The sequence below is a fragment of the Vibrio sp. genome (assembly GCF_984391705.1).
In genome coordinates this window covers 114888-172558 of sequence record NZ_CFHWOM010000002.1, presented here as the reverse complement: position 1 = coordinate 172558, position 57671 = coordinate 114888, and the positions used below count along the sequence as shown (strand labels likewise).

The following is a 57671-nucleotide window of genomic DNA, read 5'->3' as shown; positions in this document are numbered from 1 at the left end:
CACTCATCTCTTCCACTGCCGTGATAACTTGCTCTGTTTCTTGAGTATGCTGATTCAGCGTATCCAAGTTGGAAGATGATTGCTGACTGATATCACGAACCGCCGAATCAATACCTCTTGATGAATCAGAGACCTCGATAAACATCGATTGTAGCTTCTCAATAAACTGGTTGATCGAACTGGAGATCTCGCCAATCTCATCTTGTTTTTCAACGGTAAGGCGGCGGGTTAGATCGCCATTCCCTTGCGCTAAATCCGCCACTAGCTCTTTAAGACGCAACAAAGGTTTAAACGAGTACTGTAGCAACAGCACACTTAACACAACAATGACTAAGCCAATAACCGCCAAAGCAATCGTCACGTTCCAACTTAGTGACGCAGTGTTAGCCGCAATATTGTCGTTATCAATATAACCAGTCAGCTGCCAGGTTTGATCGCCTAAAGAGATAGTACGGCTAACAGGGGTTAAGTTACCGTCAGAAATATTGGAAAAGATTTTGGTGCTACCAGCCACCAGTTCAGCGTAACTGCCTTCGTAGGTATAAACTTCGATAACTTTACCCAGTTCACTCAAATTCAAGACGAAAAAGTCGACTGACTCATCCATTCGCTTAATCGAAAACGTAATAACCGGTAAGTTATCCAGCATGGTTACTGGGCTGATTTTGATATCGTCGCCGTGTGATTCAGCTTGAGCGATGTATTGAGCTGCATCTTCATCGCTCATATTGCCGCTGTCGTCAAATGCATATCCATTGACGATTTTAACGATCCGATAAAAGCCTGAGCTCTCTTTAGTGTCGCTGATATCCATCATGCTAAAGTTTAGGCTCGTAGCAAGGTTAAGCTTAGCTTCGAGGTCTTTTTCCAACTTCTGCTGAATTAAGTCGATACCATGAGTAATACTTTGAGTATCAGTACGTTGTATGTAATTGCTAATAAAGTAATTAACGCTGATAAATGAAGTGAGTATCGTGGTGAAAATAATTGAAGTGATGAGCACCACAATCTTATTCTTGAACGAAATGTTCCTCATAACACTTTACATCCTTAAAAGTGACCTTTGAATAAATGTGCATCCCTGATGAAAAAATATCTAATCTATTTAATACGTTAGACTGTTTTCTGCACTCAATGTTAAGCGACAGTAAAGGTTGGTGCAATTACTATTGATAACTTTTACCAGCACCCTTCTTTTAAATTGCAGCCCACACCACACTTCGGAGCAAGGATTAGTGATCACACCCGCACCGCCACAAGATCACATTTCATTAACACAATTTAAACCAATCACCACAAATAGGATTAGAATAAAAACTCAATCAGTTTTAACCTTTCAGGAAGCTTCATGGACGATTTACTTAAAGATTTTTCCGTTGTGACTAAAGTACCAGTTGCGTGGGGAGAAATGGATGCACTACAACACGTGAACAATGTGGTTTATTTCCGCTATTTTGAAACTGCACGTTTGGAGTACTTTGAAAAAATAAAGCTTCTGGTCAATATCGCCCAAAGCCAAATTGGTCCAGTATTAGGTGAAACACGCTGTCGCTACAAAATCCCAATTACCTATCCCGATACCTTACTTATTGGCTCCAGAGTGATCGACTTACAAGAAGATCGATTCACAATGGAGTATCAAATTGTTAGCCAAAAAATAGGCAAGGTAAGCACGATTGGCCAAGCAACTTGTGTAATGTTTGACTTCAAGAACAACACCAAAGCCACAATCCCTGAAGAAGTAAAGCAGGCAATTTTAAATCTCGAAGAGCAAAGTTAACTGCTTGACCTTTCCCCTAGGGTAAGCTTTAAGATATCGACAGTTATTATTGTTTTGGTGCGTTATGAGTTTGTCTCCTCTTCGCAAAATTTGGATTTCGCTACTCAGTGTTCTCGCAATGCTGATGTCTAGCTTTGTATCCAGCTCACCAATAATGACCTTTCAGATGCTATCTGCTACCAGCGTTGAATCAATTAATGATAGTCACTGCGGCTCAATGAGTTCTGTCAAAGCACATCATACGCTCAACGATGTTGGTGAATCTAATCTCACCGCTGACTTGCCATGTGGTAGTGATGACAGCATGGCTCACAATTGCTGTGGTGCTGTTTGCGCTACGGTGTTTGCTCTCTTTGCGCCTGTAGAACAAAACGCTTATATCAACTCAAATTTGGCCTTAATCCACCCTGACTCTGGTGGTGATACCATTTATCGCCAAGCTTCTCTTTATCGTCCTCCGATAGCTTAAATCCGTTTGTACTCTTTATCTTCTCAGCCCTATCTGAGAAGCAAGTTCCTCGTGCGTTAAGCACATTACAACGGATAACAACGTGAAAAACTTAGCTTCTATTGCTGCGCTCTCTTTGAGCTCAGTACTATGGTCGCTGCAAGTTAACGCTGGTACCAATGCGGTCTCAGCCGAGCACTTAGCAGCACCCACTTTGCCGGAACTGATTCATTCGGCATTAACAAACGATCCAACACGCACTCAGTATTACTCGCAATCTGCAGCCATGCGTGAAACAGGCGTCGCGGCTTCAACGCTCATGGACCCAAAAATCAAACTCGACTTTGGCGGTTTGCCCGTCGATAGTTTCAAGTTTGATGAAGATCCAATGACCAATATTTCGGTCGGCTTGATGCAGCAATTTGAACGCGGATCTACCCTCGAACTGCAGCAAAAAAAAGCCAATAAGCAAGCAGATGGCATTGAATCTCAGGTTCATACCCGAGAGCTAGATGTTATCAATAACATCACTCAACTCTGGGTTGAGCTGGGCTATCAACAATCTGCAGCCCGTATCCTTAAGCAAAATAAAACGCTGATGAAAGAGATGGAAAGCTTCATTCAAACCAATTACTCAATTGGTAAAAGTGAAGCGCAGGACTTGCTGAATGCACAACTGCAAATCGCTAAATTAGACGAAAAGCTGCAAGCTAACTCTCAAATGCAACGTCGACTTATCTCTCAGCTGTCTGAATGGTTAGGCTCAGAGTGGATTCGCAGCGCGCATAAAATCAAAGCGAGTAATAGCCTAAGCTGGAGTCAACTCGACCAAATTGTCCAGCCAGATACAACGTCGCATTACCAAAGGCTCAGCCTGCATCCAATGATAAAAATGGCCGATATCAGTATTGCGGCTAATCAGACCCAAGTTGAAATTACCGAGCAAGCCTATACACCGCAGTTTGGTGTTGAGGTCATGTATGCTCACCGCCAAGCAAACAACATGATGGGTGAACCTGCTTCTGATTTGGTTAGTGCTTATCTCACCATGGATATCCCTCTCTTCACGGGCAATCGCCAAGATAAAAACTTAGCCGCGGCGCAATATCAAGTGGGTGCAGCGCAGTCACAAAAAGACGCGTTGCTCGCCCAAATGAATGCCAAGGTTAACGCCCTGTTGGTGGACCGAGACAACTTACAACAACGTTTAACTCGCTACGAAAAGACCTTGCTACCTCAAGCTAACGCAAGAATCAAAGCCGTGGAGCGCGGCTATCAGAACAACACAGCTCAGTTTAACGATGTGATTGCAGCGACCACTGATGAGTTGGCATTAAAACTCGAACAAGAGCGCCTAACGACAGATTTGAATATCACCAACAGCAATCTGGCGGCACTGCTAGGTGGCTTTGAATACCAAGTCGACAAACCACAACTCAGCATTAAGAATTAAAAGGTAATACAATGAAAACATTACAAGTGGCAACTCTTGCATTGCTAGTTGGTGGTGCACTTGGTTTTGGCGCCAATCAATATCTCTCTTCAGCCAGTCACGATATGAGCGCTATGTCTGGCGCAAACGCGGCTAGCTCCAATGAGCCTCTATACTGGGTCGCGCCAATGGACCCAAATTATAAGCGCGACAAGCCAGGAAAATCCCCGATGGGCATGGATCTTATTCCAGTCTATGCAGAAGACTTAGCGGGTGATAATGATAAACCCGGCACGGTAAAAATCTCACCTGAAGTTGAGAACAATCTTGGCGTGAAGTCTGAGCTTGTACTGAGCGAAAAACTCTCCCCACGTATCGAGACCGTTGGCTATATTGCCTTTGATGAAAGTCATCTATGGCAAACTAACGTGCGTGTCGCAGGTTGGGTAGAAAAGCTCAACATCAATGCTGTCGGTGAAAAAGTGCGTCAAGGCGATGTGCTCTTTAGCTTGTATTCTCCTGAGTTGGTCAAAGCCCAAGAAGAATTGCTCAACGCCTATCGAACGGGTCGAAGTGGTTTGGTGAAAGGCGCAACAGAGCGTCTGGTCACATTGGGGGTCGATCGCGACCAAATCAAAGCGATAAAGCGCAGTGGTAAAGCATCTCAAACAATCGAGATCAAAGCACCAGCCGACGGCGTTATCGCCAGTCTAAACATTCGTGAAGGTGGCTACCTGTCACCCGCTCAAGCAGTGATTAGCGCAGGCCCACTCAATAACGTCTGGGTAGATGCGGAAGTATTTGAACGCCAAACACATTGGATGAAAGCTGGCAGTAGTGCAACCATGACACTCGATGCGATTCCGGGCAATGAGTGGCAAGGTATCGTCGACTATGTTTATCCAATCCTCGACCCGAAAACTCGTACATTGCGCGTGCGCTTGAAGTTTCCAAATCCTAATGGCGAACTCAAACCAAACATGTTCGCTAACATCGCCCTACAGCCGGTCACTGATGAACCCGTGCTTACCATACCAAAGTCTTCTGTGATTCGTTCAGGAGGTATGACTCGCGTGGTATTAGCACAAGGTGAAGGTAAATATCGCTCAGCACGTATCGAGGTTGGCCGTGAGGCAGGCGACAGAATTGAAGTACTTCAAGGACTAGAGCTAAACGAACGAATTGTGACTTCAGCACACTTCATGCTTGATTCCGAGTCAAGCCAATCTGCCGACCTTTCGCGTATCAATGGTGTTGAGCCACCAGCAGAAACCGTATGGGCAAAAGGCGAAATTACCGATGTCATGGTCGATCACCGCATGCTGACCATCAACCACCAACCCGTCCCGAAGTGGAATTGGCCAGGTATGGTCATGAACTTCAACCTTGCTGACGATGTAGAAGTAGAGGACCTGACGAAAGGCCAAGCCATTGAGTTCGAAATGGCAAAAACTGAATCGGGTCAATACGAAATCATTGCCCTAAAAGCGGATAACAGTGTCATTGCCGCTGAAGTCTGGGTGACGGGTGACATCACCATGCTGATGGCCGATTTTGGCATGATCACGTTAAAGCACTTACCTGTCGCAGAGTGGAGCTGGGAAGCAGGTGAGATGAACTTCTCTGTCGGTGACGATGTAGATTTATCTGGCTTTGAAGAAGGCCAACAAGTCCGCTTTCTAGTAGAGAAACAAGGCTCAGAATATCAGCTCATACAACTTGAAGAAGTAGAGGGCTAACTATGATCAGTGCAATCATTCGTTGGTCGATTCGCAATCGATTTTTAGTCCTGATTTCAACATTAGCCTTAGTGCTGGGTGGACTTTACAGTGTAAAAAACACACCTGTCGATGCTATACCGGATCTTTCTGATGTTCAGGTCATTATAAAAACCAGCTATCCCGGCCAAGCGCCTCAGGTGGTCGAAGACCAAGTCACCTACCCGCTCACCACAGCCATGCTTGCGGTACCGGGCGCTGAAACCGTGCGCGGCTACTCCTTCTTTGGCGACTCCTACGTATACATCATCTTTAATGATGATACGGACATGTATTGGGCTCGCTCGCGAGTACTTGAATACTTGAGCCAAGTTGCGCCGAACCTACCACCAAGCGCGAAGCCAACCTTGGGCCCAGATGCGACCGGTGTGGGCTGGGTTTATAGCTATGTTCTGCAAGATAAAACAGGCCAGCATGACCTCGCTGAACTGCGCAGCTTACAGGACTGGTTCTTAAAGTATGAGCTGCAAACCGTTGAAGGCGTGTCGGAAGTGGCGACAGTCGGTGGCATGGTCAAGCAATACCAAGTACAAATTGATCCTGCCAAACTGCGTGCCTACGACTTAACGCTACAGCAAGTCAACATGGCGATTCAAAACGGCAACCAAGAGGCTGGTGCATCGGTAATTGAAGTGGCTGAAGCGGAACACATGGTTCGTACTACCGGCTACCTTTCCAGCATCGAAGATATTCAATCTCTACCGTTAAAAGTGACCGAGAAAGGCACACCGCTGCTATTAGGTGATATTGCTGACATTAACCTCGGGCCTCAAATGCGTCGTGGTATCTCCGAATTTAACGGCGAAGGCGAGGCTGTTGGTGGCGTTATCGTGATGCGATTTGGCGAAAACGCCAGTGAGGTGATCAGTAACGTCAAAGCCAAGCTAGAAGACCTACAACGCAGCCTACCGGACGGCGTAGAGATAGTCGCCACCTATGATCGCTCAACATTGATTGATGCTGCGGTTGAAAACTTATGGAAGAAACTGGCGGAAGAGTTCATTGTCGTCGCGGTTGTCTGTGCACTGTTCTTGTTCCACATTCGTTCATCACTGGTTATCGCACTAAGTTTGCCTGTTGGGATCCTGTCAGCATTTATCGTTATGCACTGGCAAGGTATTAACGCCAACATCATGTCTTTGGGCGGTATTGCGATTGCGATAGGCGCTATGGTTGATGGCGCTATAGTAATGATAGAGAACGTACATAAGCACATAGAGCGCACTCCGCTCACTGACAAAAATCGCTGGCAAGTGATTGGCAAAGCAGCAGAAGAGGTGGGTGCTCCCCTATTCTTCTCGCTACTTATCATCACCTTGAGTTTTGTGCCAGTGTTCGCTTTGGAAGGCCAAGAAGGCAAGATGTTCTCGCCACTTGCCTTTACCAAAACGTATGCGATGGCCGCAGCGGCAGGTCTCGCTATTACCTTAGTGCCTGTTCTGATGGGCTACTTTATCCGTGGCAAAGTGCTTCCTGAGCATAAGAACCCTGTCAACAAAGGATTGGTCGCACTATACCGACCTCTGCTTAACCTGAGCCTGCGCTTCCCTAAGACAATGATCATCTTAGCTGTGGCGTTAATGGCATCCGCTTACTATCCGACCAGCAAGTTGGGCAGTGAATTTATCCCGCCATTAGATGAAGGCGATCTGATGTATATGCCTACTACCTACCCTGGTATTTCCATTGGTAAGGCACGTGAGCTACTGCAGCAGACCAACAAGCTGATCAAAACCGTCCCTGAAGTGGAAACAGTTTGGGGCAAGATTGGCCGCGCAGAGACCGCAACCGATCCCGCGCCACTGACCATGATCGAAACGGTCATTCAGTTAAAACCAAGGGAGCAATGGCGTGAAGGCGTGACTACAGAGTCACTACGCAAAGAGTTTGATGACTTAGTCCAGTTCCCTGGTTTAACCAACGCATGGGTAATGCCAATTAAAACTCGCATCGACATGTTGGCAACGGGTATCAAGACTCCTATCGGAATCAAAATCGCCGGGCCTGATTTGAAGGTGATTGAGCAAATTGGAGCCGATTTAGAGCCGATTCTGAACAGCATTAACGGCACATCTTCTGTCTATGCTGAGCGCGTTGCAGGTGGACGCTACGTCACCATTGATATTAAACGTCGCTCGGCGGCTCGCTACGGCTTAAACATCAAAGATGTGCAGCAAGTCGTATCTACAGCAGTCGGTGGTATGAACGTAGGTGAAACCATTGAAGGACTTGAGCGTTACCCAATCAATGTTCGTTACCCACAAGATTACCGTGATTCGGTGGTTAAACTGCAGAACTTGCCATTGGTTACTCCAAACGGTGCACGTATCGCTTTAGCCGATGTTGCTGACATTCGTTACGAAGATGGACCGCCAATGATCAAGACCGAAAACGCGCGCCCGAATGGCTGGGTGTTTGTCGACATTGATGGACGCGATCTCGGCTCGTACGTGGTCGAGGCGCAAAATACCGTAGCAGAGCAACTGCAATTACCAGCAGGCTACTCATTAGCTTGGTCTGGGCAATACGAATACATGGAGCGTGCAAAAGAGCGCTTGAGCGTGGTTGTCCCGATTACCATTGCCATCATCATGCTGCTGCTCTATTTCAGTTTCCGCCGTGTGGGTGAAGTCATGATCATCATGATGACCCTGCCACTCGCTATGGTAGGTGGTTTATGGCTAATGCACTACCTCAGCTACAACTTCTCAATCGCGGTAGGCGTTGGCTTCATTGCTCTAGCAGGGGTCGCGGTTGAGATTGGGGTCATCATGCTGGTTTACCTCAACCAAGCGTGGCACTACAAAAAGCTGCACGCAGAAGAAGATAACAAAGCGATTACCGTTCAAGACCTTACCGATGCTATCCGTGAAGGTGCCGGACTGCGTGTACGCCCAGTCATGATGACAGTATTGACCGTAATTATCGGCCTGATCCCGATTATGTACGGTGACGGGACAGGTTCGGAAGTGATGCAGCGTATTGCCGCACCAATGATTGGTGGTATGGCATCAGCCCTACTACTCACCCTATTAGTGCTACCAGCGATCTTCAAATTATGGAAACAACGAGAAGTTAAATAACGCATTTTCGGCAAGTAGCGACGAAGACTCATCACTTGCCGAACAAAATTCTAAGAGGAACACATTATGAAAAAAACACTGATTACCTTAGCTATCGCAATCTTTAGTACTGGCGCAATGGCCGATGCAATGGACCACTCTAAAATGGACCATTCAAATATGAACCATGACGAGATGAAAATGGATCACAGTAAAATGGATCACTCTGGCATGATGAATATGGAAGGCATGTCGGATGTCGGTATGCCAGCAATGGGCGCAAAGCCAGATAAAGTAGTCCATGTAATGTTAACTGACGATATGAAAATCAACTTCAAGAAGGAAGTGGATATCGAGCCAAATGACGTGGTGCAATTTGTTGTCATGAACGCTGGCAAGATTGACCATGAGTTTTCTATTGGCTCAGCACAAGAGCAGCTTAAACACCGTGAGATGATGAAAAACATGGGCAACCATGCACATGACTCTGGGAGTACTGTGACCGTCAAACCGGGTAAAGCTAAACAGCTTCTTTGGCACTTTCATGGCGACAACAATGTTGAGTTCGCCTGCAACATTCCAGGCCATGCTGAAGCGGGTATGGTGAAAAAAGTCTCTCTATAAACGACGAAAGTCGCCAGAGCGATCTGGCGACTTTAACTTAGAGTCAATTTCATCGTCGTTGCACCTGAAAAGCCGAGCAACCATTCAAGGTATGGGTAACTTTCAGTTTTAACCGCCACAAAGCCCTTCGATTCATAAAGCTTTCTCGCTCTGTCATTACTATCAATCACGTCAAGTCTGACTGAGGTAAAACCATTCTCACCAGCGTATGAGATAATATGATCGAGTAACATTGAACCGATACCTTGCCCTCTGAACTGGCTATCTACTGCAATGCCATCCATCACTAACTCCTGCTCATCAGGTTGGCGTTCAAACAAGCTAAAAACAACGCAGGCCCAAACCCCTCTCAATAACCCAAGTTGTTTTATTAGCCCTTTGGCTCCAATACCACCTGTGTGCGAGCCTGACTCAACATTAAAACCCGCCAAGCCGACAGGGACGTTATTTGAAAATGCCGCAAAGGAGTAATGAGGTACGAAGCAGTTTGAGAGTAATTCGATCCGTTGATTTTTATCCGCAACGGCACACTGAAACTTGGCACCGAACGCTTCTTCATACAATTTGGCAATCAACATTGAATGGGAGTGTTGCCACCCTTTTTGGATATAGACCGTCATCTGATTTCCTCCCTGATCTCCGACTTAATGCCTACCTAACCCGTTTTGATAAATCTTGCGATTGAGCACTGGCCAGTCATGAGCAAATACTCTTTCAATGACACAAGATAATCATGTTCTTACACTAACACTTCTTGATTGGAACCATCCCAGTATTGGATCAGGAGCATGCCTGTTGGGATCGATTGCCCTTCAATCACCCGATCATATTCGTCCAAGTCATCGGGATAAGTGACGCCAAAACACCCTTGATCAGTGCAATAGCCATGACGCTGCAATGCATACTCGACCAACTGAATACTGGTCGGAAAAGGTTGAGATAAAAGCTGCATGTAAATGTTATCCATACTCTTAGCGCCCCTTGTTCCTCAACCTATCGGTTAGTCATCCGAGAAAGAAAGCTTATTTACAAAATGTATCTATGTATAAAGCTTCCACTTTGTCTCTCGCCCACTGTGTACGGCGTAAAAACTTCAAAGATGATTTGATTGATGGATTATTGTAAAAACAGTTGATCTGAATTTCTGCATCTAGTCCTTCCCAGCCATAGTGTTCTTGTAATCGGACGAGAATTTTTTCTAGCGTTAAGCCATGTAAAGGGTTGTTTGGTTGTTCTTGGCTCATGAGCGAAAGATCCTAAATATCGATACGAATATCGACAGTTTACCAGAATCTCACTACCTAATAGCGAGTTTTCACCCGACGAGAAAGAGTTGTGTCGCCGAGTTAAACCTATCTAAGAACCATAGATACAAAGACTTGTAAGTTGCTACTCCAAGGGTAAAATCGCAATTCTTATAATTTGAGCGACTAAGTATGCTATTTAATAACGACATCGACGAAATGATTTGCTATCTAGAACGTTTCTGCAAACAGCCGCACGTGCAGGCGCTGGATAACACTTCAGACGATCAATTGAACCTGCTGCTCGATTTCTTAACGTTGGCTCACAAATTAAAGTGCGACATTTATGCGACGGGCAATCTCAATAGCTCGCACTTTTTAGGTATCGGTGAGTTTGCTTTGTCTCAAGATAGGCCTCCACAAGGAAACCTATTTCTCAAAGTAGAACTCGACTGCCTCTACCTTACTTTTGAGCTAGAGAGTTGCACCGAAGACAATCTACTCACGCCGATACGAGTGATTGATGCTCTTCTATACCTCACTGAAAGTAAGGGCCACGGTTTAACCCCCGAGCATTATTCAAAATAGGTTAGCGCTATACATCTAGATAAGGGGGGATTTAGTCGAAAAACTCACTGCTCTTAGTAAAACTAACTACAACCCAGATGAGGGATTGGCGTAACCGTAAGCTTTCCAAATCTAATGCTTTTATCACTTCCGATAAGTTTAGAGCTCGATGAACATCGATAGACCTCCAAGACCAATCAACGTCCAAAACAAAATCCCAACTAATATCCAAACATAGTTTGCCCAAGTTAATTTAGAGTTTGCACTACCCTCATTGTCGCCCATTAATTGGTTTGCTTTAGCCTGAATGGCATATAACGCCTTAAACGTAAAAGGGAGAAGAAGAATACTAACAAAATAGCTAAATGGAAGACCGATCTCCTCGCTTGAAAGCTGATCAAAAACCCTACCGACAATAGTTAATATTACGTAAGTGGTGGCATGAGACTCGAGTTTTGAATCCTTTTTCGATGAAGAATCGGACTCTGTTGAAGACAAAAGTTTGTCACACAGAGAATGGAGGAAGAAGATGTCAAAGAAACCTCGTACAACGGGCCAAACCTTGGCATTACAGCTACTCTTGTAGAGGCTCCAGTTTTTATACGACCAATAAAGTCCGTAAATACCCATTGTACTTAAAAAGAGAATAGTAAACTTTTGAGGAGAGACTACGTACAGTTTAACCTCCTTACTCTGATCACTAACCGAAATATTACTTTCAATATTCTCCATTTATACATCCTTGTATTTATTATTGATTTACAAAATTTTAACGCGGAGTGCAACACTATCATTTGCCCCCAATTAAAAGCCATAGTCACCGGTCAAAAATCACTTATAAACAAGTTCAAATGTGACAAGTACAAGCTCTGTTGAGTCGTTAAACTCAATTCCATAAGCCGACTCGCAATCCTTGGTGAAAAAATCGTTGTGCGCTTTATACCACCACTCATACGTGCCATCACCTTCACCCTCTGATTCAGCGAATTCGCGACTCACCTGGCCAAAAGGGCAGAAATCTACTTCAGTGATTTTAACGATACAAACCGGGTTCTTGTCCCAATCGAGAACAATTTGGTACTGGCCGACTTTGGGAAACTCCTCCCCTTCAATTCGGTACGCTTCTTTAACGCTACAAGTTGCACGCTTTTTGCCAATGGAAACAAGTCGAGCACACTCATTTGTATTGTATTCATCGTCACAAAAATACGTGGTTTCTACATCGTAAACCTCAGTACGTTGAAGCTCCGGTAATGTACTAAGATAGGTTTGGAAATAATCCTCATACCTAGCATCCATGAAAAACTCTCCATCTAATTTTCTAATATTCTATTGAGCACTCAGAACCTCTAAACACTCTTGTTTTGTCGTTCAATAAGCACTTCTTTGAAAGCAAACATACCGTTTAATGCTGCAGGGAAGCCTGCATAAACCGACATTTGTAGGATAACTTCTTTTATTTCTTTCTCTGCGCAACCTACATTAAGAGCCGCGTTCAAGTGGACTTTAAGTTGAGGAGCACAATTACCTAGCGCAGTCAGCGCCGCTACCGTGGCTATTTCTCGGGATTTTAGGTCCAATCCTTCACGAGCGTAAATGTCACCAAAAGGGAACTCTATCGTATACTTGGCAAGGTCGGGGCTTATATCCTGCAGGCTCTCGATAACATTCTGCCCCGCTTCTCCGTCAATATTTTTAAGTAACTCTAACCCAGCTTCAAAACGTGATTTGCTCATTTGTATGCTCCTATTAAATTTGAAATCGCAGCATACAAGTTAGAGTTAACTCTAAGTCAACGAACTTTTCCTTCTTTATAAAGACTAATTTTCTTTTCTAAAACAGTGAGATGTAATTGCTGTTCCGCAATGTGAGCTTTTAAGCTTTCTTTATGTTGCTCAAGCAACGCTTGACGATCAGCAACTGAGCGAGAACCAGCTTCTCTCAACCTTGCATACTCGAGTATTTCCTCAAGTGGCATCGCCGTATCTTTTAGACGTTTTACAAACTCGATCCAATTAAGATCTTTTGATGTATAAGCACGATGACCGCTACTGTTTCTTTGCACGTTTTTAAGCAAGCCTATTTTCTCGTAGTATCGAAGTGTATGGGCAGACAAACCAACAAGACGCGAGAACTCCTTCATATTCACTGCTTATCTCCTATAGAAATTAGAACTTTTTAGACTATAGACACCGCGAGTCTCCAAACTTATAAGCATAGAGCTTAGGTACCTACAAAGACGCCCCATCAATTTTAATCACAGGAATTTTGTTTAATTCCAGTCCGTTGATGCAACGAGCATTGACGGTCCAGCCAGTAAACTCTTCCTTGCCTGCTGCTATTTCAGCTTCAGTTAATTTGCTGGGCTTACGGAAAGGTAAAATACCGCACTTAGGACAAAAGTAATCTTGAGCCGTTTTACTGCCCCATTGGTATAAACTGGCATCTTCTAGTGGCGTAAGGAATGACAAATTCTCTTTTGCTACGCGAAAATTCAGCGCTCCCCTTCGAATACAAATAGAGCAGTTGCATTCACGAAGATGATCAATGTCAGCTAAAACCTTGAATTGGATCCGGCCACAATGACAAGATCCAGTATAAGTACTTAACATTTAACCTCCAACGTAACTCAGGCAGCGCATCGCTTAGAGGTACTGACTCTCTAGTTGATAAGCCTCTTTTTCCATCGGCGCATTTTCATAGCCGTAGATAAAAAGTTGTATAAGGTATTGTCTGGTCTGCTCCGTTAAGCCCATTTTTTCTGCTTGTCTAACATGAATCAGTTCATGTGATAACAGCAGTTGGTTACTAGCTTCTGAGTGTTTTATCCAAATACCATAACCGTATGTATATGCAGCCATAAGCGGAGAGCTGTAACCGTACTTTTTAGCTAAGTTAGCTAGCTCTGAGTCTTCAGGAAACGGAAGTCTATCGACATAATACAGCCTAACTTTTTCTGGATGCTGTAAACCAACTCTTTGCGCCATTTCCATTTGACTAGCATTAAGCTCAATCCCTTTATCTATGGCTTCACGCTCATTTTTACTAACAAACTGTTCTGCCGCAGGAAGAATTTCATTTACATAGTCAGTAAGCTCTGCCGGAGGGGTGGCATAGATCTCATCTCGATTGATACAACCAGCAACCAGAAAAACCACCAAAGCGATACCGAAGACTCTTTTTAACATTCTTTGTTCCCTAAATTACTTGTGTTATTGACCCTACTACACAGTGGTTGGATTGATATATACATTAATAATCAATTGGTTACTAACACAAGCAACCAGTCAAACGAGAAGCTCGAACAATATTTCAAACTCGGCTACTTTTGCACCCAAGTTATTGAAAACTGCATTGATGATCGCAAATTCAAGGATTTAAAACGCCAAGACAGCGTATTATTCGCTGTCTTGGCGGTGAGATAAGACGAAACCTAAAGCTTTAATTCATCACTTCAAACAACTAGTCCCGACCCGGTTCATGCCTTTCGTTTCGAGGTAATACCGCGTCCAGCTCTTCCCAATTCGCCTTAGAAGTAACGAAGTTATGGGATAGTGGGCGCTCGCTAATATCACTGTCTAATGATCCAAGGCGTAAACGTAGCCTGGAAGGCGATTGAGCGTTGGAGCTATAAATTGGAGCTCCGCAATTCTTGCAAAAGTATTTACGCTTGCCTTCGCTGCTCTCATAGAAAGTAAGCGTAGCGTTTTTATCCGTAAGCTTAATATCCGACGCATTAATAAAACCATTGGTCGCATAAGCACTGCCACTCGCTTTGCGACACAATGAACAATGACAATGGATAATATCAGTCACACTACCATCCAAGCGGTACTCGATTGAGCCGCACAAGCAACTTCCTTGATACATTTCTTCTCCTTGATCAATCAATTCCGTGGGACGCACACCTATCGATTGTACTTCTCTTTGTTAAGCACTTCTTTCATCGTATGGGTTTTCTCCAAGTCCACGTCGTGAATATTGGCAAGAGCACAAACATAATACAAAACATCGTATAACTCTTCTGCTACCGATCCTTTGAGTTCTTCAAAGCTTGGTTGCCCACTTTTGCCACTGCGAATCGCTTCAGACAGCTCCCCTACCTCTTCAATCAATTTCAAAAAATAGTGCTCTGATTGGTCAGGCGCGTAATCAAACTGTTTTATGTGGTTCTGTAATTCTGTTAGCTTCATGACATCCTTTTTATTGATTTTAGCGCTCTTAATGAGTGCATTTTATAAATCCCTTCCATAAATAATCAATGAGTTAGTATGAAGTAATGTGCTTGAGGCTCAAAAAGAGAAACAAATACCTACTCCACTCTCACGAACAAAATCTGGATCATGGCTGACAAGAATAAAGGCTCCTTGATACTGGTTTAACGCCTGAGCCAATATCGTTTTAGAGTCCAAATCGAGGTGATTATCCGGCTCATCAAGCAGCAAGATGGGTGATTGAGGTTGATGACTGACTATCAACATCGCCAATTTCATTTTCTCACCGCCGCTGAGTTGGCTCACCAAGCGAAATACGCTATCTCGACGAAAGCCAATTCCTGCAAGTAATGTCCGAGCGTCACTTTCGAGTAACCCCTTACAATGCCAAGTCATGTTGTCTAACAAAGAAAGCTCTAGATTGAGCAGACCAAAATGTTGGTCAAGATAACAAACTGGACGGTTGATATGCAGCTCGCCACTTTGGAGGGTGAGCTCACCGAGTAACACTTTCAGTAGTGTCGATTTTCCGCAGCCATTGCCACCCGCAAGGTGGAGTTTGCTGCCTATATCAAGAGATAAGTTGAAGGGTGTAGCTCTACCAAAAGGAAGAATCGCCGCGACAATATGCAATGCGTTACCACGGCCTGCCATCCCTTGCTCTAAATAGAGTTTTTGTCGCTTAACCTGCTCATAACGCTCGCTAAGACTGCGCTCCTTTTGCTCCAACATTGTACGCCGACTATTTTCATTTCGATGTCGATTAGACACAGAGTTCTCTGCGCTGTTTTTCATGCCATCGAGAATCAACTTAGACTGACTGCCTGCTTTGCGAATTTTGTTCCCTTGCGCCTCTCGCTGCTGGGCTTTCTCTCGGTTTTTCTGTGCTTGAAGTTCTAACCTTTGTTGCTCACCTCTAACCGCATCAAGTTGACGCTCTAAGGCATTGCGCTCTCGCTGTTTTTGCTGATAGTAGAAATCGTAATTACCCCCATATTGAGTAAGCCCAAGCTGGCTCAGCTCCCAGATTTGATCCATCTGTCGTAGTAACAAACGATCATGACTAATGAGCAAGATATAGCCGTCAAACTGACGCATTTTTTCCACCAGCCATAGTCTTGCTTGATAATCTAAATGGTTAGAAGGCTCATCCAAAATAAGGAGTTCAACCTCTGATAGAAATAGCTTCCAAAGCTGCAGTCTTGCAAGCTGACCGCCACTCAAACGACGGCAAGGGAAGTTAGGGTCGGCTGGCAGCCCTAACTCTATTAGCTGCTTGGTTAACGCCCCTTTAAGCTGCCACTCTTCTCCTACAATATCGAACCACTTTGAGTCGCAGTCGCCCAACTCGATTTGCTCGATGGCGTACAAAACCTCGTGATAGCCGAGAAACTGTGCAATGGTCGTTGAGCTCGCCAATAAATCCAACGGCAGTTGGCTATAACAGGCAAAACTTACACTCCCTACCACATGGCCAGAGCTAGGCAGACGTTTTTGCGCGAGTATATCGGCAAGGTAAGATTTCCCAATGCCATTTCGACCGACCAGCCCGGTTCGTCTGGACGTCAGTGAGCATGAGATGTCGGTAAACAACACCTCACCATTGTCGAATTGATAACTGATTTTATTAACTTGTATAACTGGCATAGCATGCCTCCTGTAGAACAGGATTAGGCGTAGCATGATGCAATAAGATCGATCCAAATAGTTCAAGCTGAACCTGAGCAAAGGGATCAATAAATGCGAATATAAATTGAGCGTGGTGCTAACATGAGCACAGATAAAGCTACGCCGACTAACCCTGCGAAATCCGAAAAATAATGTCAAACATGGATAACAGGTGTTAGTTGTTCATATTGGCGTAGACTCCTTGAGAAATGATGTGGCGATTATAGAGCAAGTTTTCGCCACATGGCAAATGAAAGTGCAATCAGTTGCAAAACTGCTTCATCTAATCTATTCGATGACGGTAAGCTAAAAGGGGATTGTAGTTAATCAATCTGCTTTACTGTAATTCGATTTTGAAACTCAAACACCTTCTCGGCACATACGTCGATACAGCGACCGCAGCTGATGCAGTTCTGGTCTAAGACGCGTTTATCACCTTCTTTTAGTGGTTGGCGCAGCACATCCGGTTCGGGGCAAACGTTATAGCAGTCCATACACTTAGTGCAATCTTCACGGCGAACAGCAGCCACTCGGAGCAAGCTCTTGCGCCCTATCACCCCGTATGTCGCACCCAGTGGACATAAATGGCCACACCAGCCGTGTTCAACCAGGAGTAAATCGAGGACAAACACCAAGCCAACCAGCACCCAACTCGCTCCAAATCCAAATACCAAACCACGATGTAACGCGGCCACAGGATCTATCCACGCCCATAAAACACTACCTGAAACAGCGCTGCCAATAAGCAATACGGGAATCAACCAGTAACGCAATTGAGAGGACCAACGGTAGCTGGTTTTGATATTAAGTTTACGACGCAAAAACGCCGCCAGATCGGTGACCATGTTCATCGGGCAAACCCAGCCGCAAAATGCTCTTGGGCTGATTAACGCATAGAAAACCACCACAATGGCAACGCCCACTAGCGCCGTAATTTCAGGTAAGTGACCTGCAGATAGGGTTTGTAAAGTGATGAGAGGATCACTCATTGGAATCACATCAAACAAGTTACTCGAAGAGAGATTGCCTTTTAGAACTCCTAGCGTTGGTCCTGCCATAAACAAAGCGACGATCGTTAACTGACAGAGTCGTCTAAGCAGTAAAAAGCGGTGCGCTTGCCACCAGCCTAAGGCTTTTATCGCGTCTTTTCCGGTATCTTTAGCGAGGTTCTTAGCCATTACAACTTCCCTCCCAAGGTTTCCAGCGCTTCGGTCGGTACTTCTGGCGCACTGTTCTCTAGTGGCTTTTTGATTTCTTCCCAACCAAGTTGGTAGTGAGCGCCCATTTTCCCTTTGGCCAATTCTGTCGGGATAATTTTAATCGCCGCGACTTCAGTGACACACGCTTCTTCACATTTACCACAACCGGTACATTTATCTGAGTGAACAGTGGGAATTAACTTAGCGTGATAACCGGTTCGTTCATTGCGAATATGCTCAAGCGTGATTGCTTCATCAATCAAAGGGCAAACTCGGTAACACACATCACAGCGCAGCCCCTGCCAGTTCAAACAGCTTTCATGGTCGATAAGCACCGCGGTGCCCATGCGAGCATCGTCAATATTGGTTAAGTTTGGATCAAGGGCTCCCGTTGGGCAGACGGGGACACAAGGAATGTCGTCGCACATTTCACACGGGATTTCCCGCGCATTAAAATAAGGCGTCCCCGACTCTACCGATGAAAGAAGTGTGGCAAGCTTTAGGGTATCGTAAGGACAGGCTTGTACGCACAGTCCGCAGCGAATGCACGCTTTTTCAAACTCGCCTTTTGGCAGAGCACCCGGTGGCCTGATCGGAACACCAGAGCCATCTCTTGCTTGGCTTTGCATCGACTGAAGCCCGAGTACCGTTGCAGCCGCACCGACTCCAGCAGCCGTTCTTGCAGCATCACGTAAGAATCGACGTCGACTCTCTGATGTTTTCGACTTTGCCCCACACATAACCACTACCTCGTACCAGCGGATCAGACCAGTTCAATACTCACAATAAGCATAGCAACCCTAAATTTAATAGGGATATTTTCACTACAGATTGTAGGGTTAAACATACCCCTAAAGAGGTGTATGTAGTGCAACTTGATAAGAATCAAATAATAACCAAATTTGAGGGCGCATATTGGTTGGCTAGCAAGGAAGAAGAGCACTGATTAAAGCCATTAAACAAATTATCAAAACTATAAAAAAGCCATAATTGAGTTTTTTGTCACACGAACTTTCCTTGCTAGGCATTATCCTTATAGAATGTAAGGCTTTGTAAATTACGCTGCGGGGGTCTTATGATAGAAATCATAATTGACGGCAAATATCGAATTGTGGAAGAGGGTTCAACCCTACTAGAAGCAGCCAAAGTATGTGGGGTAGAGATCCCTTCTCTGTGCGGGCTAAATAAATCAAATCAAAAAGTGCCTTGCGACCTGTGTGTGGTAGAAATGGAAAGCGGCGCCACTCAGCGCGCCTGCGAACTCGAAGTCTACCGCGGTTTGAATGTTAAAACACAATCAGACCAATTAAGCGAACATCGCCGCCAAGCACTCAACCGCATCATGCAAGATCACTATGCAGACTGCGAAGCTCCGTGTAAAACTGCCTGCCCTGCTGGGGTAGATATCCAATCGTACCTGTACTTCATTGCGCAGAACGATCATCAAAAAGCGATTGAAGTGATCAAACGCACGCTGCCAATGCCGCTATCGATTGGCCGTGTATGCCCTGCCTTTTGTGAAAGTGAATGTCGCCGCTCCTTGGTGGATGAGTCAATTGCCATTCGTCAATTGAAACGCCACGCAGCAGATGCCGACCTTGCAGCGCAAGAAGCCTACACGCCAGAAAAGAAAGCCGACAAAAACCTCTCTATCGCCATTGTCGGCAGTGGTCCGGGTGGCTTAACAGCGGGCTATTATCTTTCCAACGAAGGCTATGATGTAACCGTATTTGAGTCGATGCCAAAAGCAGGCGGTTGGCTTCGTTATGGTATTCCTGAATATCGACTACCAAAAGCCATCCTCGATAAAGAAATCGAGCTGATGTGTCGCAATGGTATGCAGATAAAAACCGAGCAAAAGCTAGGCGAAAACCTATCGCTGAGCCAGTTGAGTGACGACTATGGTGCAGTCTGCCTCGCCGTTGGAGCTTCCTTGGCGGTCGAGATGAAATACCCAGGCAGTCAGTTTGCTGGCTGCTACCTTGGGGTTGATTACCTAAAAGACTTTGTCACCGAGCAAACTTACACCACAGGTAAAAAAGTGGCGGTGATTGGCGGCGGTAATACAGCGATTGACTGCGCGAGAACCGCTCGCCGCGCAGGGGCAGACACCACAATTATCTATCGCCGAACGCGCGAAGAGATGCCAGCAGAAGATTACGAAATTGAAGAAGCTGAACACGAAGGCGTTAAGTTCCTTTTTCTAACTAACCCAGCTGAAAACATTGCAGATGAAACCGGCCACGTGAAAGAAGTTCGCTTAGAACGAATGGCGCTTGGCGAGCCCGATGCATCAGGTCGCCGCAGACCAGAGCCAACCGGCGAGTTCTTCGCTCAAGCATTTGATACCGTCATTGCAGCTGTCTCACAAAAGCCTGATTTAAGCTTTCTAGAAGGCGACGATTTATCTATCCCATTAACTCGATGGAACACGTCTGAGTCTGACGCACAAACCATGCACACGGGTACAGGCAATATTTTCAGTATTGGCGATTTTCGCCGCGGCCCATCTACGGCTGTTGAAGCGGTTGGAGACGGCCGAATCGCCGCTAAGGCGATTGACCTATTCCTCAATGGCGACATGGCCGATATGCCAGCACCTGCTTTCAACTCGCGTAAAGAACAAAAACTGGCACAAGTGGACCCAATCCACTTCGAGAGCTTCCAAAAAGTGGCTCGCTCGATTATGCCAGAGCTCACCCCAGCTCAGCGCGAACAGAGTTTTGATGAAGTCGAGCTCGGCTTTGACAATGAAGAGGCCATCAAAGAAGCGGCGCGCTGCCTAGAGTGTGGCTGCCAAGCCAACACCAGTTGCGATCTGCGAGACTACTCAACTGAATATGGTGCCGAGCAGCACTTTGAGCTTGGCCTTGAAGTGAAAAGTCATCAAGATTGGCTGAATGTAAGAGCGAAAGATCCGCGCCATAAATTCAGCGTCGACCGCAGTTCTGAGTTTATTGAGTTCGATGCCAACCGCTGCATTAGTTGCGGTCAATGTATTCAAGCCTGTAGCGAACAAGCGGTACACGGCATTCTCAACTTTGTCCATGACCGACATGGCCGCCCTGCACTGCGCCCAGATGATAGACCTCATTTTGGCTCAAGCAAAAATGGGCGCTTGCTGATGGGCGATTCCAACTGCGTTCAATGTGGTGCCTGCGTTCAAGCGTGTCCAACCGGTGCCATGGTAGACAGCCGTGACCGAGCTCAAGGGCGTGAAGAAGTATTGAAGAAGGTCGACACCATTTGTACCTATTGTGGTGTGGGCTGTAAATTGACCATGCATGTCGATGAGGCAAACAACCAAATCATGCATGTCACCGGGGCACACTCTCCGGTAAATGAAGGTATGCTTTGTGTGAAAGGTCGTTTCGGCTTCGATTTTATCAGTGACGATGCCCGTTTAACCACGCCTCTGATTCGTAAAGATGGTTGGCTACAACCGGCAAGTTGGGATGAAGCCATTGCGCTTATTGCTAAGAAGTTCACCGCCATCAAACAAGACTTTGGCGACAACGCACTCGCTGGGTTCTCATCCGCTAAAACCACTAACGAAGACAACTACGCTTTCCAGAAGTTTATTCGCCGTGAGCTTGGCACCAACAATATCGACCACTGCGCTCGCTTGTGTCACGCCTCCAGCGTTACTGGTCTTGAAGCGTCTCTGGGTAGTGGTGCCATGACCAATGACATCCCGAGCATCAAACACTCGGATGTGATTTTTATTATCGGCTCAGATACCACCTCGGCTCACCCTATCATCGCTTCTCACATCAAACAGGCGATTCGTCACCATGGCGCGCGCTTGATTGTGGCTGATCCTAAGCGCATTGATATGGCCGATCACGCCGAGCTTTACCTTGCTCATCGGCCAGGTACTGACGTGATGCTGCTTAACGGTATCATGCAGCAAATCATCAAAAATGGTTGGTATGATCAAGAATATATTGAGGAGCGTGTAGACGGCTTTGACACCCTACTCCAAGAAGTAATGTCTCCTGCTTATGCGTTAGACAAAGTTGAGTTGGTCACGGGGGTCAGTGGCGACGACATCTTTGCCATGGCGCGTATGATTGGTACCGCCGAGCGCACTGCGGTCTACTACTCAATGGGCATCACCCAGCATACAACCGGGCACGACAATGTTCGCTCGATTGCTAACTTGCAGCTTCTTTGCGGCAACATCGGTATTGAGGGTGGTGGTATCAACCCGCTGCGTGGTCAATCCAACGTGCAAGGTGCTTGTGATATGGGCGCACTACCCAACAATTACCCTGGCTATCAGAAAGTCTACAACCCAATGATTCGTCAGAAGTTCGCTATTGAATGGGACGCGCCAAATCTCCCTTCAGAACCAGGTCTGACACTAACCGAAATCATCGATGGTGCTTGCAATAGAGATGTGCGCGGTCTTTACATCATGGGTGAGAACCCTGTACTGAGTGACCCTAATCAAGCTCACGTTATTGAAGGATTGGAGACGCTCGACTTCTTGGTGGTGCAAGACATCTTCTTAACCGAAACCGCTCAATATGCAGATGTTGTATTGCCATCTTGCTCGTTTGCCGAAAAATCAGGCCACTTCACCAACACCGAAAGGCGCGTGCAACGAGTCAATCCAGCAGTGAAAGCGCCGGGAGAGGCCAAAGAAGATTGGTGGATCATTCAACAAATCGCCAACGCCATGGGTGGAGATTGGCATTACAAAGAGGTGTCGGACATTACCAGCGAAATTGCTCGCGTGACGCCACAATATGCTGGGCTTCGTTGGGAGACAATCACCCCAGATGGCGTGCAGTGGCCGAGCAACAAAAACAATCCGAACGGCACGCGGATTATGCACCAAACCCAATTTACCCGTGGCAAAGGGCAAATGGTTGGTGTGCCATTCCGCTATGCCGCCGAACTACCGGACGAGGATTTTCCTTTAGTGCTCACCACCGGACGTGTGCTTGAGCAGTTCCATACCGGAACCATGACGCGCAAAACCAAAGGTTTGGATAACTTAGCCGGTCCAAGAGCTATGATCAGCGTGCAAGATGCAGAAGCGCTAGGCATTAGCAATGGTCAACGCTTGCGAGTCTCCACTCGGCGCGGTTCGATTGAGATTGATGCCTTTGTGACCAAGCGAATTCAGCAAGGTGTGGTGTTTATTCCATTCCATTTTGTTGAGTCGCCTGTGAACCGATTAACCACCACCGCAACTGACCCCCATGCGAAAATACCGGAGTTTAAAGTGGCAGCGGTCAAGGTAGAAGCATTAGAACCACAGGCAGTACATTAAAAGAAAAAGCCGACGTTATCGTCGGCTTTTTCAATTGGTTTAAAGCAATTAAAAATGCTCGCGTACAAAGGCTAACGCATCGTCGCAATTACAATATACGTGACTGTCGATCCCCATCGCTTTGGCGGCAGCCACGTTAGCCTCACTATCATCAATAAATACCGCATTGACTGGATTGCCTCCCGCTAGCTGTAGAGCGATCTCAAAAAACAGTCGGTCAGGCTTAGCGACACCAATATGTGAGGAGCTAACAACAAGATCGAAGCTGTCTTGCAATGCAACAGAGGCGAGGTCTGCTTCTAACTGAGACGTACCGTTGGTCACCAAAACGAGTTTACTCTCAGGGGTATGTCGACGAATCCCTTCTATTAGTGGCGTATCAATAAACCACTCCGCTTGATTCCATATTTTAACCAACTGTGCCGCAGCCTCCTCACCCCAGTGGCGCGCCAATTGCTCAGTGACTCTGTCACACCACTGCTGATGAGAAATCTCACCGCATACCGCTAAATTCAATAGTTCGGTAGAAAACGCACACGAATACAATGCGCCCTGAGAAATCCCTAGCACCGCTTCTGCCTGAGAAACTTCATTACCGGGCCACTGTCTAATCACCCCATCAAAATCAATTAATACAATACTCTTCAACGCTCACCTCCATGTGATTGTCTCACGCTTTCGCTTTTTCTATTTGTTTTACTACTTTATAGCCAAAGCCAGAGATTAACTCATTGATACGATGCACATTTCCACACTCCCCTTGAGCTAAACGCAAACAAAGTTCTATGGATGTGACATCATCAGGGTAGTATTGGTGTAAAACCTTGGCGATGGAGTCCAAATCACTCAACCAGCTATTGTCTTGCTCTGCGACGAGTAAATAAGCACTGCGCAGCAGTTTTTTGCCCAACACTTTCGTGTAAGCTTTTCCATCTTGAGTTTGAATAGATTCGAGCACCTGCGGCAGATCCTCATTTAGCTGCCAAGCGATCCGTAAGCTTGGTTTATGAAGACGAAATCCAGTCGATAGGTCTTCTCCCCATAAGCAGCAACAGCAATGTTTCAACCAAAACTGCCAACGATACTCTTCCTCTACAGCCAATACCTCTCGCAGATGGCCGGGATCAAAATCGAGCTTGCTAATAGCGGAGTATTGCGATGTTAGCTCATTAGCAATACGTTGCAGCTGCTTATGGTCATTTGAAGAAAGCGGTTGATGGAAAACCACGGACGCATCCAAATCTGACTGTCCAAACACAGCATTTCCCCTTGGCACACTGCCATAGAGATAAACACTATGTAGCTGGCCTGGAAAGGTCTCTTCCAAGCGTCGCAGCATTTGCTCGACTACCGCGGTAAACTCCGGCTGAACATGTTCAACGCTGTATGGGTTATCAATATAGCCATGACTGGTGAGTCCTTTATATGAATGATGTTTAGCTTTCAAAAACTCCGATTGAATTGGTTCCCAAAAGGTTAAGTAGGGAGAAAAGTCCATAGACGGGATAAACTTCTTAGCAGCCTTATTTCCTTTGAAGTACGCCTCCTCGTAGGGCCAAATATGATGATCTGAAAACAGAGACCATGCTTTAGCGCCGTCTTGCAACTCACATTTAGATAATGGAAAAAGCTCATCGTACCCACGCAGAAAGTTCACAGAAAGTTTCACATCCATTTGAAACATATATTGGCAAGCTCGAGCCAACTCGTAACCTCTAGGCATGTTTTGCACTAAGTCCCAATCGATAACGCCACTGATTGTTCCATCATTGTGAAAAAAGACGTTCAACAAATGATAATCACCATGTATCAATTGACGTTGTGTTACAGGTCGATAGCTATGTTCTGTTTCCCACAAAGCTAAATAGGAGCGCTGTGCCATCACTCGTTTGAGAGCATGCGCATCAATCTCAGCCAGTGTTGGCTTGGCTTGCAAACACAGAATTATCTCATCAATCCGAGCGAGCCATTGCTGCTTGTTCCACTTGAGGTCAATGCTGGGAAACCCCTCACCACTTTGTTTTGAAAGATCAAGGTGAAGTGTGCCAAGCGCACGCCCAGCCTGATATGCATGCTTCGCAGTGACACGGCTACTATCCACTTGATGCCCGTTAGCACTGGGATACAACGCAAAATACTCGCCTTGATAATGAACCCAAGTTTTTCCTTCCTGCGTCTTCATTGGCGCGATAACTTGAGGCTGGGACAATGACAACTGGGCGACCAAAGCGTGTTCAGATTGAATCTTTGCAAGATCTTGAGAACGATAGCATCTAAGATAAAATCCATTTTTGTAGTCGATATGGAAAACTTGATTCGTCGCACCGAGGCTATTCAGCGTGATGTGTAGATCTACGCCATTCCCCAACCATGATCGCGTTATCTCCTTTAACTCTTCAACATCCATCAAGATCCCCACTCCGCGTTGATTTGCCTAAACTAACAGCTCCTGATAGCTGCTGATTTGTTTAATTGACTGGCTTAAATCATTGTTGCCATTGAAGCTATGATGAATTGCAACCACATCACACCCTGCCGCAACACCCGCGCTTACCCCTGCGTGAGAATCTTCGAAAATCACCGCCGCCTCTGTTGGTAAGTCCAGTTGGGAAAGTGCCAATAGATAGGCTTCAGGGTCAGGTTTGTGTTTGGAAACATGCTCTTGGGTGATCACCACATCAAACAGTTCATCAAGGTCTAGTGTCCGTAAAATGTTGTCGACCATCCAAGTGGCCGCAGAACTGACGACAGCGCATGTTTTTCCTTGCTCTTTGAGATATTGAAGATAAGTCAGAGCCCCATGATTGAGCTCCAGTTCACTGGCAAGCAATGCCTCATAATGAGCTCGAAAATGCGTATTAAATTCAGCTAAATCAGGCGAAATACCCGCATGTTGAAAGAAATGCCCTGTTACCACAGGCCAACTTTCACCCATCACTTGCTTGTAAATATTGAAATCGACCTCTGCGCCATAGTCCGCGCACGCTTTCGCCAGCGCCAACCCTTTTAATGGCTCCGAATTGACCAAAGTACCATCCATATCAAACAAAAACGCTTGGTATTGCCCCACAGTTATCTCCATATACAACTTATTTTATGAATTAGTTCTCACATATACAGAATCGTGGCATTTATTGCAAAGATATCAAACAAACAAATGATAACATTAAGTTTTATAGTCAATAACAATTAAGTCACAATGCAAACTAAACTACTTACTCTAGCAGCAATGCTGCCAATTTTGGGCGGCTGCGCTTCAAACTCCTTAACTCCTGCCAATGGTAACGGAGCTCTATTGATAGGCTCCGATGTTCATAACAACGGTGGGCATCACCCATGTAGAAAAGTGGTGATCTCTCTTCACGAAATGGTCAGTGGCGGTGAATACAGTGAAACCCCAATTGAATTGGAGTTTATGCCCAAACAACGAGAAGACTACTATGTGTTTGCGGATATTAAACCGGGATATTACGTTGCCAAGAATATGCGTTGTTATTCTCAAGCAGGACGCTATTTCAATGATGGCGAACAATTTCTGGATGATAGTCAGAGCTTTGGGGAAACTGTCGAAGCCAATAAGATCACTGTAATGAAATACTCTTATTACGGTAGAAAGTATAACGATGGTAGTTTCTCTGCCTATCTAACTTATGATCAGCCTGATTTGGAAGAAACTGGCATTTTGGCGGAACTCGAAAGTGACCCAAACTTTGCTGGTTGGAGCTTTAGAAAATAAAACTAGAGAGAATAAGAAAAGCCGACCTAATGGTCGGCTTTTGGGTTTATAGCAGTTTATTTCGTCGCATCAAGTAATGCGCTCGTCACACTTAGTGATGAAGTGGCATTCCCGTTCGTTAATGTAAACTGGACAATTTGTGACGTCATTTCCGAATTCGCAGGACCATCAACGTCATTCTGTGGCGTGATAACCGTTGAATGTTCGGCTTGGCTCACCGCTTTAGTGAAGTAAGAAGCGAGTTTTTGGCCTGATGTATCGGTCGCGCTGTTGACTAACCCGAGTTTCTTAAACAGAGGCTCCGTACCAGATGTCTGAGACGTCGAGACAGTGTTTGGAATCGTTTGATCGTCTTCAGCTTGGATGCCGAGTACTGGCGCACTGGTTAGGTTCACCATCGGCGCAATATTGTAAGGATCCACATTATCTAACACAGTTTGAGCTGCGAACATAAAACTGTTTAATGTACTAGCTACCGCAGCTTTCTCTGCAGCCGATGCTTGACCAAGATAATTATTTAAGCAATCTGGACCCGCGGTAGAGGCTGGTACACATGTTTTACCATAGTAAGTTTGATAACTCGCCAAGGACAATGAAACGCTGTGTTTAATCACCCCAGAGAAACTGCCCGACTCTAGCAAGAATGGCGCAATACCACCGCCTGGGTTCGCTAAGGTTGCGCTGGTATATTTAAAGACATTGCCTTCAAGTGATGACACTGGCGTGTTACCAATCGCATAAGAGCTGATACCCGTGATCGCTCCGATGGAGTGACCTAACAAAGAGACATTGCTCTTATCTAGATTAGCAAATGCCGCGTCAGCTACACCGTTAAGCGCATAACGCACACCTAAGCCATCAATCGCGCTTTGACGAATATTGTCGCGCGCAACAGGTAGGTATTCTAAGTTCATGTACACGGTTGGATCCGAATCCGTCGTCACGACACCATTGTCTAACATGCGCTGACCATGAAGAGGCTGATCAATAGCAATGATCGCGTAAGGCTTATATGGCGCAGAGCCGATCTGCATAGCCGCACCAATATGCTGCATTGCAAACGCATAAGCACTCTCTTTTATGTTGGTAATACCATGTTGATACTGCAAGATAGGCAAATCTGAACCAATCGCAGCCCCCTCAGGTACAAACATCAAAAACGGCACCTCTTTCACTGCTCGAATCTGAGGAACTGCACTGTATTTGGTCATGATACGCTCAGGGTCGAGCTGGGAGCCATCAGCGAGCGTCAACTTCTGCCCTACCAGTGCCTTTAATTTTTCAGGATCTTGCAGATCGATGGCAGGGTTAGTGATACCCAGTAACGCCAATTGCTGAGCAATCGCGTTTTTGTCTGCGTCAGACCCAGAACCGAGTACAGATAGGATCTTAAACACGCTTGGCATGGCACTGCGCCATGGTGTCTTCTGCCAAGCGTTACCTGATATTGAGTCAGACAAGAAGTACGGCAACTTAACCGTGCCCTTAACAACTTGAATCGAAGCTATCGCTTCATCTGAAAAGTTAAGGTTGTATCCTCCTTGAAGCAAAGCTGCACTTTCAGCACCAAATGCTCCGCCAAACATCGGATCGCTCGCGACTGCATCACCAAAGCTTTGCTTACTCGTTACTGTGATTTGATACATCGAATCTAGGGTGTTTGCATCGATCCCAGTTGGGTTGGCAATCGAACCACTCCATATATCCGAAGGATCAACTGTTGGTAGAGCGGTCTGAGCAATCGCACTCTTGGTTCCCAATAGCACCTGACCTGCCGAAGAAGTGGTAAACCATGAAGAGTAGATGATGTCATCGGTACTTGCGACCTGTCCATTCTCAGCAAACGCTTTTTCAGCATTTTGAATAATAGTTTGCGGAGTCGCTAGAGTGCCAGCTTGCGTGAACTCTGTGGTTTTTAGCATCGCATATGAACTAGATGTACCGAGCGGCTCACCATTACTGTCGGTAATAGAGTCTGTGAGAGCATAAATGTAATCACTACCCGAATCCAACCCAGTTAATGGAACAATATTAAAAGAACGCTTGTCATCGCTGATCACCACCACAAAGTCGACGCCTGGGGTGAGTGCTTCAAAATTCGTCATTTCTTTGGTTGTTAGGTCAACATCTACCTTAGCAATCCGAACACCTGCAGTAAGGCTCGGGCTAACCAATGACGTACTGCGAGTACTTGATGATGCAGTATCGTCAAACAAAGTAACGCCTGAAGGTAAGTTCAAGTCAATCACAAACGGCATTTGGGTACTCCAACCGTCGGCCTCACCTAATGCTACTTCAGGGTTGTCTAAACCCGTTGATGCTCCCTGTGTCACAGGAATGTTCAGCGTGCTGTCTGATGTGTCCATCAACAAAAATGATGGAAGAGGCACAGCTGCGTCATCACCCAACAAAGTAAAATCAATTTTAGAGCTACGTGAAAGCATCTCATTGATTGCTTCGTTTGAGTAAGGCTGTTCCGTGTTCGCCCCACTGCTTTTAGTATCATCACCACAACCCGCTAGAAGTAATGCAGAGCAAACAAGCGATAGAGAAAATTTATTATTCATTGTGTGTACTCCCAATACTACTTAAAGGTGTAGTTCAGCTGAACTGCAGATAAGAACGCCAACGCTTCGGCGTCAAAAGTGAGCTCATTGCCCGCAGCATCAGTTTCTTTAAAGCTGCCACTCTTACTCTGAACTAAGGTAAAGCCAGCATCTAAGCTTAAGTTTTCTGACCATAGGTAGGTCAAACCTGCGGAGTACCAGAAACGATCGCTATCTGGAATACTAAGCGTTGCTTCACCCGCTTGCTCGTCATAAGCAAGACCCGCACGAAGTGTCCACTCTTTGTTGACGGTATAAGTGGTGCCTACAGACCAACGCTGGTTATCTTCATAGTGCTCGGTTTTCTCGAAACACACACCATCTTTACACTCAGAACTAGTTGCTTTTAGCTCTTCAAACGTACTCCATTGAGTCCATTGCCAACCATAGTGAATCGCCCACTGATCGTTAAGTTGGTGAAAAGCTGACAACTCGAAGATTGCAGGTAGGCTAAGCTGAAGCTGTCCAGTTGTTTTGTTCTTGTTTGGATCAAGAATTACACCGCCATAATGATCGGTAAATTCACCATCATCAAAATTCAGATTGACTGCTGAACGATAGCCCATTCCAAAGCGATTATCTCTATCGAGCTCATACAGTGCACCTATGTTCCAACCAAAACCAATGGTTTCACCTGTCATGCTAATAATCTTGTCACTTGGTGCTCCACCAAGTGGTAAGCCACCTTGATGTCGGTCAAGCTCTGCTTCTGCGTAGACCAAGTTAATACCTGCACCCACACTAAAACGTTCATTTAATCTAAACGCTACATTGGGGTTTAGATTTACTGAAATCAAAGACGTGTTTCCAGCCAAATCACCAGCATAGATATCATCTGGATAATCGGTCGCGACACCGTAAGTTGTAAATGAAGCGAAACCCACTGCGAAATTATCGCTAACAGGGTGGATGAAATAGGCTGCAGGAACAAATTGCATTGGCGCCACATCACTCGACTTCTGTTTAAAATCAGCATCACCAATTTTAGTCTGAGTAACATTCACTTCAGGATCAACGATCGACAGCGCGCCAGAGAAGGTAGTATTTTCAAAAAGTGTCATGGCGGCAGGGTTACGCGCTAAAACGCTGGCATTGTCAGCCACCGCGCCTTCACCTGAAAATGCTCGACCAAGGCCAGAAGCTGAGTGTTCTGCAACCTGGAAGCCTGCGGAATTAGCGTTACACGCAAACAATATAGATATTGTCAGCAGAGAGCAGTGCTTTTTATTCATCCTTGACCCTCCTAGGGTAAGTTCTTTTTCGAATGGCATTGTTGTTATTTTTTAGTGTGCAACACTATGCAAAAACCGAGTGTGATTGCGCACAATGTTAATTAGATGTTATTTTTTGTGTGTCTAAATGTCAAAATTTAACCAGCTTTGGCAAGTCAAAAATGATGCATAAGTCATAGTGATATTGTAAGACGCTGTATTATCTACATTAATTTATAAAAAGTGGTCAGATCAGATTTTTTATCAAATTCATCGCTTACAAACTGACCTAAAGGTGCAAAAAACACACAAAAAAGCACTATTAGGAACGTTTTCTGTTGAGTTAGAACATTCTAATGCAGGGGTTGTGATAACGATTGCTTCTCATAAGATAAGAGACCCGTTACAATCAGCCACGCTATCAAGCAATTAGTAATTTATTCTCAGGGCGGGGCGAAATTCCCCACCGGCGGTAAGTTGTTCTCAACTATTGTTGATGAAATGACAAGCCCGCGAGCGCTCGATTCGTCGAGGTCAGCAGATCTGGTGAGAAACCAGAGCCGACGGTTACAGTCCGGATGAGAGAGAATGGAAAAACATCACCGAGATCAGCTTTGGTGATGCATTTCGTTTTGGCTGGAGTTTTAAGACTCTAGTGCTCATATATGCCCTGATTCTGGTGATATTTTAGGAGTTAACCATGAATCAGTCCTCTTTACTTGCCGAATTCGGTGAACCAATTACCCGCGTTGAAAACGCTCTTATCGCCTTGAAAGAAGGTCGTGGAGTGTTGTTACTCGATGATGAAGATCGTGAAAACGAAGGCGATATCATTTATTCGGTGGAATCTTTGACCACAGCTCAAATGGCGTTAATGATTCGCGAATGCAGCGGCATCGTTTGCCTTTGCTTACCGGAAGAGCAAGCAGATCGCCTAGAGCTCACACCAATGGTCGTAAACAATAACAGCGCTAACCAAACAGCATTTACCGTGTCAATTGAAGCGAAAGTGGGCGTTACCACAGGTGTATCTGCACAAGATCGCGTTACAACGATTAAAACGGCGGCAAGTCCAACAGCGAAAGCAACTGATCTTGCCCGCCCAGGCCATGTATTTCCGCTTCGAGCGCGTAAAGGTGGCGTACTAACGCGTCGCGGTCATACAGAAGGCACTATTGATCTAATGCAAATGGCAGGGCTACAGCCTGCAGGTGTACTTTGTGAAGTGACCAACCCAGATGGCAGCATGGCAAAAACGCCAGAAATTGTCGACTTTGGTAAGCTGCACAATATGCCTGTTTTGACGATTGAAGATATGGTGCTTTACCGCCAGCAATTTGATCTTAAGCTAGCGTAAGTAAAATCATTGCCAAGTGCGCAGGCTAGACTGCGTACTTGGCAGTTTCTCTCTAACGAACCGCGGCAGTGACGACCTTGAGCATTGAATTATCACGCCTTATTGAGCAAGACGCGCAACGCATGGCGATTTTACGCGTAGTCTCTACCTTCAACTTGCCTCAAAGTTACATCGCGGCTGGATTCGTTCGAAATCTTGTCTGGGATGAGCTTCATAGCCACACTACGTCAACACCATTGAATGATATCGATGTGGTCTATTTCGACTCTTCAAACCCCAATGCTGTACAAGACCTCGCGATTGAAGCCCAGCTCAGAGAACAGATGCCAGAGCTCAATTGGCAAGTTCGCAACCAAGCCCGCATGCACGAGCGAAATGGTGATAAGCCCTATTTGGATGTTGTTGATGCCATGAGTTACTGGCCAGAGAAAGAGACTGCTGTCGCTGCAAAAATTAACGCCAGTGGAATGGTCGAATGCATTAGCGCATTCGGTTATGAATCCTTATTCGCCCTACATATCACGCATAACCCTAAACGAGAAATCAGTAGCTTTGACCAAAGAATCACAAGTAAAAACTGGTTAACACTTTGGCCAAAGCTGACTGTAGTAAGGAACTCGGTTTAAGCTGTTACTGGTTTACTCTGCTGTTGACGATGCTTAGATTCAATAGAGGCAAACATAACCAATAGAATGAGAGCTGCAATCGACCCCGCAAAAGAGACATATAAGGTACTGTAGTAATTAAACAGCTCCCCAACCACGCCGACTGAGAGGCTTGCCAGCAACATACTCACATTGAGCATGTTAGAGAATAAAGTCGATGCCGTACCTAGTCGGTCTTTCATCATGTCTTGCAACACAACCATTCCCAAAGTAGCGCAGACGCCAATAAAGAATCCATTCAGCAACTGGGCTGCTAACATAGCCGCAAAACTGGTGCTCGTCAGCATAACAAGATAGAAAACGATACCGCTTGCAATACCCATCATCAATAGTTTGATCGTACCGACTCTCTCTGCCAATTTTCCTGCCCCCAGCATGATTGGGATTTCACACAATGCTCCCGCGCCAAACAAAATACCTAGCCAGCTCGGGTCGACCATCAGTTCCTGAGACAAATAAAGCGGCATGCTGGTGATGTAGAGGTTATTCGCAGCAAAAGCAAATACCACCACCAGACAGTAAAGCGTAATAACGCTATTCGCGGTTTTGGGAAAACTCTTTGGCTCTTGATCAACCTCGGCTTGCTCTTGGTTGCTTTCGCCATTGGGTAAGAACTTGGCAATAACCACAATCGCAATACTGATAACTGTCGCGGAAACCGCAAACGAAGCGTTGTAGCCAAAGCTCGCTTTAAGCATAAAAGCAAGAGGAGGACCAAACACCCATGCGATTGCGATACCAGCACGCATAGTTGAGAGAAATGTCGTACTATCTTCCACATAGCGATCGCCATACTCTCGGCCCAAAGCAAACAGCTGACCAAACGCGGCGCCACTGACACTGCCAAATACGGTTGCGATGGTGATGGCGATCCAATAATCTCGAACCACGATAAAGCTTGAGACAGTGATGAGGTAACACGTCAGCGCGACCAACAAGATCGTTTTGCGCTTCCAGTTCCGGTCGGACTGTCTTGCAATTAGCTGCGAGACAACCACAGCACTCACAACCGCCATCACCATGTACAGGCTTAACATCATGGGCGATGCGCCCAATTCTTCTACAATGAATAAACTCGACAACGGATAAAAAAAGGCCCCGCATAAACCAGTAACAAACGCGGTAATGATAAACAATATAGCCGTTTTATCTTTCAACATATGGGGGCTCCTTTGAGTTAAGTGTGTGAGTTAATGCAGCTACAGTGTAATCAAAGATATGCAGTCCCATTGATAGTATTCGAGCCACCTCTAATACTAATCCTTCAACTTAACAATCTCCTTTGACAGAAAAGCAACAGTTACTCTACTCTTGGTTGGTCAGAGAAGGAGCATGCAATGAAGCCGTATATTGAGAATGTCATGGATACACCCAGCAACGATTGGATTGTCCGTGAGTATCATTGCCGCGTTAAAAAAGAAGAGTTTGCCTGCTCATGGCACTATCACACCGAGTATGAGTTGGTGCTTTACCAAGACCCTGACAATGTATTTAACGGCAACTATTTTGCTGGGGACGCAGTGGGTTCAATTGGTCATAACACCCTTTTGCTTTATGGCCCTGGTCTGCCGCACATGATCACAGGCCAACTTAACAGTTCAGATGAAAAGCCTCATCACTCGGTCATTGTTTGGCTCAAACACCACTGGATAGAAAAGCTGCAAGCCACGATTCCAGAAGCTCGAAACATCAAACGCTTACTCGAAGACTCTGCCTATGGACTCAAGTTCAGCCCCGCCGTTTCACAGCAGGTGTCTGATCTACTCACTGGTGTCGAGAATCTTAGTCGTGCTTTTCAGGCAGTTCGGGTGATTGAAGTCTTGCTGCTGCTCGCCAGTGATGGGCAATCAAAGAAACTTTCCACCTCTCCCTACCGGATTAGCCAGTTATCTGGAAATCGAGAGGCACGGCAAAAAGTTCAATTAGCCACTCACTACATTGAGGAAAACTACGCAAAAGCGATACGCATCTCCGATTTAAGTAAGAGCCTACACATGAGTGAAAGCTCTGCGTATCGCCTGTTCGAAAAACACTATGGGGTGAGTTTTTCTGACCACATCAAACAGTTTCGCATCGGCAAAGCCTGTGAGCTACTGGCAAGCACGTCGCTACCTATTGCATTGGTGGCAGAAAATACAGGGTTTCAAAACCTATCGAATTTTAATCGCCAGTTCAAAACGGTAAAAGAGATGACACCGACCCAGTTCCGCAATCAGTTCCAGCAGGCGATTAAATAACGCGCCATCATGAAAAATTAAGCCGATGCAAAGCATTAGGATGATCTCGATAACAAACCGCTACGTAAGGTTAGTAAACGTTAGCGAGTTACTTAATGAACATGACCACTATCCGCCTCATTTTGGGCGACCAACTCAATATCAACCACTCTTGGTTTCAGCGCCAAGAGGAAAGCGTGTTGTACGTTATCGCCGAACTCTACCAGGAAGCGAGCTACACCACTCACCACATTCAAAAACACTGCGCCTTCTTTGCGGCCATGGAAAGTTTCGCCGACGAACTAAAGCAACTCGGCCATCAGGTTCTCTATCTCGACTTAGACGAGAGTGAACAATACCAAGATTTGCCTCACTTGCTTGCAAGCCTTGTCGAGCAACATCAAACGACTCGCCTTGAGTATCAACGACCAGATGAATACCGTTTGCTTAAGCAGCTAGAGGCACTCTCCATTGAAGGGGTGAACGTCACTATGGTGGAGAGCGAGCACTTCCTTCTCCCATTTGACGAAATTTCAGAGGCTTTTCCGCCCGGAAAACACATTTTGATGGAGCATTTTTACCGGAAAATGCGCCGACGCTTAAACCTACTCATGGAAGGCGACAAACCCGTGGGGGGCAAATGGAACTTAGATGCCAACAACCGCAACGCGTTCAGAGAGGACGATCTAGAGGCGATCCCCAACCCACTGGTGTTTGCCACAGATGTCAGTGATATTCTAGCAAGGCTTACGCGCCACAAAGTGAACAACATTGGCGACGTCTCCAACCCGCTGATTTGGCCCATCAATCGTAGCCAAGCCCTTAATTTATTAGCGCATTTCTGCCAACACTGTTTGCCGAGATTTGGTTTTTTCCAAGATGCCATGACAGACCGTCACCCAGCAAGCTGGAGCCTGTACCACAGTCGACTCTCATTCGCCCTCAACAGTAAATTGATTTCCCCCCTTGAAGTCGTCACCAGTGCCATAACCTACTATGAAAGCGCAAATGGCGATATTTCACTGTCACAGATTGAGGGTTTTGTGCGTCAGATAATCGGTTGGCGGGAATACATTCGTGCGGTGTACTGGGCAAACATGCCAAACTATCGTTCACTCAACCATTTCAATGCACAGCGACCGCTCCCTAGTTACTTTTGGAATGGCAACACCAAAATGAACTGTATCAAGCAGTCCGTTGACCAGTCTTTAACTTATGCCTATGCCCATCATATCCAGCGCCTGATGGTTACTGGCAACTTCACGCTGCTCGCGGGAATCAACCCTGATGAGGTAGATGAGTGGTACCTAGGCATCTACATTGATGCAATAGAGTGGGTTGAAATGCCCAATACTCGAGGCATGGCGCTCTACGCTGACGGTGGTATTGTCGGTACTAAGCCATACGCTGCTAGCGGTTCGTACATCAACCGCATGAGCGACTACTGTAAGTCTTGCGCTTATCAGGTGAAACTAAAAAGTGGTCCTTCTTCATGCCCACTAAATAGCTTCTACTGGCATTTTATGGCGAGACATCGCGACTTGATTGGCCAACAGCCACGCATTGGTATGATCTATCGTAACTGGGATCGAATGTCTGCGGAGGCGCAAGATGCCATATTAACCACCGCAGAGCACAACTTTGCACGATTAGAGGAGTTGTAATGAATATTCTCGTTATCGGCGGTTCAGGTGGAATTGGCTCTGCCATGCTCCAATATCTCATTAGTCATTATCCAAACGTCAAGATCTTTGCCACTTATCGTAGTACCAAGCCCGACAAGTATCGCGCGGATGTCTCTTGGCATCATTTGGATGTCGAAAATGAAGCGAGTATTCAACAGCTCGCCGCTCACTTCGAGCAGTTAGACTGGATCATTAACTGTGTAGGCTTACTGCATTCGCAGGTGAGCAAACCTGAGAAAAACCTCTCTTCGTTAAGTCCCGAGTTTTTTGTTCAAAGTATGTCAGTCAACTGTTTGGCAACATTACTTATCGCCAAACACTTCCAGAAAATAATCAGAAAAAGCGACCGTCCATGCTTGGCAACAGTATCAGCGAAAGTGGGCAGTATTACCGACAACCAGCTAGGCGGGTGGTATAGCTATCGAGCCTCAAAAGCCGCACTCAATATGGCACTCAAATCCATCGCCATTGAATGGGGACGCTTGATGCCTAAAAGCGTGGTTGTTGCGCTTCATCCTGGCACCACAAACACTCAGCTATCGAGACCATTTCAAGCTAATGTGCCTGAAGGGAAGCTCTTTTCTCCACATTATACAGCAGAACAATTGATCGAGATTTTACTTTCTCTTAAGCCCTCAGACAGTGGCAGTTTTATTGCTTATGATGGAGAGCGACTCCCCTGGTGACGCAATCCAAAAAAGCGCTTCGGAGAAGTAAAGAAGCGCGATGGAAAGATAAGATCTGGAGATGAAGCCTACATACCTGGACATTGATCTTATCACTACCCAATAATCACGGAAGTTATTACTCGCTAATCCCCCTTATGCGCGCATTTCGTCGACGCAGCAACTCCAAGGTAACTAGCAGCAATACCGACATCAAAATCAACATACTCGCCACAGCCAAAATCGTGGGGCTAATTTGCTCACGAATGCCAGACCACATTTGTCGAGGCACCGTTCGTTGCTCTACACCTGTAATGAACAAAGCGACCACCACTTCATCAAACGATGTACCGAACGCAAATAAACCACCAGAGATCATCCCTGGTCGAATCAATGGGAAGGTGACATGGCGAAACGCATAGATTGGGTTGGCACCTAGGCTGTATGCCGCTCTAACTAAGCTATGATCAAATCCACTCAAGGTCGCCGTTACAGTTATCACCACAAATGGCGTCCCTAATGCTGCGTGGGCTAGCACAATACCCGTAAAGGTTTGAGACAGATCGAGGCGCGTGTAGAAGAAATACATGGCAGCGGCAGAGATGATCACAGGAACGATCATTGGCGAGATCAAAAACGCCATAATGGTATTGCGAAATGGGACATTGTTCGCCGCGAGCCCCATCGCCGCCAACGTACCCAACGCTGTGGCTACAATAGTAGCGCAAATCGCAATTAACGTGCTGTTTTTGAGGGCATTGAGCCACTGGTCATTGGAAAACATATCGACATACCAGCGGATCGAATAGGCCTCAGGATCTAAACTTAACATCCCTTCCGTAAAGGTAAAATAAGGCGTAGCGTTAAACGATAAAGGGATAATGATGAGGATTGGCGCAATCAGAAATAAAAACACCAAAGTACAGAAGCCCAAATAGCCATAATACGCCACTCGCTCACGACCATTACAATAGCTAGGTAGCGCCATGGTTAACCTCCTACCTTAATATTATTGATTCCAACCACTCGATTGAAGATGTAAAACAGCGCAAGCACTACAGCCAGCAGTAATCCACCTAAAGCGGCAGCCATCCCCCAGTTAAGTGACGTTTGCATGTGATAAGCAATCATATTGGAGATCATCTGCCCACTGCGACCACCTACTAACGCTGGTGTAATGTAGAAGCCAATTGAAAGAATAAAAGTCAATAACGCACCTGCGCCCACGCCTGGTAGCGTTAATGGCATATAGACCTTTATGAAAGCGACAGCTGGCGTCGCACCTAAAGACCTTGCTGCACGAAAATAGCTTGGACTAATACCCTTCATTACGCTGTAGAGAGGCAAAATCATAAAGGGCAACAAGATATGGACCATGGCGACGATCGTGCCGAAAGTATTGTGCACCATTGCCAAACGCTGAGAAGTAATGCCAGACCATATTAGCAAGTCATTAATCACACCCTGATTTTGTAGCAAAACGATCCAGGAGGTGGTTCGAACCAATAGTGAGGTCCAAAACGGTAACAGCACGACAATCAGCAGCAAGTTAGCTCGTTTGTCCGGCAAATTAGCCAGTAGGTAAGCGACGGGGTACGCCATAAGCAAGCAGATCACTGTGATAGCCAGAGACATACCAAAAGTTTTACTGAAGAGATCGACATATACTTGGCGAGTTTCCGGCTGAGGACTAATCTCGCCTTTATCGTCATAACGCATATCCAATGCGGCTAAGTAGTAGCTCAATGTGTAAGGCGAGCTGAGCGTTTTCAATGCCGCCCAATATTGCGCTTTAGACCAGCGCTTATCCAGTTTTTGTATCTCTTGTTCGCTCTCTGGAAGCTGCTCCATTTTGCCTAGTTTACGCCCTGTTTTCATCAGCAAACTGCGCATACCAGAGACTTCAATATTGAGTCGATTGGCTAACTTAGGCAACGACTTATCTTGGTAACGCTCTTTAAGTTCCTCCATAAAGTGCTGCTGGATCGTTAAGCTAGGCAAGCCTTGATAATCCCATTGTTTGATCGCTTTTGCCGTTTGCGGAAAACCACTCGGCACTGATTGGTTGTCCACGCTACGATAAAGCATCTCAACTATCGGAAAAGCAAAGGTGACACAAATAAAACAGACCAAAGGAAGAATAAGCAAAAGGGATCGAATCTGTTTCTGTCGCTCAGCACGCTGCAACTGTGACTTTAAATCACGTTTCGGTTTCGACAGCTTTCGTTGCATTGAAATGACTGAAGAAAGCCCACTCAGCTCACGGCTCATGCCACTTCCTCCTGCTCAAACGACTCTGTTGGACAATCAAGCGCATGGCAATCTTGGCTATTCCAACCAATCGTCAACAAACCACCCACATTAAACTGCTGCGCGTTACGACTGTCATTGGTCACTTTCACCACCAGCTCTCCTACTCCAGCAACACTTACGACCAATCGATGATGATCACCATGATAGATAAGCTCTTTCAGTACACCAGTGACTTGGTTATCGCACACTTCCAGTTCAGGTTTAACCGTGATTTTTTCCGGACGGATAGAGAGTAGCGTCGCTTCGCCCAAGCGATTGATCCTAACAGGCTTTGCTAGCAGTCGCTGAGCGCCAACTTGAACAACGCATTGCTCGCCGTCAACCTCTTCAACGGTGCCCATCAGCTGGTTGTTCTCACCAATAAATTGCGCGACAAATGAGTTACTTGGAGATTCGTATAAGTCGGACGGTGAAGCCAGTTGCTGCACTGCCCCATTATTAAATACAGCAATGCGATCTGACATGGTGAGCGCTTCATCCTGATCGTGAGTCACGTACAAGATGGTAATGCCTAACTTTTCATGCAGATGCTTTATCTCTAACTGCATTTGTTCTCGTAGCTGTTTGTCCAACGCACCTAACGGCTCATCCATAAGTACCAACTTAGGTTCAAACACTAGTGCCCTCGCAAGGGCTACGCGCTGCTGCTGGCCACCGGATAACTGTTTTGGATAACGGTTCGCCACATGCTCCAGTTCGACCATCTTTAGTGCAGCGTCCACTTTAACGTCAATTGCTTCCGTAGACAGAGAGCGGACTTTAAGTGGAAAAGCTAAGTTCTCTGCAATCGTCATATGGGGAAATAACGCATAGTTCTGAAACACCATGCCAATGTCTCGCTTATGTGGCGCAAGATTGTTTACTGGGGTGCCATCGATATAGATCTCCCCTCCCGTCGCGGTTTCAAACCCAGCCAGCATCATCAAACAAGTGGTTTTACCGGAACCTGACGGGCCAAGCATGGTCACAAACTCTCCGGGTTTAATATCCAAGTTAAAATCTTTCACCACGAGAGTTTCCCCGTCGTAGGTTTTTTGCACATGCTGAAAGCTGACATAATCCTGATGTGTTGCCATTGATCTTCCCTTTTCCAAAATTGGTTGGTCAATCAATCCAGCTAAGTAAACAGCTTAACGCCCTAATAAGCCGTTTACGTAAAAGGATTGAAGGCAGAGCATTCTCTGCCTTTAGTTATGCGTATTGAAATATGCTTATAGGTTGTATTTTGCTAGGTCTGGGCGGGTAGCAATCGCATGCTCCACCATCGCAATCACACGCGCGCGCTCTTCACCTTTCAGGTTTTGGCGTGGGGCACGGACTTGCTCACTGCCGCGGCCACACACTTGCTCAGCCAATTTGATACATTGGACCAGAGTTGGAATGGTATCTAGACGCAACAATGGTAAGAACCAACGATAGATTTCAAGGGCTTCAGCATAACGGCCTTGGCTTGCGAGCTTATAAATCGCCACAGATTCCGCTGGGAAAGCATTGGTTAAACCTGAAATCCAACCAGTCGCACCAAGCATCAAAGATTCAAGCGCAATATCATCAACGCCGCTGAAAACGGTAAAGCGATCATCAAAACGGTTGTAAAGTTCAGTGATACGACGAGTGTCAGTTGTCGACTCTTTTACCGCTACAATGCTTTCAAACTCAGCCAGTTCAGCCATCATATCGAGGCTCACATCAACGCCATAAGAAACTGGGTTGTTGTAGATCATGATTGGCATTTCGGGCGTCGCTTCCGCCAGGGTACGGTAGTAGTCTACCGTTTCACTGTCTGATGTGCGGTAGACCATCGCAGGCATGACCATACAACCATCAATGCCAATTTTTTGCGCATCTTGCATGTACTGAATTGAAGCAGTCGTGATTGACTCTGCTGTTCCGGCAATTAATGGCACTCGACCTGCGACCACTTCTTGCGCCGCTTGAAGAACTTGACGCTTTTCATCTGGGTACAGCGCGCAGTTTTCGCCTACTGTGCCCAAGCAGATGATCCCATTGACGCCATCATTGATTTGGTTATCAATAACAGTTTGTGTCGCATCCAAATCAATCGTTTGATCCGCACGAAACTGAGTACTTACCGCAGGATACACACCTTTCCAATCTACTTTCATCTTTACCCTCCATTTGTATATTGTATGCAATTTAAATAGACATGATTACATCTATCCAACTTGGGGATTTCCCCAAAAACTCTATTTTGTATCTTGTTGATCTAGAACGAAGCGAACAGCAGCAAGATCAGCCAATGCACTGCCCACCGATTTGTAAAGCGTGATTTCAGACTGGTCCATACGCCCTGAGTGGCTGTTCGCACAAAGCTCGGTTAACTCTGCTTTAATCATCGCTTCACTAAAGTCACCCTCAGCAATAGGGATGAGAAGATCACCCGCTTCAGCCAATACGTTGATACGGCTGTCTACGAAAACATTTGAGCGCTTAATGCTAACACTGTCACACTCACGCTTATCTTTATCATGGTTACCAATCAGGTCGATGTGAGTGCCAAGTTTTACTTCTGAACCATCAAAAAGTGGCTCTGCTGAACCTGTCACGCAGGTGATCACATCCACCTGTGGAAGTTGCTCATCAACACTAGTTACAGCTTCAACACGGTAGCGCTGTGATTCTGGTAACGACTGATACTCAAGGCCAGACAAAATCTTGTCGACCGCTGCCTGAGCTTTGTGATGATCTCTGCCCCACACCAGCACCTTTTTTAGCGGGCGAATTGCGGCATAGGCCCAGGCCATGTATGGCGCAAGGTTACCGGTTCCGCAAATGAGCAAAGTCTCTGATTCTTTTCTTGCCAGATAGTCAGCCGCAAGCGCAGAGGCAGCAGCCGTACGCCAAAACGTGAGTACCTTGCCATCCAAAAGTGCCAATGGCTCTCCGTTCGATCTATCAAACGCAAGAATCTTAGACGCTAAGCTGTCACGCCCTTCCAAGTAGTTGCTGGGAAAATAGGTAAACGCTTTGACTGTGATAAGAGAGTCATTCCATGCTGGCAGCAGCGCGAAGGCATCATACGCCCCCTTTTTAAGTGGCATCACTCGACGCTGAGGTATCGTTACTTGCTGCTGATAAGTCTGACGCATGGATTCAATCAGCCCCTTCATCGAAAGCGACTGAACAATTTGCTGAGCATCGAGGTTAAGCATGTTTTTTTCCTTTTAGAGAGGCGGGGTTACCGCCTCGTTGAGCACTGGTTAGTTTAAAAGCCAAGTGTTGAACTCTTCATTCAACTCATCGGCATAATCTGACCACCATTCATCATCGATAAGAAAAGCAGTTTTAAAGTTATTAGGCGCAGTCGGTAAACTGGCCAAGATCTCTGTACTGATTTGTGCAGAGGAGGATTTGCGAGTCGGGCCATATGCCACATACTTCGCCTGATCAGCAAGAGGCTGAGTGCCCGATGAGAATTTAATGAACTCTAAAGCTAACTGGGTATTTGGACTCCCTTTAGGAATCGCCCATCCATTCATATAGCCCAATTGATGATCCCAAATGATTTTGAACGGCTGACCTTCTTCTTGAGTCGCGCTATGAATCCGGCCGTTAAACGCAGATGCCATAACCACTTCTTTATCTGCGAGCATTTGTGGTGGTTGCGCCCCTGTCGTCCACCAAACAACATGAGGCTTGATGGTATCTAGTTTGGCAAATGCACGCGCTCTTCCCTCAGCGGTCTCCAACGTCTCATACACCTTCTCTGGCTCGACGCCATCTGCAATCAAAGCCCACTCTAAATTACCTTGTGGCATTTTTTGTAATGCACGACGGCCGGGGTATTGGTTCAAATTAAAAAGATCAACAAGCTTAGTCGGCGCGGATTTACCTTTAAACGCGTCCTCATTGATCGTGAGTACCGTCGACACGACTATGGTATTCACAGCACATTCATGTATTGCACCTGGTATAAAATCCTTGTCTGCTGGTGTGCCATCGTCTCCTGCAGGTAGGATGCTAGGGTCAACAGGTTCAAGTAACCCTTCAGCGCAACCACGAACAATGTCAGGCTTATCGAGAGAAACCAGATCCCAACGAACTTTATTTGCCTCTACTTGCGCTTTAATTTCCGCTAAGCCGCCACTGAAATCTTCTGAGATCAGTTCGACTCCTGTCTTTGCAATAAACGGTTTGTGGTATGCCTCTACTTGGCTGTGGGTAAATGCTCCTCCCCAAGAAACCACAGTTAACTTATCTTCAGCGCTTGCAACGCTTGATGTCCCTAACAGCATTCCAGAAATCAAAAGTGCCAATGGTGTGAATGTCTTTCTTGACATGTGTTGTGCTCCTTTTTAGTTGTCTCATCAGGGTATTCCCTGAATTTTTCGGACGCCTGGATACAGCTGTTAGGCATCAATCCTTGATTAACTTTTTATTAACATAATCAATAAGTATATTTTATACAATATTTAATTTTAAAATTTTTTAACCAAAACGATTCAAACGAAACGGTGTAACATCGAGTACAGTATTTTGCTTATTACGTAGCTGAAAAATTAACTCAGCTGTGACCGCTGCATGAGTTAGCCCTAAATGCTGATGACCAAATGCGAATAAAATTTTTCCATCATCCACGCTGTCAATGACAGGTAGCGAGTCTGGCAATGAGGGACGATTTCCCATCCATTGCTCTCCCATCTCGCAAGCCTCACTATCTTCATTTAGTAGACCTTGGGCCAATTTCTTTAGCATGAGAGAACGCTTCATATTTGGCGGGGAATCTAGCCCTGCATATTCAACGGTTCCCGCTAAACGCAATCCACCATCCATGGGAGTCATGATAAATTTACGATCTGCGGAGCTCACTGGAAACGGCAAACTCTGTTTCAATTGGGGGAGCATAAGGTGATAACCGCGCTCTGCTTGAAGAGGAACTTTTCGCCCTGTCAGACGTTGAACTAAGCGTACTGACTCAGCGCCTGTTGCAATAATGACCGAATCAAAAGCCTTAGATTGTCCATTGTATTTAACCGAAACCAACTCACCAGAAGAAACGTCATCTATCTCTTTTTGGATAAACTTCCCACCTAACTTTTCGAACACTGATTTCAGCTCAAGGCATATCTGATAAGGGTTTAGTGTATGTCCCGTGTTTGGAAAAAAGACTCCGTGTTTTACATTGTGAGATAGACTAGGCGCATATTGCCTTATCGCTTTTTGCCCCCAGAGTTCGTACTCCACGCCATGCTCATCAAATCCCTTTAAGTTTGAACCATAAGCTTTAAATAGACTATCGCTTTCAAAGGTTAGCAGAGACCCATTCATCACAATTAAGTGGCGCAAACCCACCGAATCCAGCAAAGAAAACCAACTCGGCATCGCCTTCTCATTTAGCCGAGACAACACCTCAGTCGCATACAAAGTCGGGGCTTTTCGGGCATGAAACAAGAACCGTACCATCCAACCAAACGTTTTAGGTAGATCGCGAAATCGGATGGAAACAGGACTTGATGACGACAGCAGCATCTTGGGTAACTGAGGCAATAAAGAGGGAGTCGCCAGAGGAAATACTTGCTCTGTCGCGAAGTGGCCAGCATTGCCTTTGGAGCACCCTTCCCCTGCTCCCGCCTTATCAAAAATAGTCACGCTATCACCGTTTAACTGAAGCTTTAGTGCACTACATAAACCAATGATACCACCACCAATAACGGCCACATTTCGACCAGAAGTTGACTGTTCACTGTCCATTTATTTCTGCTCCTTATCACGTTTCCAAAACAAAATTGTATAAAATATACTTAACATCACGATAACATCCAACTCCGACAGTTCAACCTATTTCCTATGCAAGGAGCGAAAAATGAGACAAGGAACCTTCTTCTGTATCGATGCGCATACCTGTGGAAACCCCGTTCGTTTAGTTGCAGGAGGGGTACCTCCACTAAGTGGCGGAACGATGAGTGAAAAGCGTCAGTTTTTCTTAGAGCACTACGACTGGATCCGCCAATCGTTGATGTTTGAGCCCCGTGGCCACGCCATGATGTCTGGCTCAGTGGTTCTGCCTCCCTGCAGCGAAAATGCAGACGCATCAATACTGTTTATCGAAACCAGTGGCTGCTTGCCTATGTGCGGACATGGAACGATTGGCACGGTCACTTCCGCCCTAGAACACAAGTTGATCACACCCAAAAAAGAAGGCCGCCTAGTATTAGATGTACCAGCAGGTCAAATCGAAGTGCACTACCAGCGAGATGGCGAGAAGATCACCTCAGTAAAGATCTTCAATGTGCCGGCTTACCTCGCTCACCAAGATGTCACCGTCAATGTGGAAGGGCTTGGGGAAATCACAGTCGATGTATCCTATGGCGGCAACTACTACGTCATTGTAGATCCTCAAGAGAATTATCGTGGCTTAGAGCACTACACGTCAGACGAAATCCTAATGCTTAGCCCAAAGGTTCGCGAAGCGGTATCTAACGCAGTGGAATGTATTCATCCCAATGATCCCACCGTTTGCGGAGTTTCTCATGTACTTTGGACTGGTACGCCAACCAAACCAGAATCGACTGCTAAAAATGCTGTTTTTTATGGTGAAAAGGCGCTGGATCGCTCGCCTTGCGGTACCGGAACCAGTGCACGCATGGCTCAATGGCACGCCAAAGGAAAACTCAAACAAGGGGAAGACTTTGTCCACGAAAGCATTATTGGCAGCCTATTCACGGGCCGAATTGAAGGGGTCACTGAAATCGATGGTCGCGCAGCTATTCTGCCTAGCATTGAGGGTTGGGCACAGGTGACAGGACACAACATTATTTGGGTCGATGATGAAGACCCGTATGCATTTGGTTTTGAATTAAAATAGCCCTAAGGAAATATCATGCAACCTTGTTCTACATTTAACGCAATCAATCCGGCAACGGAACGCTCGCTACCTGGTGAATACCCTGAACATGGCGCAAAAGAGGTCGACCTCGCTGTGACGGCTGCAAACGAAGTAGCCAAATCTTTTCGCCAGACAACACCCACTCAACGTAACGCCTTGTTGCATGCGATTGCAGATAGCTTAGAAGACGCTCGTGAAGCGATTGTGGCAAGAGCAGAACTTGAATCAGCACTACCGAACGCGAGACTTAATGGTGAGCTAAGCCGCACAACTGCTCAGCTACGTTTATTTGCGGACGTTGCGGTTGGAGGCCTATGGCAAGAAGCGATTTTTGACACTGCAAACCCTAATCGCCAGCCATTGCCTAAGCCAGATATTCGTCGCCAAAACATCGCACTGGGACCTGTGGCCGTGTTTGGAGCGTCCAACTTTCCACTCGCGTTTTCAACAGCAGGTGGCGATACAGCTTCAGCGTTAGCTGCGGGTTGCCCTGTTGTGGTAAAAGGTCATCCTGCTCATCCAGGCACAAGCGCGATCGTCGCACAATGCATTGCCAAAGCACTTGATAGCGAGAAACTGCCACAAGCGATCTTTACTTTGTTGCAGGGCACCAGCCATGAATTAGGCCAAGCCGTTGTCACTCATCCTGATATTAAAGCTGTTGGCTTTACTGGCTCAATACATGGAGGCCGTGCTCTGTTCAACTTAGCGCAACAGCGGCCAGAGCCTATTCCATTCTACGGTGAACTTGGCGCTTCTAACCCCGTTTTCATTTTACCTCAGCGTATGGACAACCAAGCAGAGTCATTGGCAGAAGAATACCTCATGTCAATGAACATGGGCTGTGGCCAGTTCTGTACTAAGCCGGCAGTGGTGTTTATTGCGAAAAGTGAAGCAAGCGAGCGCTTTGTACACGCTATGCGTCAAGGCATCAAAGTTCAAGCTGGACAAACCATGTTGACTTCGGGGATCAAATCCAACTACCTAGAGCAGAGTGAGCAACGCGCGCAACAGTCTGGGTTAACCCGAACTCTATCGAGTCCTGATTTTGGCGTACCTTCAATGTTATTTGAAACCAGCAGCGAAACGTGGCGTAACAACCCGCAATGGCAAGAAGAAATCTTTGGCCCTCAATCCATTGTCGTTGTATGTGAAGACAGCGCAGAGATGATCAGCCTGAGCCAAGGTCTTGCTGGAAGCTTAACAGCAACAATACATGCGGACGCTGACGATTATCCCCTCGCTAAACGTCTGTTGCCAGAACTGGAAGAAGTCGCAGGTCGTATCGTCTTTAACGGCTGGCCAACCGGAGTTGAAGTCAGCTACGCGATTGTACACGGTGGTCCTTACCCTGCTTCCACCATGCCAGCAAGTACCTCTGTTGGAGCAGAGGCGATTAAGCGCTGGTTACGCCCTGTTGCCTACCAATCGGTGCCAGACGCTCTGCTGCCAACGAGCTTGCAAGAAACTAACCCTCTAAATGTACGCCGGAGTGTCGATGGTAAGTAGTCGCCACTAATTAAAGAGCCGACACCACTACATCGGCTCTTTAACCTAATTATCAATATTTTATTGAGATTTGCCTATACGATTATTAAACGGCACTATGACATTCACGATGTTAATGCGATGTGGAATGAACGCATCGTTAAGCTAGGAGCAAATATGTTTCCATGGTCAAAAAGCCGCATAATCAAATCTGTCGCAATGGAAGTCGCACCGAGACTATCAATTAAGTTTGGTAAGAAAGATAACTATGACCCCCAAGAAATTAATTGGGCATTAAAGGCAATCGGCAAAGAACAAGACACTAAGTACTGCAACTACGCCTACGCCATGATCACACACCCCAGCTTCTATATGTCACTAGGGCTCTCAAGCGCATTTGGCAATCAACCTGAGTTTCATCGTGAAGTGAGTAACGTGTTATTTAAGCAAGACGCTCTACCAACCTTTGACGCATACCTAGAATACGCCAAGATTCATTCGTCCACGTCATCAAGTTCAACCAACACTTCATGTGATCAATCTGGCGGGGTAGATTTTGGTTCGGATTCATCAGGTGACGGTGGCATATTTTAGGCTTAGAAACCTGTATAAAAATTACGCAAACCGATTGACAATCCAAGCTGTTTATCGAAAAGTAACAATATGACAAAACAACTCGCACAACGTCACGCTCGAATTATCATCATTCCTTAGGAATGGTGGGATTGTTGCTGCGCTTTGTTTGTATAAAACCCACCCGTAACGGTGGGTTTTCTGTATCTACCTTACGGGACTAAAACGTTAGGAGGTTACATGAAAAAGGTCGCCGTATTCGGAAAGCCAGGCAGTGGAAAATCAACGCTGAGCAAAGCGCTGTCGGAAACGAAAGGAATCACACTTCATCAACTCGACTCTATCGTCTATCAAGCCAATGGAAAGCCGATTGATAGGCAAAGCTTCGATGGGATCCACGATAACATCCTCAACTCAGAACAATGGGTCATTGATGGTCTAGGGCCCTTGGCATCATTTCGCAAACGTCTCGATGAGGCGGACACGCTCGTATACATCGATTTACCCTATCCAGTCTGTTATTGGTTCGTCACAAAGCGATTACTAAAAAGCCTGTATGTTAAACCTGAAGGTTGGCCAGAAGGAAGCTCGGTTTTTAAAGGGACAAGGGAAAGTTATAAAATGCTCAAGCTTAGCCCGAGCTTTTGGAACGATGATTTTACTCAGTCACTAAACAAGATGGCCAAACACAAAACCATTCACATCCTTCGTTCTACCAAAGAGCTTGAATTCTTCATTCAACAGCTCTCTAAATCGAAAGGGTGAACGACTGTTATCTCCCTTAAATCATTCGACTGAACAGTGAGAAGCCGAACTACTCGGTTTCTCACAAATTATCCAACCAAAATAAAAAACACTGTTCAAAATAAATTTAATCCGTTAGGATTCATCACACCGTTAAACCATCATAACCAAATAGTTACTTAGGAATTCACTTCGAAGTAAAAGGATTTGAAAATGAAAAAACTGATCTCATTATTAATTTTGCCTTTACTATTAGTCGGTTGTAGTTCAATAGATCGTCAAGAGCAAGCCTCTAGTAGCCTAGTTGACTTCCTTTACCCAGACACCCAAGACTATGCCAAGCATCAACCGAGCACTCCGCATCTCACTCTGCCATTGAACATTGGTATTGCTTTTGTCCCCTCCTCAGAGTTTGGCAAATTGAATCTTTCTGCTAGCCGTAAGCAAGAGATTCTCAGTCAAGTGAAAAGTGAATTTGCTCAGTTAAGTTACATCAACCGCATTGAGATCATCTCTGGTAATTATCTAAAAAATGGCGGTAGCTTTGACAATCTCGACCAGCTCTCGAGGTTGTACAACATTCAAGTAATGGCGCTTGTTTCTTATGATCAAATCGCCCGCAGTACCCAAAACAGTGCATCTTTGCTCTACTGGACAATTGCTGGCTTATACATGATCCCTGGGGATGAAAATACTACTCAAACCTTTGTTGATACGGCTCTTTTCGACATTCAAAGTCGCCAACTGCTGTTCCGCGCACCGGGGATCAGTAAGGTTGAATCCTACTCGACAGCGGTAGGCCTTGATGACACCTTCTATCAAAACTCCGAGAAAGGTTTTGATCTCGCCGTTACAGACATGGTGGTCAACCTGAATGATGAACTGGAGAGCTTCAAAGTTCGAGTTAAAGAAGAGAATATTGCCAAAGTCAGCTACCGGAGTGGTTCTGGTGGGGGTAGCGTAAATATCCTATTTGTTATCAGCTTAATTGGACTTGTCATGCTAAGGCGACGTCTGCACTGAGGTTAACGAAAAAGCCAACCTCAGGAGAGGTTGGCAAGCCTTACCAAATTAGGGGGTAGGTAAGATTAAGACAGTGCGAGCACACCATGAATTTCTGATTTAATCGTATCGGATTGAGTACCAAATATCGCTTGTAAGCTGTCGCCAATCACAAGAACATCGTGTGCGCCCAATTGCTTTAGCTTCTCAACATCGACGTTAGCGATATCCTTCACCGACACTCGTAGCCTTGTGATACATGCGTCCACCGATTTGATGTTCGCTTTGCCACCTAGCGCAGCCACAACACCAACCGCTATCTCATCTGGCTGACCAGCAATTTTGACCTCGGCAATGTCCGTTTCTCGCCCTGGCGTTTTTAGATCGAGTTTCACAATCAAGAAGCGGAATAGGCCGTAGTATAGTGTCGCCCAGATTGGACCAATGATGATGAACATCCACGCATTGCTCGACATTGGGTAGTACAAGAAGAACTGAATCGCGCCGTGAGCAAAGTCGGTACTGTGTTTAATCTCCAAGAATGCTGTGATGGCAAAGGCTATACCAGTCAAGAAGATATGGATGATGTAGAGCACAGGCGCGACAAACAAGAATGTAAACTCGATAGGCTCAGTAATACCTGTTAACCATGAGGTCAACGCTGCTGACATCATCAAACCACCGACGATTTTTTTACGCTCTGGCGTAGCACAATGATAGATTGCTAGCGCTGCAGCTGGCAGTGCCCACATTGAGTACATAAATCCACCAGACAAGTAACCTGCCGTTTTATCGCCAGCGAAGAATCGTGTCAGCTCACCCGTGATCTCTTTGCCTGTGTCAGGGTCAATGTAGCTACCCACTTCAAAGAAGAATGGTGCATTCCAGATGTGGTGTAAACCGACAGGCAGTAGTGAGCGCTCACCAGCACCATAAACAGCCCAAGCCAATACAGGGTTTTGATACGCCGCCCAGTGAGAGAAAGCATCTAAAAGTTGACCGACTGGTGGCCATGCAAATGCGAGCACAGCACCAACCAAAATGGCAGACAATCCCGTCACGATAGGTACAAAACGTTTACCGGCGAAGAAACCTAAGTACTCTGGCAAACGGATATCATAGAAGCGGTTATACATAACGGCGGCAACCGCACCAATGATCACGCCACCGAATACACCGGTTTGCAGCGTTTCTACACCCATTATAGTGGCATCGGTTTCAAGGCCGCGCAGCCCGGTGACAATGCCTAATGAAGCGTTCATGATAATGAGTCCGACCAAGCCAGCAAGTGCCGCCGCGCCATCATTACCTTTAGATAGCCCAAGCGCCACTCCAACTGCAAACATCAACTGCATATTGCCAAATACGCCGTCCCCCGCGGCAAGCATGATTTTACTCAGCGCTTCTGGAATAAACGCAAACCCCGCATTACCGATACCCAGCATTAAACCGGCTACAGGCAGCACCGCAACAGGCAGCATCAGTGACCGGCCTATTTTTTGTAGTTGTCCAAATAAACTTCCAAACATGGTTCCCTCCTGACATTTGTCAGCGTTTTTATCATTTGAGTTACACCCAAATTTCTGTTTCACGTAAAGTCAGGAAGATCATAACGAGTTGCTAATCAGCCAAGGTTACAAAATACTGCGAGTTTGTAAGTGATGACTTACAAATTCCCCCCTTTGTAACCAATAAATTAGAGCTACCTCAATTGAGAATTATTGGTGGAAATTGCATCATATTTAAAACTCGCGGCAAGGATGCAAAGTGATGGAAAACAAGCTGATACTCGTGGTAGATGACAACTTAGATCTTCGTGAAGCACTCTCAGACTACTTGGGGAAAGCGGGGTTTGATGTTATTGGCGCGGAAAATGGGCGCGAGATGTGGCAACAACTCAAAAAGCACAGCCCCGATTTAATCATTTTAGATATCATGATGCCGGGTGAAGATGGCTTCACCTTATGCCAAAAGCTGCGCCGTGACTCACAAATACCCATTATTATGCTCACCGCCGTCACTGAAGAAGCGGACCGCGTTGCTGGCTTGGAGATGGGCGCAGACGATTACATCACTAAATCATTCAGTCCAAGAGAATTACTCGCTCGAATTAAAACCATCTTACGCCGCAGCCAACACAACCCTCAAACTCAACTAGCCAGAAAAGTCCGCTTTGATGATTGGTCACTCGACACGGTCACGCGGCAGTTGACCCATCTGGCAGATAACCAGATAAAACAGCTCAGTGGTGCCGATCTATCGCTACTCGGACTGTTCGTCAATAATGCGAAAACAATCCTATCGCGTGATGATATTGCAAGGGAAATATGGGGAAGAGATGCCGACCCTTTTGAACGAGGAATCGACGTACAAATTAGTCGACTTAGGCATCACTTGGAAGATAAAGATCGCTCTTTGATCCTAACAGTGCGGAACAAAGGCTATATGTTAACCACGGATGTCCACTATGAGAATTAAAACGTGGACCAGCTCGCTCGCATTTAGAACCAGTATCTTCCTGCTCTTAGTGATCATCCTCGCTCAATTGCTATCGGGGATGATCTGGTATCAGCATGCCAATGAACGCGACAAACAGGGATTAACCAATACGGTAAAGAGCTTAGCATTGAGCGCTTCTTCCACCATTTCTTTCTTTCAAACGCTGCCTTCAGAATATCGCCACCTTGTACTCAATCAACTACGTAACATGGGTGGAACCCGGTTTTTTGTCTCACTCAATAACCACCACATCGAAACGCCTCCCCTGCCTGACAGCGAACGAAAAGCGCTGGTCTTAAATGAAGTCAAACAAGTGTTGGCTGCAGAGCTACAAGAAACCCCGAACATCTCGGTTGAATTTACCCAACGTGACAACCTGCGGGTCTTTAACAATGAGCTCCCCATTGATGAACTCCCTATGCTATGGGCTCACTACTCTCTCTCTTTTGGCGATCTCAATCCTCCGATTTTAGTGATGCAAGTCGAAGTGGACGAGAATGAATGGTTTTACCTAGCGGCAGTACTGCCTGCGCCTTATATCAATCTGGAAACCAACTACTTCGACATTAGAGAGTGGCTCACTTTGCTTCTTTCAGCCCTGCTGCTGCTCATTTGCACTTGGTTCGTCGTTCGCAAAGAGATCCAACCAATCCGCGAATTAGCTAAAGCCGCCACTTTGATGTCGAGCCGACTCAACATCCCTCAAGTCAAAGAGCGCGGTAGCAAGGAGTTAAAAGCCGCGATCCGAGCATTTAATAAAATGAATCGCCGCATCGACAGCCACATAAAAGATCGAGAGATGCTATTTGGTGCCATTTCACATGACTTAAAAACGCCCATTGCATGTTTAAAGCTGCGAGCGGAAATGCTTGATAACGACACCGACCGGCAGCGCTTCACTCGCTTAGCCAACGATTTGGACTTAATGGTCAAAGGGGCGTTGCAATGTATTAAGGAAACCGACATCCATGAAGAAATTGAACCGATAGATTTCAACCAACTTGTCGAACATATTGCGACTACCGTGACACCACAATCCGAGCGAATAAACATTCAAGGCTCAATAGAGTCCTCTGTGGCTGGCAAGCCTCTCGCGATCAAACGTTGCATTCAAAACCTTGTCGATAATGCTCTAAAATATGGCGAAAGAGCTGAAATCCAACTATTCGAGAGTGCCGATTCGGTCAATATTGTCATCGATGATCACGGTCGCGGCGTGGATGACGCTATTCTAGAAAAACTCTGCCAACCCTATTACCGGGCGAATAAAGATCAAGAAGGCTCAGGGTTGGGGCTCACTATTTCTCAAAGCATTGCGAAAGCGCACGGTGGCTCTCTTTCTCTTAGCCACTCTTCATTTGGCGGATTGCGCGCCACGCTATCTTTCCCAAGAGACTGACTATGAACAAACTGGCGATTTATCTTTCTACTTTTACACTTGTTTCACCCGCCTATGCCGATGTTGAGTTTCTCCACTGGTGGACGTCTCAAGGTGAGCAGCAAGCACTCAGTGTGTTAACCCAACAGTTACATCAGCATGATATAAAGCTTGCACCAAGCCCTGTATTAGGCGGCGGCGGAGACAGTGCCATGACCGTACTTCAAGCTCGTGCCCTAGCCGGAAACCCACCAAGTTTTGCTCAAATCGAAGGGCCCAGTATCAAAGCATGGGATGCAATTGGTATTCTTTATGATGTTAACTCAGTAGCAAAAGCTAATAATTGGGACACCACACTCTACCCGCTTTCAAAACAGATAAACAAAACCGAGAATGGCTACGTCGCCCTTCCGTTAACGCTCCATCGCCTCAACTGGCTATGGGTCAACCACCGATTGCTTAATGAAATCAATCAACCGATTCCAACCACTTGGCAAGCAATGTTTGCCGTAATGGAACGAGCTAAAGAACAAGGCATCCCCCCTCTCGCCGTCGGTGAGCAACCATGGCAAATTGCTCAGCTGTTTGAAAACCTAGTCATAGCAACAGGCGGCGTTGACTTCTATACCAAAGCGATGGTTGAGCTCGATCCGCAAAGCATTGATAGCGTTACTTTAAAATCAGCACTACAACAGTTTCGCCGCTTAAGTTTACTTATCAACAATCAACTACCTGATACGAAATGGGACACCGCCACCACCGCACTGGCAAATAACCAAGCTCTGTTTCAACTCGGGGGCGATTGGATACTGGGTGACCTTATGGCCAAAGGCATTCAAGTGCCCGAACAAATAGGCTGCTACCCAGCGCCTGAGAGTGACGACGTTTTCCTCTATAACATGGATAGCCTGATCTTCATGGCAAGCAAACCATTTGATAAACAAGAGGCCAATCGCGTAGCGAATGCTCTGGCAAACAAGGAGTTCCAAGCCAAGTTTAACCGCGCTAAAGGTTCCATTCCTGTGCGCATGGATATTGAGCTCAGTGACTTTAACCCATGCCAAATCAAGTCGTATGATGCATTTAAACAAGGGTTAGCGCACAGGAAAGCCGTACCAAGTATGATTGACTCAATGGCCGTTAACCCCGTCGCCCAGCAAGCGATTAACTCGGAGATCTTCCGCTTCTACCGAAATAAAGAGCTCACAGAAGAGACGCTAATCAAGCGCATTATTGCCATTGCTGGGAGTAACTAGCTCACTTTGTATGTGTGAACAATTGACCTATCCCCCAAAAAAACGCTGACTTAAGAATGGAAAGTCGCAATCCCACTCACCAATGGTATATTGAATACAATTTATTATGATTTAGATACACCGGAGACTGGGATGTCGCAAAAACCTGTTTTTAAAACTCGTACACAGTTAGTCGAAGAAGCGATTCGAACCAAGATTCTTAAGGGCGAGTTAAAAACCGGACAGCCATTACGTCAAGACGCATTGGCAAAAGAATTTAATGTAAGCCGAATTCCGGTACGTGAAGCGTTGATGCAACTTGAAGCTCAAGGACTCGTTAGCTTCGAAGCACATAAAGGCGCCACAGTGACGGAGCTTTCACCCGACAAAATAGATGAACTGTTTGAGCTCAGAGCCGTTGTGGAGTGCCATATTCTCGAGCGCGCGATTCAGAATATGACCGATGAAGATCTCGCAAGAGCGAACGAAATTCGTGCAAAATTCGATGACTTGGTCAATCGTGGTGATGAAGTCGAAGAGTGGAGTAACTACAACTACGAACTACATAGAGCTCTCTACGCTCCGGCCAATATGCCAGAAACAATGGATGTGATTTACAACTTAAACACCAAGTGTGATCGCTACATTCGAATGCAATTACTGTTTACCGAAGGCACTGAGAAAGCGGATAAAGAGCATAAGGCACTGCTCGAAATGTGCCAAAATCGCGATATCGAAGGCGCGAAATATATGCTTAAAAAGCACATCCTTGAAGCAGGTGCTGCAATTCGGGATCTTCTGCTAGAACGTCAAAACTAACCACAGAATAAAACGACACTACTCTGGAAATAAGTGAGTACCTACTATGCATATAGGCCCAGAATTTTTGCTTGCTGCGATTCGCCAAAAGATTCGCGATGAAGGTCTGTGTTACAGTGCGCTTTCCGACAAGACCGGCGTACCACTTTCAACAATTAAGCGGCATCTACATAACCCAGCATTAGGTTTGGATAAGATCTTAATGTACACAACTCATCTCAACACCGATCTGATGGAGCTGTCGACACTCGCAATCCAGATCCAACGAGACAATGAGCAATTCTTATCGGATGAACAAAACGCTCTGTTTGTAGAGCACCCCTACTTGCTCGACTTCATCTACCTGGTCACGTCATGTAACCGTTCACCCAAAGAGATAGCTGAAGAGTATCAACTTTCCGATACCAGTTTACGCTTCTATTTAAGCATCGCAGAAATCTTAGGTTATATGGAAAATCACGGAGATAAGATTTTCTATCGCTCAGGTCGACGTTTCATCATGGAAGAAGGTACTGAGTTAGATACCTTATTCAAGCGTCGCTTTGAAAAAGTCTCCATGGCACACGACACTGTTTCACAAGTTTGCCAAGCCCGCGTTCGCCTGACCGCAGAGCAGAGACTTAAATTAGAACAAGAGATCGACCAGAAAGTGAGTGAGATGCATGCGGCTAATTGTGCCAATGAAACTGGAGAGCTCACCAATGTGATGTTTCGAAACATCCCAGGCCAACAGATTTTCTTCGCTGACACTCTGCCAGAAATTACAGGCGATTTGCTTAAAGAAGTCTCCTGCAGATTTCGTCGCCAATAAGCGCTAATAGCCCATTTCATTTTGCTGTGATCGATGAGTGATTATTGGTTAATAATCACTCAAATTTTATTCAGGTTCAGTTTTTAAGACCAGCAGTCTTTGTTTTTGCCACCTTGTTACAAGCATGTTAAATATTATTTGTTGAGTCGTTTTATACAATATACATTCCTCATATCCCCTTAGTTATCTGTGTTAGCCACTCATGCCGTTTGAACTGCTAACGCCCCTCTCAGACATTCACTAAGGGGCCACTCCGATAAGGACATAACGAGGAAGCTATGAAAGCAAAAAAATTACTCGCACTCAGTGCAATCGCAACCGCCCTTTTCACGGGTAATGCCCTAGCCAAACCTTACCCAGCAGGGACACAACTCGCTGAAAAACAAGAAATTACGCTAAACAATGGTGCAGAAGTTACGTCCATTGACCCTGCAAAACAGGCCGCCGAGCCCGCATTTAACTTGGGCCGTGACCTTTTCGAAGGCCTCACCATCCAAGATAAGCAAGGTAAAACGATTCCT

Annotated in this window: 54 protein-coding genes and 1 riboswitch (2 of these 55 cut by a window edge); of the genes, 25 read left to right on the top strand and 29 right to left on the bottom strand. The window is 45.9% G+C overall.

Annotated features, from left to right (window positions below; genetic code table 11):
* Nucleotides 1-1036 carry the 5' portion of a methyl-accepting chemotaxis protein gene (locus AC4MRV_RS03135; protein ID WP_491185963.1) on the bottom strand. It extends 701 nt beyond the left edge of the window, so only the first 1036 of its 1737 coding nucleotides appear in the window; it begins with the start codon at nucleotides 1034-1036; its stop codon lies off the left edge, out of view.
* Between the two features lie 312 nt (nucleotides 1037-1348).
* Here AC4MRV_RS03135 and AC4MRV_RS03130 point away from each other — a divergent pair, with 312 nt between their 5' ends.
* The 6 genes from AC4MRV_RS03130 (at nucleotide 1349) to copI (ending at nucleotide 9124) form a co-directional block, all read left to right on the top strand.
* On the top strand, nucleotides 1349-1780 hold the full coding sequence (locus AC4MRV_RS03130; RefSeq protein ID WP_491185962.1) for an acyl-CoA thioesterase: 432 nt from the start codon (nucleotides 1349-1351) through the stop codon (nucleotides 1778-1780).
* Between the two features lie 64 nt (nucleotides 1781-1844).
* Entirely contained in the window at nucleotides 1845-2249 is a 405-nt protein-coding gene (locus tag AC4MRV_RS03125; RefSeq protein WP_491185961.1) for a hypothetical protein, read from the top strand.
* Nucleotides 2250-2385: 136 nt separating this feature from the next.
* Nucleotides 2386-3681 (top strand): TolC family protein, encoded by a 1296-nt coding sequence (locus AC4MRV_RS03120; protein ID WP_491186043.1) that lies wholly within the window; start codon nucleotides 2386-2388, stop codon nucleotides 3679-3681.
* 11 nt (nucleotides 3682-3692) lie between these two features.
* Nucleotides 3693-5399, top strand: coding sequence for an efflux RND transporter periplasmic adaptor subunit (locus tag AC4MRV_RS03115; protein WP_491185960.1), 1707 nt, complete (start codon nucleotides 3693-3695; stop codon nucleotides 5397-5399).
* A gap of 2 nt (nucleotides 5400-5401) precedes the next feature.
* Nucleotides 5402-8521, top strand: coding sequence for an efflux RND transporter permease subunit (locus AC4MRV_RS03110; protein ID WP_491185959.1), 3120 nt, complete (start codon nucleotides 5402-5404; stop codon nucleotides 8519-8521).
* A gap of 66 nt (nucleotides 8522-8587) precedes the next feature.
* Nucleotides 8588-9124, top strand: a complete 537-nt coding sequence (copI, locus tag AC4MRV_RS03105; protein ID WP_491185958.1) for a copper-resistant cuproprotein CopI — start codon at nucleotides 8588-8590, stop codon at nucleotides 9122-9124.
* A 32-nt stretch (nucleotides 9125-9156) separates the two neighbouring features.
* Here copI and AC4MRV_RS03100 read toward each other — a convergent pair whose 3' ends face one another.
* From AC4MRV_RS03100 to AC4MRV_RS03090, 3 genes are all read right to left on the bottom strand, one after another.
* Nucleotides 9157-9744, bottom strand: a complete 588-nt coding sequence (locus tag AC4MRV_RS03100) for a GNAT family N-acetyltransferase (RefSeq protein ID WP_491185957.1) — start codon at nucleotides 9742-9744, stop codon at nucleotides 9157-9159.
* Between the two features lie 119 nt (nucleotides 9745-9863).
* A complete protein-coding gene (locus AC4MRV_RS03095) occupies nucleotides 9864-10091 on the bottom strand; it encodes a hypothetical protein (RefSeq protein WP_491185956.1) in 228 nt (75 codons plus the stop codon).
* Nucleotides 10092-10146: 55 nt separating this feature from the next.
* Nucleotides 10147-10368 carry a VF530 family protein gene (locus AC4MRV_RS03090; RefSeq protein ID WP_005472135.1) on the bottom strand — a complete coding sequence of 74 codons (222 nt, stop codon included), beginning with the start codon at nucleotides 10366-10368 and terminating at the stop codon, nucleotides 10147-10149.
* A gap of 192 nt (nucleotides 10369-10560) precedes the next feature.
* Between AC4MRV_RS03090 and AC4MRV_RS03085 the strand changes: the two genes are divergently transcribed.
* Complete coding sequence (locus AC4MRV_RS03085) at nucleotides 10561-10956, top strand: hypothetical protein (RefSeq protein ID WP_491185955.1); 396 nt, start codon at nucleotides 10561-10563, stop codon at nucleotides 10954-10956.
* Between the two features lie 138 nt (nucleotides 10957-11094).
* Here AC4MRV_RS03085 and AC4MRV_RS03080 read toward each other — a convergent pair whose 3' ends face one another.
* From AC4MRV_RS03080 to napG, 11 genes are all read right to left on the bottom strand, one after another.
* The gene (locus AC4MRV_RS03080) at nucleotides 11095-11667 is read right to left on the bottom strand and encodes a hypothetical protein (RefSeq protein ID WP_491185954.1); all 573 of its coding nucleotides are present in this window, start codon (nucleotides 11665-11667) and stop codon (nucleotides 11095-11097) included.
* Between the two features lie 99 nt (nucleotides 11668-11766).
* Entirely contained in the window at nucleotides 11767-12234 is a 468-nt protein-coding gene (locus AC4MRV_RS03075) for an ASCH domain-containing protein (protein ID WP_491185953.1), read from the bottom strand.
* Nucleotides 12235-12284: 50 nt separating this feature from the next.
* Nucleotides 12285-12671, bottom strand: coding sequence for a carboxymuconolactone decarboxylase family protein (locus AC4MRV_RS03070; RefSeq protein WP_491185952.1), 387 nt, complete (start codon nucleotides 12669-12671; stop codon nucleotides 12285-12287).
* 56 nt (nucleotides 12672-12727) lie between these two features.
* Entirely contained in the window at nucleotides 12728-13084 is a 357-nt protein-coding gene (locus tag AC4MRV_RS03065; RefSeq protein ID WP_491185951.1) for a MerR family transcriptional regulator, read from the bottom strand.
* Between the two features lie 82 nt (nucleotides 13085-13166).
* Nucleotides 13167-13547 (bottom strand): GFA family protein, encoded by a 381-nt coding sequence (locus AC4MRV_RS03060; RefSeq protein ID WP_491185950.1) that lies wholly within the window; start codon nucleotides 13545-13547, stop codon nucleotides 13167-13169.
* Nucleotides 13548-13580: 33 nt separating this feature from the next.
* Nucleotides 13581-14123 carry a hypothetical protein gene (locus tag AC4MRV_RS03055; protein WP_491185949.1) on the bottom strand — a complete coding sequence of 181 codons (543 nt, stop codon included), beginning with the start codon at nucleotides 14121-14123 and terminating at the stop codon, nucleotides 13581-13583.
* A 274-nt stretch (nucleotides 14124-14397) separates the two neighbouring features.
* Nucleotides 14398-14805: a GFA family protein gene (locus AC4MRV_RS03050; RefSeq protein ID WP_491185948.1), complete on the bottom strand. Its 408-nt coding sequence runs from the start codon at nucleotides 14803-14805 to the stop codon at nucleotides 14398-14400.
* A 38-nt stretch (nucleotides 14806-14843) separates the two neighbouring features.
* Complete coding sequence (locus AC4MRV_RS03045; protein WP_491185947.1) at nucleotides 14844-15128, bottom strand: MazG nucleotide pyrophosphohydrolase domain-containing protein; 285 nt, start codon at nucleotides 15126-15128, stop codon at nucleotides 14844-14846.
* 99 nt (nucleotides 15129-15227) lie between these two features.
* Nucleotides 15228-16796, bottom strand: coding sequence for an ATP-binding cassette domain-containing protein (locus AC4MRV_RS03040; RefSeq protein ID WP_491185946.1), 1569 nt, complete (start codon nucleotides 16794-16796; stop codon nucleotides 15228-15230).
* A gap of 344 nt (nucleotides 16797-17140) precedes the next feature.
* Nucleotides 17141-17995 (bottom strand): quinol dehydrogenase ferredoxin subunit NapH, encoded by an 855-nt coding sequence (napH, locus tag AC4MRV_RS03035; protein ID WP_491185945.1) that lies wholly within the window; start codon nucleotides 17993-17995, stop codon nucleotides 17141-17143.
* Nucleotides 17995-18756: a ferredoxin-type protein NapG gene (napG, locus tag AC4MRV_RS03030; protein ID WP_491185944.1), complete on the bottom strand. Its 762-nt coding sequence runs from the start codon at nucleotides 18754-18756 to the stop codon at nucleotides 17995-17997. Before napG ends, napH begins: the two co-directional genes overlap by 1 nt.
* A 335-nt stretch (nucleotides 18757-19091) precedes the next feature.
* Here napG and fdhF point away from each other — a divergent pair, with 335 nt between their 5' ends.
* Nucleotides 19092-23300 (top strand): formate dehydrogenase subunit alpha, encoded by a 4209-nt coding sequence (gene fdhF / locus AC4MRV_RS03025; RefSeq protein WP_491185943.1) that lies wholly within the window; start codon nucleotides 19092-19094, stop codon nucleotides 23298-23300.
* Between the two features lie 48 nt (nucleotides 23301-23348).
* On the opposite strand, the gene AC4MRV_RS03020 is transcribed toward fdhF, so the two are convergent.
* The 3 genes from AC4MRV_RS03020 to AC4MRV_RS03010 are packed head-to-tail and all read right to left on the bottom strand — an operon-like array spanning nucleotide 23349 to nucleotide 26382.
* The gene (locus AC4MRV_RS03020) at nucleotides 23349-23948 is read right to left on the bottom strand and encodes an HAD family hydrolase (RefSeq protein ID WP_491185942.1); all 600 of its coding nucleotides are present in this window, start codon (nucleotides 23946-23948) and stop codon (nucleotides 23349-23351) included.
* Nucleotides 23949-23970: 22 nt separating this feature from the next.
* Nucleotides 23971-25707, bottom strand: coding sequence for a phosphotransferase (locus AC4MRV_RS03015; protein ID WP_491185941.1), 1737 nt, complete (start codon nucleotides 25705-25707; stop codon nucleotides 23971-23973).
* Between the two features lie 27 nt (nucleotides 25708-25734).
* Complete coding sequence (locus AC4MRV_RS03010; RefSeq protein WP_491185940.1) at nucleotides 25735-26382, bottom strand: HAD family hydrolase; 648 nt, start codon at nucleotides 26380-26382, stop codon at nucleotides 25735-25737.
* 117 nt (nucleotides 26383-26499) lie between these two features.
* On the opposite strand from AC4MRV_RS03010, the gene AC4MRV_RS03005 reads away from it, so the two are divergent.
* On the top strand, nucleotides 26500-27036 hold the full coding sequence (locus tag AC4MRV_RS03005; RefSeq protein WP_491185939.1) for a hypothetical protein: 537 nt from the start codon (nucleotides 26500-26502) through the stop codon (nucleotides 27034-27036).
* 56 nt (nucleotides 27037-27092) lie between these two features.
* Here the strand turns inward: AC4MRV_RS03005 and AC4MRV_RS03000 are convergent, their stop codons facing one another.
* Together AC4MRV_RS03000 and AC4MRV_RS02995 are read right to left on the bottom strand one after the other, a co-directional pair.
* A complete protein-coding gene (locus tag AC4MRV_RS03000; RefSeq protein WP_491185938.1) occupies nucleotides 27093-29603 on the bottom strand; it encodes a VolA/Pla-1 family phospholipase in 2511 nt (836 codons plus the stop codon).
* A gap of 17 nt (nucleotides 29604-29620) precedes the next feature.
* A complete protein-coding gene (locus AC4MRV_RS02995) occupies nucleotides 29621-30874 on the bottom strand; it encodes a porin (protein WP_491185937.1) in 1254 nt (417 codons plus the stop codon).
* A gap of 414 nt (nucleotides 30875-31288) precedes the next feature.
* Nucleotides 31289-31447: riboswitch (FMN riboswitch) on the top strand.
* Between the two features lie 106 nt (nucleotides 31448-31553).
* Here AC4MRV_RS02995 and ribB point away from each other — a divergent pair.
* Together ribB and AC4MRV_RS02985 are read left to right on the top strand one after the other, a co-directional pair.
* Nucleotides 31554-32210, top strand: coding sequence for a 3,4-dihydroxy-2-butanone-4-phosphate synthase (gene ribB, locus AC4MRV_RS02990; RefSeq protein WP_491185936.1), 657 nt, complete (start codon nucleotides 31554-31556; stop codon nucleotides 32208-32210).
* 122 nt (nucleotides 32211-32332) lie between these two features.
* A complete protein-coding gene (locus AC4MRV_RS02985; protein WP_491186042.1) occupies nucleotides 32333-32836 on the top strand; it encodes a nucleotidyltransferase family protein in 504 nt (167 codons plus the stop codon).
* Here the strand turns inward: AC4MRV_RS02985 and AC4MRV_RS02980 are convergent.
* Nucleotides 32833-34035: a sugar efflux transporter gene (locus AC4MRV_RS02980; protein ID WP_491185935.1), complete on the bottom strand. Its 1203-nt coding sequence runs from the start codon at nucleotides 34033-34035 to the stop codon at nucleotides 32833-32835. The two genes, AC4MRV_RS02985 and AC4MRV_RS02980, sit on opposite strands and share 4 nt — an antisense overlap.
* A gap of 177 nt (nucleotides 34036-34212) precedes the next feature.
* Between AC4MRV_RS02980 and AC4MRV_RS02975 the strand changes: the two genes are divergently transcribed.
* The 3 genes from AC4MRV_RS02975 (at nucleotide 34213) to AC4MRV_RS02965 (ending at nucleotide 37462) form a co-directional block, all read left to right on the top strand.
* Complete coding sequence (locus AC4MRV_RS02975) at nucleotides 34213-35112, top strand: AraC family transcriptional regulator (RefSeq protein WP_491185934.1); 900 nt, start codon at nucleotides 34213-34215, stop codon at nucleotides 35110-35112.
* A gap of 95 nt (nucleotides 35113-35207) precedes the next feature.
* Complete coding sequence (locus AC4MRV_RS02970; protein WP_491185933.1) at nucleotides 35208-36755, top strand: cryptochrome/photolyase family protein; 1548 nt, start codon at nucleotides 35208-35210, stop codon at nucleotides 36753-36755.
* Entirely contained in the window at nucleotides 36755-37462 is a 708-nt protein-coding gene (locus AC4MRV_RS02965) for an SDR family oxidoreductase (RefSeq protein WP_491185932.1), read from the top strand. The genes AC4MRV_RS02970 and AC4MRV_RS02965 overlap by 1 nt, the downstream gene beginning before the upstream one ends.
* A gap of 118 nt (nucleotides 37463-37580) precedes the next feature.
* Here AC4MRV_RS02965 and AC4MRV_RS02960 read toward each other — a convergent pair whose 3' ends face one another.
* The 7 genes from AC4MRV_RS02960 to AC4MRV_RS02930 all read right to left on the bottom strand — a co-directional run bounded on the left by AC4MRV_RS02960 (nucleotide 37581) and on the right by AC4MRV_RS02930 (nucleotide 45466).
* Nucleotides 37581-38429 (bottom strand): ABC transporter permease, encoded by an 849-nt coding sequence (locus tag AC4MRV_RS02960; RefSeq protein ID WP_491185931.1) that lies wholly within the window; start codon nucleotides 38427-38429, stop codon nucleotides 37581-37583.
* Nucleotides 38430-38431: 2 nt separating this feature from the next.
* Nucleotides 38432-39712, bottom strand: coding sequence for an ABC transporter permease (locus AC4MRV_RS02955; RefSeq protein WP_491185930.1), 1281 nt, complete (start codon nucleotides 39710-39712; stop codon nucleotides 38432-38434).
* Entirely contained in the window at nucleotides 39709-40830 is a 1122-nt protein-coding gene (locus AC4MRV_RS02950; RefSeq protein WP_491185929.1) for an ABC transporter ATP-binding protein, read from the bottom strand. Before AC4MRV_RS02950 ends, AC4MRV_RS02955 begins: the two co-directional genes overlap by 4 nt.
* Before the next feature lie 135 nt (nucleotides 40831-40965).
* A complete protein-coding gene (locus tag AC4MRV_RS02945) occupies nucleotides 40966-41880 on the bottom strand; it encodes a dihydrodipicolinate synthase family protein (protein ID WP_491185928.1) in 915 nt (304 codons plus the stop codon).
* A gap of 81 nt (nucleotides 41881-41961) precedes the next feature.
* Nucleotides 41962-42927 carry a bifunctional Delta(1)-pyrroline-2-carboxylate/Delta(1)-piperideine-2-carboxylate reductase gene (lhpI, locus tag AC4MRV_RS02940; protein ID WP_491185927.1) on the bottom strand — a complete coding sequence of 322 codons (966 nt, stop codon included), beginning with the start codon at nucleotides 42925-42927 and terminating at the stop codon, nucleotides 41962-41964.
* Between the two features lie 48 nt (nucleotides 42928-42975).
* Entirely contained in the window at nucleotides 42976-44055 is a 1080-nt protein-coding gene (locus AC4MRV_RS02935) for an ABC transporter substrate-binding protein (RefSeq protein ID WP_491185926.1), read from the bottom strand.
* 148 nt (nucleotides 44056-44203) lie between these two features.
* The gene (locus AC4MRV_RS02930) at nucleotides 44204-45466 is read right to left on the bottom strand and encodes an NAD(P)/FAD-dependent oxidoreductase (RefSeq protein WP_491185925.1); all 1263 of its coding nucleotides are present in this window, start codon (nucleotides 45464-45466) and stop codon (nucleotides 44204-44206) included.
* 112 nt (nucleotides 45467-45578) lie between these two features.
* Between AC4MRV_RS02930 and AC4MRV_RS02925 the strand changes: the two genes are divergently transcribed.
* The 5 genes from AC4MRV_RS02925 to rhlP all read left to right on the top strand — a co-directional run bounded on the left by AC4MRV_RS02925 (nucleotide 45579) and on the right by rhlP (nucleotide 50429).
* Nucleotides 45579-46580, top strand: a complete 1002-nt coding sequence (locus tag AC4MRV_RS02925; RefSeq protein ID WP_491185924.1) for a 4-hydroxyproline epimerase — start codon at nucleotides 45579-45581, stop codon at nucleotides 46578-46580.
* A gap of 15 nt (nucleotides 46581-46595) precedes the next feature.
* Nucleotides 46596-48110, top strand: a complete 1515-nt coding sequence (locus AC4MRV_RS02920) for an aldehyde dehydrogenase (NADP(+)) (RefSeq protein WP_491185923.1) — start codon at nucleotides 46596-46598, stop codon at nucleotides 48108-48110.
* A gap of 156 nt (nucleotides 48111-48266) precedes the next feature.
* Complete coding sequence (locus tag AC4MRV_RS02915) at nucleotides 48267-48683, top strand: DUF6559 family protein (protein ID WP_491185922.1); 417 nt, start codon at nucleotides 48267-48269, stop codon at nucleotides 48681-48683.
* Between the two features lie 219 nt (nucleotides 48684-48902).
* Complete coding sequence (locus AC4MRV_RS02910) at nucleotides 48903-49427, top strand: P-loop NTPase family protein (RefSeq protein WP_491185921.1); 525 nt, start codon at nucleotides 48903-48905, stop codon at nucleotides 49425-49427.
* 192 nt (nucleotides 49428-49619) lie between these two features.
* Entirely contained in the window at nucleotides 49620-50429 is an 810-nt protein-coding gene (gene rhlP, locus AC4MRV_RS02905) for a rhombotarget lipoprotein (protein WP_491185920.1), read from the top strand.
* 65 nt (nucleotides 50430-50494) lie between these two features.
* Here the strand turns inward: rhlP and ptsG are convergent, their stop codons facing one another.
* A complete protein-coding gene (gene ptsG, locus AC4MRV_RS02900; protein WP_491185919.1) occupies nucleotides 50495-51937 on the bottom strand; it encodes a glucose-specific PTS transporter subunit IIBC in 1443 nt (480 codons plus the stop codon).
* Between the two features lie 241 nt (nucleotides 51938-52178).
* On the opposite strand from ptsG, the gene AC4MRV_RS02895 reads away from it, so the two are divergent.
* The 6 genes from AC4MRV_RS02895 to AC4MRV_RS02870 form a co-directional block, all read left to right on the top strand.
* The gene (locus AC4MRV_RS02895) at nucleotides 52179-52886 is read left to right on the top strand and encodes a response regulator transcription factor (protein WP_491185918.1); all 708 of its coding nucleotides are present in this window, start codon (nucleotides 52179-52181) and stop codon (nucleotides 52884-52886) included.
* Nucleotides 52876-54306 (top strand): ATP-binding protein, encoded by a 1431-nt coding sequence (locus tag AC4MRV_RS02890; RefSeq protein ID WP_491185917.1) that lies wholly within the window; start codon nucleotides 52876-52878, stop codon nucleotides 54304-54306. Before AC4MRV_RS02895 ends, AC4MRV_RS02890 begins: the two co-directional genes overlap by 11 nt.
* Before the next feature lie 2 nt (nucleotides 54307-54308).
* Complete coding sequence (locus AC4MRV_RS02885) at nucleotides 54309-55541, top strand: ABC transporter substrate-binding protein (RefSeq protein ID WP_491185916.1); 1233 nt, start codon at nucleotides 54309-54311, stop codon at nucleotides 55539-55541.
* A gap of 132 nt (nucleotides 55542-55673) precedes the next feature.
* Nucleotides 55674-56339, top strand: a complete 666-nt coding sequence (locus AC4MRV_RS02880) for a GntR family transcriptional regulator (RefSeq protein WP_491185915.1) — start codon at nucleotides 55674-55676, stop codon at nucleotides 56337-56339.
* A gap of 46 nt (nucleotides 56340-56385) precedes the next feature.
* Nucleotides 56386-57150: a transcriptional regulator gene (locus AC4MRV_RS02875; RefSeq protein WP_491185914.1), complete on the top strand. Its 765-nt coding sequence runs from the start codon at nucleotides 56386-56388 to the stop codon at nucleotides 57148-57150.
* Nucleotides 57151-57428: 278 nt separating this feature from the next.
* Nucleotides 57429-57671 carry the 5' end (the start) of a peptide ABC transporter substrate-binding protein gene (locus AC4MRV_RS02870; protein WP_491185913.1) on the top strand. Its footprint extends 1368 nt past the window's final position, so 243 of the gene's 1611 nt are visible here — the first part of the coding sequence; the start codon lies at nucleotides 57429-57431; its stop codon lies beyond the right edge, outside the window.

Bases quoted from the DNA above. Each gene is read 5' to 3' on its own strand.
- AC4MRV_RS03045 (WP_491185947.1), bottom strand. From the start codon at position 15,128: ATGAAGCTAACAGAATTACAGAACCACATAAAACAGTTTGATTACGCG.
- AC4MRV_RS03130 (WP_491185962.1), top strand. From the start codon at position 1,349: ATGGACGATTTACTTAAAGATTTTTCCGTTGTGACTAAAGTACCAGTT.
- napH (WP_491185945.1), bottom strand. From the start codon at position 17,995: ATGGCTAAGAACCTCGCTAAAGATACCGGAAAAGACGCGATAAAAGCC.
- AC4MRV_RS03015 (WP_491185941.1), bottom strand. From the start codon at position 25,707: ATGGATGTTGAAGAGTTAAAGGAGATAACGCGATCATGGTTGGGGAAT.
- AC4MRV_RS02995 (WP_491185937.1), bottom strand. From the start codon at position 30,874: ATGAATAAAAAGCACTGCTCTCTGCTGACAATATCTATATTGTTTGCG.
- rhlP (WP_491185920.1), top strand. From the start codon at position 49,620: ATGAAAAAACTGATCTCATTATTAATTTTGCCTTTACTATTAGTCGGT.
- AC4MRV_RS03100 (WP_491185957.1), bottom strand. From the start codon at position 9,744: ATGACGGTCTATATCCAAAAAGGGTGGCAACACTCCCATTCAATGTTG.
- AC4MRV_RS02935 (WP_491185926.1), bottom strand. From the start codon at position 44,055: ATGTCAAGAAAGACATTCACACCATTGGCACTTTTGATTTCTGGAATG.
- AC4MRV_RS03060 (WP_491185950.1), bottom strand. From the start codon at position 13,547: ATGTTAAGTACTTATACTGGATCTTGTCATTGTGGCCGGATCCAATTC.
- AC4MRV_RS02975 (WP_491185934.1), top strand. From the start codon at position 34,213: ATGAAGCCGTATATTGAGAATGTCATGGATACACCCAGCAACGATTGG.
- AC4MRV_RS02875 (WP_491185914.1), top strand. From the start codon at position 56,386: ATGCATATAGGCCCAGAATTTTTGCTTGCTGCGATTCGCCAAAAGATT.
- AC4MRV_RS03080 (WP_491185954.1), bottom strand. From the start codon at position 11,667: ATGGAGAATATTGAAAGTAATATTTCGGTTAGTGATCAGAGTAAGGAG.
- AC4MRV_RS02895 (WP_491185918.1), top strand. From the start codon at position 52,179: ATGGAAAACAAGCTGATACTCGTGGTAGATGACAACTTAGATCTTCGT.
- AC4MRV_RS03085 (WP_491185955.1), top strand. From the start codon at position 10,561: ATGCTATTTAATAACGACATCGACGAAATGATTTGCTATCTAGAACGT.
- AC4MRV_RS03125 (WP_491185961.1), top strand. From the start codon at position 1,845: ATGAGTTTGTCTCCTCTTCGCAAAATTTGGATTTCGCTACTCAGTGTT.
- AC4MRV_RS02885 (WP_491185916.1), top strand. From the start codon at position 54,309: ATGAACAAACTGGCGATTTATCTTTCTACTTTTACACTTGTTTCACCC.
- napG (WP_491185944.1), bottom strand. From the start codon at position 18,756: ATGTGTGGGGCAAAGTCGAAAACATCAGAGAGTCGACGTCGATTCTTA.
- copI (WP_491185958.1), top strand. From the start codon at position 8,588: ATGAAAAAAACACTGATTACCTTAGCTATCGCAATCTTTAGTACTGGC.
- AC4MRV_RS02945 (WP_491185928.1), bottom strand. From the start codon at position 41,880: ATGAAAGTAGATTGGAAAGGTGTGTATCCTGCGGTAAGTACTCAGTTT.
- AC4MRV_RS03115 (WP_491185960.1), top strand. From the start codon at position 3,693: ATGAAAACATTACAAGTGGCAACTCTTGCATTGCTAGTTGGTGGTGCA.
- AC4MRV_RS02980 (WP_491185935.1), bottom strand. From the start codon at position 34,035: ATGTTGAAAGATAAAACGGCTATATTGTTTATCATTACCGCGTTTGTT.
- lhpI (WP_491185927.1), bottom strand. From the start codon at position 42,927: ATGCTTAACCTCGATGCTCAGCAAATTGTTCAGTCGCTTTCGATGAAG.
- AC4MRV_RS02960 (WP_491185931.1), bottom strand. From the start codon at position 38,429: ATGGCGCTACCTAGCTATTGTAATGGTCGTGAGCGAGTGGCGTATTAT.
- AC4MRV_RS03040 (WP_491185946.1), bottom strand. From the start codon at position 16,796: ATGCCAGTTATACAAGTTAATAAAATCAGTTATCAATTCGACAATGGT.
- AC4MRV_RS03050 (WP_491185948.1), bottom strand. From the start codon at position 14,805: ATGTATCAAGGAAGTTGCTTGTGCGGCTCAATCGAGTACCGCTTGGAT.
- AC4MRV_RS02920 (WP_491185923.1), top strand. From the start codon at position 46,596: ATGCAACCTTGTTCTACATTTAACGCAATCAATCCGGCAACGGAACGC.
- ribB (WP_491185936.1), top strand. From the start codon at position 31,554: ATGAATCAGTCCTCTTTACTTGCCGAATTCGGTGAACCAATTACCCGC.
- AC4MRV_RS02910 (WP_491185921.1), top strand. From the start codon at position 48,903: ATGAAAAAGGTCGCCGTATTCGGAAAGCCAGGCAGTGGAAAATCAACG.
- AC4MRV_RS03095 (WP_491185956.1), bottom strand. From the start codon at position 10,091: ATGGATAACATTTACATGCAGCTTTTATCTCAACCTTTTCCGACCAGT.
- AC4MRV_RS03075 (WP_491185953.1), bottom strand. From the start codon at position 12,234: ATGGATGCTAGGTATGAGGATTATTTCCAAACCTATCTTAGTACATTA.
- fdhF (WP_491185943.1), top strand. From the start codon at position 19,092: ATGATAGAAATCATAATTGACGGCAAATATCGAATTGTGGAAGAGGGT.
- AC4MRV_RS02925 (WP_491185924.1), top strand. From the start codon at position 45,579: ATGAGACAAGGAACCTTCTTCTGTATCGATGCGCATACCTGTGGAAAC.
- AC4MRV_RS03000 (WP_491185938.1), bottom strand. From the start codon at position 29,603: ATGAATAATAAATTTTCTCTATCGCTTGTTTGCTCTGCATTACTTCTA.
- AC4MRV_RS03110 (WP_491185959.1), top strand. From the start codon at position 5,402: ATGATCAGTGCAATCATTCGTTGGTCGATTCGCAATCGATTTTTAGTC.
- AC4MRV_RS03010 (WP_491185940.1), bottom strand. From the start codon at position 26,382: ATGGAGATAACTGTGGGGCAATACCAAGCGTTTTTGTTTGATATGGAT.
- AC4MRV_RS03070 (WP_491185952.1), bottom strand. From the start codon at position 12,671: ATGAGCAAATCACGTTTTGAAGCTGGGTTAGAGTTACTTAAAAATATT.
- AC4MRV_RS03090 (WP_005472135.1), bottom strand. From the start codon at position 10,368: ATGAGCCAAGAACAACCAAACAACCCTTTACATGGCTTAACGCTAGAA.
- AC4MRV_RS03005 (WP_491185939.1), top strand. From the start codon at position 26,500: ATGCAAACTAAACTACTTACTCTAGCAGCAATGCTGCCAATTTTGGGC.
- AC4MRV_RS02970 (WP_491185933.1), top strand. From the start codon at position 35,208: ATGAACATGACCACTATCCGCCTCATTTTGGGCGACCAACTCAATATC.
- AC4MRV_RS02880 (WP_491185915.1), top strand. From the start codon at position 55,674: ATGTCGCAAAAACCTGTTTTTAAAACTCGTACACAGTTAGTCGAAGAA.
- AC4MRV_RS02915 (WP_491185922.1), top strand. From the start codon at position 48,267: ATGTTTCCATGGTCAAAAAGCCGCATAATCAAATCTGTCGCAATGGAA.
- AC4MRV_RS02985 (WP_491186042.1), top strand. From the start codon at position 32,333: ATGGCGATTTTACGCGTAGTCTCTACCTTCAACTTGCCTCAAAGTTAC.
- AC4MRV_RS03055 (WP_491185949.1), bottom strand. From the start codon at position 14,123: ATGTTAAAAAGAGTCTTCGGTATCGCTTTGGTGGTTTTTCTGGTTGCT.
- AC4MRV_RS02890 (WP_491185917.1), top strand. From the start codon at position 52,876: ATGAGAATTAAAACGTGGACCAGCTCGCTCGCATTTAGAACCAGTATC.
- AC4MRV_RS02955 (WP_491185930.1), bottom strand. From the start codon at position 39,712: ATGAGCCGTGAGCTGAGTGGGCTTTCTTCAGTCATTTCAATGCAACGA.
- AC4MRV_RS02950 (WP_491185929.1), bottom strand. From the start codon at position 40,830: ATGGCAACACATCAGGATTATGTCAGCTTTCAGCATGTGCAAAAAACC.
- ptsG (WP_491185919.1), bottom strand. From the start codon at position 51,937: ATGTTTGGAAGTTTATTTGGACAACTACAAAAAATAGGCCGGTCACTG.
- AC4MRV_RS02965 (WP_491185932.1), top strand. From the start codon at position 36,755: ATGAATATTCTCGTTATCGGCGGTTCAGGTGGAATTGGCTCTGCCATG.
- AC4MRV_RS02930 (WP_491185925.1), bottom strand. From the start codon at position 45,466: ATGGACAGTGAACAGTCAACTTCTGGTCGAAATGTGGCCGTTATTGGT.